The 57,671-nt window shown below is 53.4% G+C and carries 51 protein-coding genes, 1 pseudogene and 1 other annotated feature (2 of these 53 running past the window's edge); of the genes and pseudogenes, 37 read left to right on the forward strand and 15 right to left on the reverse strand.

Annotation, left to right across the window (positions count from 1 at the left end; translation table 11 throughout):
- The 3 genes in view from deoA to deoD are tightly spaced (at most 57 nt apart) and all read left to right on the forward strand, a layout consistent with a single transcriptional unit that may run on beyond the window.
- Positions 1 to 1,278, forward strand: partial view of a thymidine phosphorylase gene (gene deoA / locus DW56_RS04405; RefSeq protein ID WP_024553360.1) — the 3' portion only. The gene continues 45 nt to the left of window position 1, outside the view; 1,278 of the gene's 1,323 nt are visible here — the last part of the coding sequence; its start codon lies beyond the left edge, outside the window; its stop codon occupies positions 1,276 to 1,278.
- 52 nt (positions 1,279 to 1,330) lie between these two features.
- Positions 1,331 to 2,554, forward strand: a complete 1,224-nt coding sequence (deoB, locus tag DW56_RS04410; RefSeq protein ID WP_024553361.1) for a phosphopentomutase — start codon at positions 1,331 to 1,333, stop codon at positions 2,552 to 2,554.
- Positions 2,555 to 2,611: 57 nt separating this feature from the next.
- Entirely contained in the window at positions 2,612 to 3,331 is a 720-nt protein-coding gene (gene deoD / locus DW56_RS04415; protein ID WP_024553362.1) for a purine-nucleoside phosphorylase, read from the forward strand.
- Between the two features lie 90 nt (positions 3,332 to 3,421).
- On the opposite strand, the gene lplA is transcribed toward deoD, so the two are convergent.
- The gene (gene lplA / locus DW56_RS04420) at positions 3,422 to 4,438 is read right to left on the reverse strand and encodes a lipoate--protein ligase LplA (RefSeq protein WP_024553363.1); all 1,017 of its coding nucleotides are present in this window, start codon (positions 4,436 to 4,438) and stop codon (positions 3,422 to 3,424) included.
- A gap of 74 nt (positions 4,439 to 4,512) precedes the next feature.
- Entirely contained in the window at positions 4,513 to 5,175 is a 663-nt protein-coding gene (locus tag DW56_RS04425) for a YtjB family periplasmic protein (RefSeq protein WP_024553364.1), read from the reverse strand.
- A 106-nt stretch (positions 5,176 to 5,281) separates the two neighbouring features.
- On the opposite strand from DW56_RS04425, the gene serB reads away from it, so the two are divergent.
- The 3 genes from serB (at position 5,282) to nadR (ending at position 8,972) form a co-directional block, all read left to right on the forward strand.
- Complete coding sequence (gene serB, locus DW56_RS04430) at positions 5,282 to 6,253, forward strand: phosphoserine phosphatase (protein ID WP_024553365.1); 972 nt, start codon at positions 5,282 to 5,284, stop codon at positions 6,251 to 6,253.
- Positions 6,254 to 6,264: 11 nt separating this feature from the next.
- On the forward strand, positions 6,265 to 7,647 hold the full coding sequence (gene radA, locus DW56_RS04435; RefSeq protein WP_024553366.1) for a DNA repair protein RadA: 1,383 nt from the start codon (positions 6,265 to 6,267) through the stop codon (positions 7,645 to 7,647).
- Positions 7,648 to 7,739: 92 nt separating this feature from the next.
- On the forward strand, positions 7,740 to 8,972 hold the full coding sequence (nadR, locus tag DW56_RS04440) for a multifunctional transcriptional regulator/nicotinamide-nucleotide adenylyltransferase/ribosylnicotinamide kinase NadR (protein WP_029697505.1): 1,233 nt from the start codon (positions 7,740 to 7,742) through the stop codon (positions 8,970 to 8,972).
- A 44-nt stretch (positions 8,973 to 9,016) separates the two neighbouring features.
- On the opposite strand, the gene DW56_RS04445 is transcribed toward nadR, so the two are convergent.
- The gene (locus DW56_RS04445; protein ID WP_024553368.1) at positions 9,017 to 10,018 is read right to left on the reverse strand and encodes a zinc-binding alcohol dehydrogenase family protein; all 1,002 of its coding nucleotides are present in this window, start codon (positions 10,016 to 10,018) and stop codon (positions 9,017 to 9,019) included.
- 119 nt (positions 10,019 to 10,137) lie between these two features.
- On the opposite strand from DW56_RS04445, the gene DW56_RS04450 reads away from it, so the two are divergent.
- From DW56_RS04450 to DW56_RS04475, 6 genes are all read left to right on the forward strand, one after another.
- Positions 10,138 to 11,070: a LysR family transcriptional regulator gene (locus DW56_RS04450; RefSeq protein ID WP_029589736.1), complete on the forward strand. Its 933-nt coding sequence runs from the start codon at positions 10,138 to 10,140 to the stop codon at positions 11,068 to 11,070.
- A gap of 335 nt (positions 11,071 to 11,405) precedes the next feature.
- Entirely contained in the window at positions 11,406 to 12,182 is a 777-nt protein-coding gene (locus DW56_RS04455) for an ABC transporter permease (protein ID WP_024553370.1), read from the forward strand.
- The gene (locus DW56_RS04460; RefSeq protein WP_024553371.1) at positions 12,179 to 12,853 is read left to right on the forward strand and encodes an ABC transporter ATP-binding protein; all 675 of its coding nucleotides are present in this window, start codon (positions 12,179 to 12,181) and stop codon (positions 12,851 to 12,853) included. Before DW56_RS04455 ends, DW56_RS04460 begins: the two co-directional genes overlap by 4 nt.
- A 50-nt stretch (positions 12,854 to 12,903) precedes the next feature.
- The gene (locus tag DW56_RS04465) at positions 12,904 to 13,989 is read left to right on the forward strand and encodes a stealth family protein (protein WP_024553372.1); all 1,086 of its coding nucleotides are present in this window, start codon (positions 12,904 to 12,906) and stop codon (positions 13,987 to 13,989) included.
- Positions 13,990 to 13,995: 6 nt separating this feature from the next.
- Positions 13,996 to 16,290, forward strand: a complete 2,295-nt coding sequence (locus tag DW56_RS04470; RefSeq protein WP_024553373.1) for a bifunctional glycosyltransferase/CDP-glycerol:glycerophosphate glycerophosphotransferase — start codon at positions 13,996 to 13,998, stop codon at positions 16,288 to 16,290.
- A complete protein-coding gene (locus tag DW56_RS04475; RefSeq protein WP_024553374.1) occupies positions 16,287 to 17,465 on the forward strand; it encodes a DUF6270 domain-containing protein in 1,179 nt (392 codons plus the stop codon). Before DW56_RS04470 ends, DW56_RS04475 begins: the two co-directional genes overlap by 4 nt.
- On the opposite strand, the gene DW56_RS04480 is transcribed toward DW56_RS04475, so the two are convergent.
- From DW56_RS04480 to ettA, 5 genes are all read right to left on the reverse strand, one after another.
- Positions 17,462 to 18,664: a capsule biosynthesis protein gene (locus DW56_RS04480; protein WP_024553375.1), complete on the reverse strand. Its 1,203-nt coding sequence runs from the start codon at positions 18,662 to 18,664 to the stop codon at positions 17,462 to 17,464. The two genes, DW56_RS04475 and DW56_RS04480, sit on opposite strands and share 4 nt — an antisense overlap.
- Positions 18,665 to 18,679: 15 nt before the next feature.
- The gene (locus tag DW56_RS04485) at positions 18,680 to 20,701 is read right to left on the reverse strand and encodes a capsular polysaccharide biosynthesis protein (protein ID WP_081711379.1); all 2,022 of its coding nucleotides are present in this window, start codon (positions 20,699 to 20,701) and stop codon (positions 18,680 to 18,682) included.
- Positions 20,702 to 20,713: 12 nt separating this feature from the next.
- On the reverse strand, positions 20,714 to 22,384 hold the full coding sequence (locus DW56_RS04490) for a polysaccharide biosynthesis/export family protein (RefSeq protein ID WP_024551234.1): 1,671 nt from the start codon (positions 22,382 to 22,384) through the stop codon (positions 20,714 to 20,716).
- Positions 22,385 to 22,402: 18 nt separating this feature from the next.
- Positions 22,403 to 23,443 (reverse strand): capsule biosynthesis protein, encoded by a 1,041-nt coding sequence (locus DW56_RS04495; RefSeq protein WP_234409168.1) that lies wholly within the window; start codon positions 23,441 to 23,443, stop codon positions 22,403 to 22,405.
- A gap of 581 nt (positions 23,444 to 24,024) precedes the next feature.
- The gene (gene ettA / locus DW56_RS04500) at positions 24,025 to 25,692 is read right to left on the reverse strand and encodes an energy-dependent translational throttle protein EttA (protein WP_024551232.1); all 1,668 of its coding nucleotides are present in this window, start codon (positions 25,690 to 25,692) and stop codon (positions 24,025 to 24,027) included.
- Between the two features lie 225 nt (positions 25,693 to 25,917).
- On the opposite strand from ettA, the gene sltY reads away from it, so the two are divergent.
- Both sltY and trpR read left to right on the forward strand, forming a co-directional pair.
- Positions 25,918 to 27,852 (forward strand): murein transglycosylase, encoded by a 1,935-nt coding sequence (sltY, locus tag DW56_RS04505; RefSeq protein ID WP_024551231.1) that lies wholly within the window; start codon positions 25,918 to 25,920, stop codon positions 27,850 to 27,852.
- Positions 27,853 to 27,906: 54 nt separating this feature from the next.
- The gene (gene trpR / locus DW56_RS04510; protein WP_024551230.1) at positions 27,907 to 28,236 is read left to right on the forward strand and encodes a trp operon repressor; all 330 of its coding nucleotides are present in this window, start codon (positions 27,907 to 27,909) and stop codon (positions 28,234 to 28,236) included.
- Here trpR and yjjX read toward each other — a convergent pair.
- Positions 28,227 to 28,742 (reverse strand): inosine/xanthosine triphosphatase, encoded by a 516-nt coding sequence (yjjX, locus tag DW56_RS04515; protein ID WP_029697225.1) that lies wholly within the window; start codon positions 28,740 to 28,742, stop codon positions 28,227 to 28,229. The genes trpR and yjjX overlap by 10 nt on opposite strands.
- A gap of 54 nt (positions 28,743 to 28,796) precedes the next feature.
- On the opposite strand from yjjX, the gene gpmB reads away from it, so the two are divergent.
- Positions 28,797 to 29,444 carry a 2,3-diphosphoglycerate-dependent phosphoglycerate mutase GpmB gene (gene gpmB / locus DW56_RS04520; RefSeq protein ID WP_024551228.1) on the forward strand — a complete coding sequence of 216 codons (648 nt, stop codon included), beginning with the start codon at positions 28,797 to 28,799 and terminating at the stop codon, positions 29,442 to 29,444.
- Here gpmB and robA read toward each other — a convergent pair.
- Positions 29,441 to 30,310 (reverse strand): MDR efflux pump AcrAB transcriptional activator RobA, encoded by an 870-nt coding sequence (robA, locus tag DW56_RS04525; protein WP_024551227.1) that lies wholly within the window; start codon positions 30,308 to 30,310, stop codon positions 29,441 to 29,443. The genes gpmB and robA overlap by 4 nt on opposite strands.
- A 208-nt stretch (positions 30,311 to 30,518) precedes the next feature.
- On the opposite strand from robA, the gene creA reads away from it, so the two are divergent.
- Entirely contained in the window at positions 30,519 to 30,998 is a 480-nt protein-coding gene (gene creA / locus DW56_RS04530) for a protein CreA (RefSeq protein ID WP_024551226.1), read from the forward strand.
- 16 nt (positions 30,999 to 31,014) lie between these two features.
- Positions 31,015 to 31,206 (forward strand): annotated as a pseudogene (locus DW56_RS04535) (response regulator); the annotation flags it as partial.
- A gap of 127 nt (positions 31,207 to 31,333) precedes the next feature.
- Here DW56_RS04535 and arcA read toward each other — a convergent pair.
- The gene (gene arcA, locus DW56_RS04540; RefSeq protein ID WP_024551224.1) at positions 31,334 to 32,050 is read right to left on the reverse strand and encodes a two-component system response regulator ArcA; all 717 of its coding nucleotides are present in this window, start codon (positions 32,048 to 32,050) and stop codon (positions 31,334 to 31,336) included.
- 96 nt (positions 32,051 to 32,146) lie between these two features.
- Between arcA and yjjY the strand changes: the two genes are divergently transcribed.
- The 7 genes from yjjY (at position 32,147) to DW56_RS04565 (ending at position 38,902) form a co-directional block, all read left to right on the forward strand.
- A complete protein-coding gene (yjjY, locus tag DW56_RS22310) occupies positions 32,147 to 32,287 on the forward strand; it encodes a YjjY family protein (RefSeq protein WP_049293858.1) in 141 nt (46 codons plus the stop codon).
- Between the two features lie 394 nt (positions 32,288 to 32,681).
- The gene (locus DW56_RS04545) at positions 32,682 to 33,371 is read left to right on the forward strand and encodes a tRNA/rRNA methyltransferase (protein ID WP_024551223.1); all 690 of its coding nucleotides are present in this window, start codon (positions 32,682 to 32,684) and stop codon (positions 33,369 to 33,371) included.
- 210 nt (positions 33,372 to 33,581) lie between these two features.
- On the forward strand, positions 33,582 to 33,650 hold the full coding sequence (thrL, locus tag DW56_RS22315) for a thr operon leader peptide (protein ID WP_071789709.1): 69 nt from the start codon (positions 33,582 to 33,584) through the stop codon (positions 33,648 to 33,650).
- Positions 33,589 to 33,706, forward strand: a sequence feature (Thr leader region). (Overlaps the previous gene by 62 nt.)
- A gap of 24 nt (positions 33,707 to 33,730) precedes the next feature.
- The gene (gene thrA, locus DW56_RS04550; RefSeq protein WP_024551222.1) at positions 33,731 to 36,193 is read left to right on the forward strand and encodes a bifunctional aspartate kinase/homoserine dehydrogenase I; all 2,463 of its coding nucleotides are present in this window, start codon (positions 33,731 to 33,733) and stop codon (positions 36,191 to 36,193) included.
- 1 nt (position 36,194) lies between these two features.
- Positions 36,195 to 37,124 carry a homoserine kinase gene (gene thrB, locus DW56_RS04555; protein WP_024551221.1) on the forward strand — a complete coding sequence of 310 codons (930 nt, stop codon included), beginning with the start codon at positions 36,195 to 36,197 and terminating at the stop codon, positions 37,122 to 37,124.
- 3 nt (positions 37,125 to 37,127) lie between these two features.
- Positions 37,128 to 38,417, forward strand: a complete 1,290-nt coding sequence (thrC, locus tag DW56_RS04560; protein ID WP_024551220.1) for a threonine synthase — start codon at positions 37,128 to 37,130, stop codon at positions 38,415 to 38,417.
- A gap of 212 nt (positions 38,418 to 38,629) precedes the next feature.
- Positions 38,630 to 38,902, forward strand: coding sequence for a DUF2502 domain-containing protein (locus tag DW56_RS04565; protein WP_024551219.1), 273 nt, complete (start codon positions 38,630 to 38,632; stop codon positions 38,900 to 38,902).
- Between the two features lie 30 nt (positions 38,903 to 38,932).
- Here DW56_RS04565 and yaaA read toward each other — a convergent pair whose 3' ends face one another.
- Positions 38,933 to 39,706, reverse strand: coding sequence for a peroxide stress protein YaaA (gene yaaA / locus DW56_RS04570; RefSeq protein ID WP_024551218.1), 774 nt, complete (start codon positions 39,704 to 39,706; stop codon positions 38,933 to 38,935).
- A 79-nt stretch (positions 39,707 to 39,785) separates the two neighbouring features.
- On the reverse strand, positions 39,786 to 41,219 hold the full coding sequence (locus tag DW56_RS04575) for an alanine/glycine:cation symporter family protein (protein ID WP_024551217.1): 1,434 nt from the start codon (positions 41,217 to 41,219) through the stop codon (positions 39,786 to 39,788).
- Positions 41,220 to 41,423: 204 nt separating this feature from the next.
- Between DW56_RS04575 and tal the strand changes: the two genes are divergently transcribed.
- The 3 genes from tal to DW56_RS04590 all read left to right on the forward strand — a co-directional run bounded on the left by tal (position 41,424) and on the right by DW56_RS04590 (position 44,495).
- The gene (gene tal, locus DW56_RS04580) at positions 41,424 to 42,377 is read left to right on the forward strand and encodes a transaldolase (protein ID WP_024551216.1); all 954 of its coding nucleotides are present in this window, start codon (positions 41,424 to 41,426) and stop codon (positions 42,375 to 42,377) included.
- A gap of 95 nt (positions 42,378 to 42,472) precedes the next feature.
- A complete protein-coding gene (gene mog / locus DW56_RS04585) occupies positions 42,473 to 43,060 on the forward strand; it encodes a molybdopterin adenylyltransferase (RefSeq protein WP_024551215.1) in 588 nt (195 codons plus the stop codon).
- A gap of 127 nt (positions 43,061 to 43,187) precedes the next feature.
- Positions 43,188 to 44,495, forward strand: coding sequence for an MFS transporter (locus DW56_RS04590; protein WP_024551214.1), 1,308 nt, complete (start codon positions 43,188 to 43,190; stop codon positions 44,493 to 44,495).
- A gap of 50 nt (positions 44,496 to 44,545) precedes the next feature.
- Here the strand turns inward: DW56_RS04590 and satP are convergent, their stop codons facing one another.
- Positions 44,546 to 45,145: an acetate uptake transporter gene (satP, locus tag DW56_RS04595; RefSeq protein WP_024551213.1), complete on the reverse strand. Its 600-nt coding sequence runs from the start codon at positions 45,143 to 45,145 to the stop codon at positions 44,546 to 44,548.
- Between the two features lie 295 nt (positions 45,146 to 45,440).
- Here satP and dnaK point away from each other — a divergent pair, with 295 nt between their 5' ends.
- From dnaK to nhaR, 4 genes are all read left to right on the forward strand, one after another.
- Positions 45,441 to 47,357 carry a molecular chaperone DnaK gene (dnaK, locus tag DW56_RS04600; RefSeq protein ID WP_024551212.1) on the forward strand — a complete coding sequence of 639 codons (1,917 nt, stop codon included), beginning with the start codon at positions 45,441 to 45,443 and terminating at the stop codon, positions 47,355 to 47,357.
- 86 nt (positions 47,358 to 47,443) lie between these two features.
- Entirely contained in the window at positions 47,444 to 48,580 is a 1,137-nt protein-coding gene (dnaJ, locus tag DW56_RS04605; RefSeq protein ID WP_024551211.1) for a molecular chaperone DnaJ, read from the forward strand.
- 302 nt (positions 48,581 to 48,882) lie between these two features.
- Entirely contained in the window at positions 48,883 to 50,058 is a 1,176-nt protein-coding gene (nhaA, locus tag DW56_RS04610) for a Na+/H+ antiporter NhaA (RefSeq protein ID WP_024551210.1), read from the forward strand.
- 68 nt (positions 50,059 to 50,126) lie between these two features.
- On the forward strand, positions 50,127 to 51,026 hold the full coding sequence (gene nhaR, locus DW56_RS04615; RefSeq protein WP_024551209.1) for a transcriptional activator NhaR: 900 nt from the start codon (positions 50,127 to 50,129) through the stop codon (positions 51,024 to 51,026).
- A gap of 63 nt (positions 51,027 to 51,089) precedes the next feature.
- Here the strand turns inward: nhaR and rpsT are convergent, their stop codons facing one another.
- Positions 51,090 to 51,353 (reverse strand): 30S ribosomal protein S20, encoded by a 264-nt coding sequence (rpsT, locus tag DW56_RS04620; protein ID WP_024551208.1) that lies wholly within the window; start codon positions 51,351 to 51,353, stop codon positions 51,090 to 51,092.
- Between the two features lie 330 nt (positions 51,354 to 51,683).
- Here rpsT and ribF point away from each other — a divergent pair, with 330 nt between their 5' ends.
- The 6 genes from ribF to rihC form a co-directional block, all read left to right on the forward strand.
- Positions 51,684 to 52,622, forward strand: coding sequence for a bifunctional riboflavin kinase/FAD synthetase (gene ribF, locus DW56_RS04625; RefSeq protein ID WP_024551207.1), 939 nt, complete (start codon positions 51,684 to 51,686; stop codon positions 52,620 to 52,622).
- Positions 52,623 to 52,669: 47 nt separating this feature from the next.
- A complete protein-coding gene (gene ileS, locus DW56_RS04630) occupies positions 52,670 to 55,486 on the forward strand; it encodes an isoleucine--tRNA ligase (RefSeq protein ID WP_024551206.1) in 2,817 nt (938 codons plus the stop codon).
- Positions 55,486 to 55,992, forward strand: coding sequence for a signal peptidase II (gene lspA / locus DW56_RS04635; RefSeq protein WP_024551205.1), 507 nt, complete (start codon positions 55,486 to 55,488; stop codon positions 55,990 to 55,992). The genes ileS and lspA overlap by 1 nt, the downstream gene beginning before the upstream one ends.
- A 111-nt stretch (positions 55,993 to 56,103) precedes the next feature.
- Entirely contained in the window at positions 56,104 to 56,574 is a 471-nt protein-coding gene (gene fkpB / locus DW56_RS04640) for an FKBP-type peptidyl-prolyl cis-trans isomerase (RefSeq protein ID WP_024551204.1), read from the forward strand.
- On the forward strand, positions 56,555 to 57,505 hold the full coding sequence (ispH, locus tag DW56_RS04645; RefSeq protein WP_024551203.1) for a 4-hydroxy-3-methylbut-2-enyl diphosphate reductase: 951 nt from the start codon (positions 56,555 to 56,557) through the stop codon (positions 57,503 to 57,505). The genes fkpB and ispH overlap by 20 nt, the downstream gene beginning before the upstream one ends.
- Positions 57,506 to 57,576: 71 nt before the next feature.
- Positions 57,577 to 57,671 carry the 5' portion of a ribonucleoside hydrolase RihC gene (gene rihC, locus DW56_RS04650; protein ID WP_024551202.1) on the forward strand. Its footprint extends 823 nt past the window's final position, so 95 of the gene's 918 nt are visible here — the first part of the coding sequence; the start codon lies at positions 57,577 to 57,579; its stop codon lies off the right edge, out of view.

The following is a 57,671-nucleotide window of genomic DNA, read 5'->3' on the forward strand; positions in this document are numbered from 1 at the left end:
CCGCTGAGCGACGAAGAGATCCGCTTCTTCATTAACGGCATTCGCGACAACACCATTTCCGAAGGGCAAATCGCCGCGCTGGCGATGACCATTTTCTTCCACGATATGACCATGCCGGAGCGCGTGTCGCTGACCATGGCGATGCGAGATTCAGGTACGGTGCTGGAGTGGAAAAGCCTGAACCTGAATGGCCCGGTGGTGGATAAACACTCCACTGGCGGCGTGGGCGATGTCACTTCGCTGATGCTCGGCCCGATGGTGGCGGCCTGCGGCGGCTACATTCCAATGATTTCCGGGCGCGGCCTTGGCCATACCGGCGGCACGCTCGACAAGCTGGAGGCGATCCCGGGCTTTGATATTTTCCCGGACGACAACCGCTTTCGTCAGATCATTAAAGAGGTCGGCGTGGCGATAATCGGCCAGACCAACTCGCTGGCCCCTGCCGACAAGCGTTTTTACGCTACCCGCGACATCACCGCCACGGTCGATTCCATTCCGCTTATCACCGGCTCTATTCTTGCGAAAAAGCTTGCTGAAGGGCTGGATGCGCTGGTCATGGACGTGAAAGTCGGCAGCGGGGCGTTTATGCCGACCTACGCGCTTTCCCAGGAGCTGGCGGAAGCGATAGTTGGCGTTGCCAACGGCGCGGGCGTACGCACCACGGCGCTGCTCACCGACATGAACCAGGTGCTGGCTTCCAGCGCCGGCAACGCAGTAGAAGTGCGCGAAGCGGTGCAATTCCTGACCGGCGAGTACCGCAATCCGCGTCTTTTTGAGGTGACGATGGCGCTGTGCGTGGAAATGCTTATCTCCGGCAAGCTGGCGAAAGACGATACCGACGCGCGCCGACAGCTTCAGGCGGTGCTGGATAACGGCAAGGCGGCGGAAATCTTTGGTCGCATGGTGGCGGCTCAGAAAGGGCCGGACGACTTTATCGAAAATTACGATCGCTACCTGCCGACCGCGATGCTCAGCAAAGCGGTGTATGCCGACCGCGCGGGTTATGTCAGCGAAATGGATACCCGGGCGCTCGGAATGGCGGTCGTTGCCATGGGCGGCGGCCGTCGCCAGGCTGCTGACAGCATTGACTACAGCGTTGGCTTCACCGAGATGGCGCGCCTTGGCGAGCAGGTTGACGGCGAGCGCCCGCTGGCGATCATTCACGCCAGCAGCGAAGAGAACTGGAAACAGGCGGCGCAGGCGGTGAAAGCGGCAATCAAAGTTAACGATACCGCGCCGGAAAGCTCACCGGTTGTCTATCGCAGAATCAGCCAATAAGTGGCATACTGATCTGATCACTTTTTTACAGCGCAATAGGTACGGAGAACATATGAAACGTGCATTTATTATGGTGCTGGACTCTTTCGGAATTGGCGCAACGGAAGATGCGGAACGCTTCGGCGACGCGGGTTCCGATACCCTTGGCCACATCGCTGAAGCCTGTGCGAAAGGCGAGGCGGACAAAGGCCGCCAGGGCCCGCTCTATCTGCCGAATCTGACCAGACTGGGTCTGGCGAAAGCGCATGAAGGCGCAACCGGTTTTATTCCTGCCGGTATGGATGGCGAAGCGGAAATCACCGGCGCCTATGCCTGGGCGCACGAGCTTTCTTCCGGTAAAGACACCCCGTCAGGCCACTGGGAAATCGCCGGCGTGCCGGTGCTTTTCGACTGGGGTTACTTCACCGATGAGAAAAACAGCTTCCCGCAGGAGTTGCTCGACAAGCTGGTTGAGCGCGCAAACCTGCCGGGTTATCTCGGTAACTGCCACTCTTCCGGCACCGTGATTCTGGACGAGCTGGGCGAAGAGCATATGAAAACCGGCAAGCCGATTTTCTATACCTCTGCCGACTCGGTATTCCAGATCGCCTGTCACGAAGAGACTTTCGGCCTCGATCGCCTCTATGAGCTGTGCGAGATCGCCCGTGAAGAGCTGACCGAAGGCGGCTACAACATTGGTCGCGTTATCGCGCGTCCGTTTGTCGGCGACAAGGCGGGCAACTTCCAGCGCACAGGCAACCGTCATGACCTGGCGGTCGAACCGCCTGCGCCGATCGTGCTGAAAAAGCTGGTGGACGAGAAGGGCGGCCAGGTGGTTTCCGTGGGTAAAATCGCGGATATCTACGCCAACATGGGCATTACCAAAAAGGTAAAAGCCACCGGTCTCGACGCGCTGTTTGACGCCACCATCAAAGAGATGAAAGAAGCGGGCGACCAGACGATTGTCTTCACCAACTTCGTGGATTTCGACTCCTCCTGGGGACACCGTCGCGACGTGGCGGGCTATGCGGGCGGCCTTGAGCTGTTCGACCGCCGTCTGCCGGAGCTGCTGGAACTGGTGGGCGAAGATGACATTATCATCTTTACCGCCGACCACGGCTGCGACCCGACCTGGAAAGGCACCGATCACACGCGAGAACACATTCCGGTGCTGATTTACGGCCCGAAAGTGAAACCCGGCTCGCTGGGCCATCGTGAAACGTTTGCGGATATCGGTCAGACCGTCGCCAAATATTTTGGTTTGTCTGACATGGAATATGGCAAGGCGATGTTCTGAATTGACGGGGCGGGTTATCCGCCCTGCATTTTGCTTTAAACGTTAAGGAAAATAAAAATGGCTACCCCACACATTAACGCCGAGATGGGCGATTTCGCTGACGTTGTTCTGATGCCGGGCGATCCGCTGCGCGCTAAGCACATTGCAGAAACCTTCCTTGAAGACGTGCGTGAAGTAAACAACGTACGCGGCATGCTGGGCTTCACCGGCACGTATAAAGGCCGCAAAATCTCCGTAATGGGCCACGGCATGGGCATTCCGTCCTGCTCCATCTACACCAAAGAGCTGATCACCGATTTCGGCGTGAAGAAAATTATTCGCGTTGGCTCCTGCGGCGCGGTGCGCGCCGATGTCAAACTGCGTGATGTCGTCATCGGCATGGGCGCCTGCACCGACTCCAAAGTTAACCGCCTGCGTTTTAAAGACCACGATTTTGCGGCTATCGCCGATTTCGGCATGGTGCGCAACGCGGTAGACGCGGCGAAAGCGCTGGGCGTGGAAGCGCGCGTCGGCAACATCTTCTCAGCTGACCTGTTCTATACGCCGGATCCGTCCATGTTCGACGTCATGGAAAAATACGGCATTCTCGGCGTGGAGATGGAAGCAGCGGGCATTTATGGCGTGGCGGCGGAGTTCGGCGCAAAAGCGCTGACTATCTGCACCGTTTCCGACCATATCCGCACCCATGAGCAAACCACGGCGGCAGAGCGTCAGACCACGTTCAACGACATGATCCACATTGCGCTGGAATCTGTGTTGCTGGGCGACAAAGAGTAAGCGTTTGATGCAGTAAAAAGGGCGCTGCGGCGCCCTTTTTTTATGGATGGCGAAAGAACAGCCGCCGCCCTGCGAGCGCGCTTTTCCTCTCTAGCGCACGACCTGCGCAATCCACTCGGCAACCTGACGCAGCTCCGCTTCCTGCTCCGGGAAATCGCCGATCAGCGTTTCGCACTCTTGCTTCAGGTCCTGCGCCCGGTAAGCGCAGCCTTGCAGGCGGTTCGCCAGCGCCTCCAGCGGCGCGGGATTAAGGCTGTCGGTAAACACCTGCGTGCGGGTGATATGCCCTTTCTCCACGTCGAAATGCAGTTCCACGCCGCCCCAGGTAAAGCGCTCATCAAGCAGATGGGTAAAGGCGGGGGCCTGGCCGAAATTCCACTCCCAGCTGCTCTGGCGGGCGAAGGTTTCCGCGAAGCCCGGTAAATCCGGCGCGGCGTCCGGGGAGATAACTTCTGCTTCCACCTGCTCGCCGTAAAAGGTAAAAAACGCCTGCTTTACCGCTTCGCAAATCTGCTCGTGCGTGATGCCGGGGGAGAGATCGTTGAGATTAGCGACGCGCCCGCGCACCGAAGTAATGCCTTTAGCCTGTAGCTTTTTCTTATCGGGATTAAGGTAGTTGGCAAGGCGGCTTAAATCGGCGTTCAGCAGCAGCGTGCCATGGTGAAAGCCGCGATCCAGGGTTTCACGGTAAGCGGAGCCGGAAATTTTGCGGTCGCCTTCCTGGGTCGCGACAACCAGATCGTTACGCCCGGAAGCGCTCGCCGTAATGCCAAGCGCCGCCAGCGCGTTAATCACAATGGCCGTCGAGACGCTTTTGTCATACTCCGGTTTGCCCGCCATAAAGGTAAAACAGGTATTGCCGAGATCGTGGAAGACCGCGCCGCCGCCGCTGCTGCGTCGCGCCAGGCGTACGTTATCTTCTTCCATCCGTCGGGTGTTGCACTCTTTCCACGGATTTTGCGCGCGTCCGATGACAACGGTGTCGGCGTTGCGCCACAGAAACAGCACCCGCTGGGTAGCGGGCATCTGGCGAAAAATGCACTCTTCCACCGCCAGGTTAAACCAGGGATCGTGAGAGTCAGAAATCAGCAGACGTAAAGAAGACATAGCGATATCCATTCGTTAACAGGAAAGAAAAGAGTATCACGCCCGCGCAGAGCGGGCGGTGCGAAACGCGCCCTTCAGGCGCCGGGTTGCGAAGAGGAACCGTTTTCGCCGTTATCTTCCTCTGGCACCGATTTACTGGCGGTAAGCAGGAAGGGCGATTGCTGCCAGCGGGTGCGTCTGCCTTGCAGCAGGGTGCGCGTCAGCACAATACCGATGGCCAACGCCAGCAGCATCATCAGGCGCAGGATATTGGTCGTGTTATCAACCTGCTTGGCTTCGGTTGGCAACGTATGGGTATCGAGCGTAATGCGCAAATAGCCAATCGCGCCGCTTTTATCCTGTACCGGCTGCACGATTTGCTCGTTAAAATAGCTGCCCGCCTTTTTGCCATCCAGCGCCAGGCGGTCGCGCACTTCTACGCCTTCACCGGCGCGGGCAATCAGTTCGCCCTCTTCGTCATAGACGCCAGCGTCAAGAATGCGGCTCTCTTCGGTAAGCTGGTTCAGCAGAGCGGTAATGCGTTTCTCGTCGGGGTTTTCGCCTTTCATCAGCGGCGCGAGGCTAAAGCTCACCTGGCGCGCCAGCGTGCGGGCCAGTTCTTCAAGCTGGACGTTACGCAGCCGCTGGTGGCTCTGGCTAAACCAGGAGGCGCCCTGCATTAAGGCAACCAGCAGGGCGAGACAGATAAGGACGATGACTGCGCGGTGCAGTCGAAATTTCAGTTTTGCGCGGGTCATAGTTTACCTGCTTAAAATGTGAATCTTAATGTTGCCAGAAGCGCTGCGGACAGGGTAGCCTCATGCGTTGTTTTGTCCCGGCCTGATTATATTTACAGGAGCTTGAATGCCGAACAGTCTGACCTGGTGCGACCTGCCAAACGACGTATCCCACTGGCCCGGCTTGCCGCTTTCCTTAAGCGGCGACGAAGTGATGCCGCTTGATTACCATGCCGGCCGTAGCGGCTGGCTCCTGTACGGACGGGGTTTAAATAAGCAGTCGCTGACCCAATATCAGCGTAAGCTAGGCGCGGCGATGGTTATCGTTACCGCCTGGTGCGTGGAAGATTATCAGGTGATCCGCCTTGCCGGTTCGCTGACCTCTCGCGCTACCCGCCTTGCGCACGATGAAGGGTTTGACGTCGCGCCGCTCGGTAAAATCCCCCATCTGAAAACGCCAGGCCTGCTGGTGATGGACATGGACTCCACCGCCATCCAGATTGAATGTATCGACGAGATTGCAAAGCTTGCCGGCACGGGCGAGCAGGTCGCGGAAGTGACCGAGCGCGCCATGCGCGGCGAACTGGACTTCACCGCCAGCCTGCGCAGCCGCGTCGGCACGCTGAAAGGGGCGGATGCGGATATCCTGCGCCAGGTGCGCGACGCGTTGCCGCTGATGCCGGGGCTGTCCTCGCTGGTGCTGAAGCTTGAGTCGCTCGGCTGGAAAGTGGCTATCGCCTCCGGCGGCTTTACCTTCTTCGCGGACTATTTGCGCGAAAAGCTGCATCTTACCGCCGTGGTGGCGAACGAGCTGGAGATCCGCGATGGCAAGCTGACCGGCGAAGTGATTGGTCAGATTGTCGATGCGCAATTTAAAGCGCAGACGCTGAAATCGCTGGCGGAGCAATATGCGATCCCGATGGCGCAGACGGTAGCGATTGGCGACGGCGCCAACGATCTGCCGATGATCCAGACGGCGGGGTTGGGCATAGCCTACCACGCCAAACCGAAAGTGAACGAAAAGACGGAAGTGACTATCCGTCACGCTGACCTGATGGGGGTGTTCTGCATTCTTTCAGGCAGCCTGAACCAGAAATAAAGAGGTAAAAGGTGGCGAAAGCTCCAAAACGCGCGTTTGTGTGTAATGAGTGTGGTGCGGATTATCCGCGCTGGCAGGGACAGTGCAGCGCCTGTCATGCCTGGAATACCATCACGGAAGTGCGTATCGCCGCCTCGCCGCAAGCGGCGCGCAATGAAAGGCTGGCGGGCTACGCGGGTAGCGCGGGCACCGCCAAAGTGCAGAAGCTCTCTGAGATAAGCCTTGAGGCGCTGCCGCGCTTCTCTACCGGCTTTAAAGAGTTTGACCGCGTGCTCGGCGGCGGCGTCGTGCCGGGCAGCGCTATTCTGATTGGCGGCAACCCCGGCGCCGGTAAATCCACGCTGCTGTTGCAAACGCTGTGCAAGCTTGCCGAACAGATGAAAACGCTCTACGTCACCGGCGAAGAGTCGCTCCAGCAGGTGGCGATGCGCGCCCATCGTCTGGGCCTGCCGACCACCAACCTGAATATGCTCTCTGAAACGAGCATCGAAACCATCTGCCAGATTGCCGAAGAAGAGCAGCCGAAGCTGATGGTTATCGACTCTATTCAGGTTATGCATATGGCGGATATCCAGTCGTCGCCGGGAAGCGTTGCCCAGGTGCGCGAAACGGCGGCTTACCTGACGCGCTTTGCAAAAACCCGCGGCGTGGCCATTGTCATGGTCGGCCATGTGACGAAAGACGGCTCGCTGGCGGGCCCGAAAGTGCTGGAGCACTGTATCGACTGCTCGGTGCTGCTGGATGGCGACGCCGACTCGCGCTTTCGCACGTTGCGCAGCCATAAAAACCGCTTCGGCGCCGTGAATGAGCTTGGCGTGTTCGCCATGACCGAGCAAGGGCTTCGCGAAGTGAGCAACCCTTCCGCCATCTTCTTAAGCCGCGGCGATGAAGTGACGTCGGGCAGTTCCGTGATGGTGGTCTGGGAAGGCACGCGTCCGCTGCTGGTGGAAATCCAGGCGCTGGTGGATCACTCCATGATGGGCAACCCGCGCCGCGTGGCGGTGGGGCTTGAGCAAAACCGCCTCGCTATTCTGCTGGCCGTGCTGCACCGTCACGGCGGTTTGCAGATGGCGGATCAGGATGTTTTCGTTAACGTCGTGGGCGGCGTAAAAGTCACGGAAACCAGCGCGGACCTGGCGTTGCTGCTGGCGATGGTTTCAAGCCTGCGCGACCGTCCGCTGCCGCAGGATCTGGTGGTCTTTGGCGAAGTGGGGCTGGCGGGCGAGATACGCCCGGTGCCAAGCGGCCAGGAGCGCATCTCTGAAGCGGCGAAGCATGGTTTCCGTCGCGCCATTGTGCCTGCCGCCAATGTGCCGAAAAAAGTGCCGGAAGGGATGAAAATCTTTGGCGTGAAAAAACTGTCGGATGCATTAGCCGTCTTTGACGACCTATAATCCATAAGCTTATGTTTTTTGGCGGGTGAGGCGTTGCCCACCCGCCCTGCACATTCTGTAGATCCGGCACGCCAATTCAGCAGGAGGCTCTTGTGTCATCATTCGACTATCTCAAAACCGCGATCCGTCAAAAGGGCTGCACCCTACAGGAAGTTGCGGAAGCTTGCGGCATGACCAAGGGTTATTTAAGCCAGCTCCTGAACGCGAAAATCAAAAGCCCCAGCGCCCAGAAGCTTGAGGCGTTGCACCGCTTCCTGGGGCTGGAGTTCCCCCGTCAGCAAAAGAGCGTGGGGGTGGTTTTCGGGAAGTTCTATCCGCTGCATACCGGGCATATTTACCTGATTCAGCGCGCATGCAGCCAGGTGGATGAACTGCATATCATCATGGGGTTTGATGAAAAGCGCGACCGCCTGCTGTTTGAAGAGAGCGCCATGTCGCAGCAGCCTACCGTGCCGGACCGCCTGCGCTGGCTGCTGCAAACCTTCAAATACCAGAAAAATATCCGCATCCATGCCTTTAACGAAGAGGACATGGAGCCGTACCCGCACGGCTGGGATGTCTGGAGCAACGGCATCAAGGCGTTTCTTGAAGAGAAAGGCATTCATCCCGACCGGGTCTATACCTCTGAAGAAGCCGACGCGCCGCAGTATCGCGAGCATCTGGGCATCGAGACGGTGCTTATCGACCCGAAGCGCACCTTCATGAACATCAGCGGCGGGCAGATCCGCGAAAACCCGTTCCGCTACTGGGAATATATTCCTACCGAAGTTAAACCGTTCTTCGTGCGTACCGTGGCTATTCTGGGCGGGGAATCAAGCGGGAAATCAACGCTGGTAAATAAACTCGCCAATATCTTTAACACCACCAGCGCCTGGGAATATGGCCGCGATTATGTTTTCTCGCATCTGGGCGGCGACGAAATGGCGCTGCAATATTCCGATTACGACAAAATCGCGCTTGGCCATGCTCAGTACATCGATTTCGCCGTGAAGTACGCCAATAAAGTCGCGTTTGTGGATACGGATTTCGTCACCACGCAGGCTTTCTGCAAAAAGTACGAGGGCAGGGAGCACCCCTTTGTGCAGGCGTTAATAGATGAATACCGCTTCGATCTGGTGATTTTGCTGGAAAACAACACGCCCTGGGTGGCGGATGGGTTGCGAAGCCTTGGCAGCTCGGTGGATCGCCGGGAGTTCCAGACCATGCTGGTGTCGATGCTTGAAGAGAACAACGTGGAGTTCGTGCATGTTGAAGAAGCGGACTACGATGCCCGCTTCCTGCGCTGCGTCGAGCTGGTTAAGCAACTGATGGGCGAACAGGCGTAACCGCCTTTACCCTGCTCCTCTCCCCTGTGGGGAGAGGAGAGAATTTAAAACGCCACCACCACTTTGCCGCGCATATGGCCTTCCAGCACTTTCTGGTGCGCTTCGGTAATGCTCTCCACGCTCAGGCCGTGCAGCGTTTCGCTCAAGGCATTTTCCACAACGCCTTCATCCACAAGCTTCGCCACGTTCTCTAAAATCTCGCCCTGACGCGCCATGTCGGCGGTCTGGTACATGCTGCGGGTATACATAAATTCCCAGTGCAGCGCGGCAGACTTCGATTTCAACGCATCCTGGTTTAACGGCTGTTTGTTTTCAACGATAGTGCAGATATGCCCCTGCGGCGCGATAAGCTGGCTTACCGCTTCCCAGTGACCATCGGTGTCGTTGAGGATGAAAATGTAATCCACAAATTTAATCTCGTGTTTCGCCAGCTCGCCTGGCAGGTCGTGATAATTCACCACGAGATCGGCGCCGCGTTCGCGACACCACTGCGCAGAGTCTTCACGCGAGGCGGTGGCGATGATTTTCACCTTGCTGTGATGACGCGCGAAGGGAATCGCGAGCGAACCAACGCCCCCTGCGCCGCCGATGATCAACAGCGTTTTATCCTCACCGGCGTCCTGAATGTTCAGGCGCTCGAACAGACCTTCCCAGGCGGTAAGCGCGGTTAAAGGAATGGAAGCGGCTGCCGCCCAGTCCAGCGAGCGCGGTTTGTGGCCGACAATACGGGCGTCAATCAGCTGGTGCGTGGTGTTGCTGCCGGGGCGGGTAATGTCGCCTGCGTAGTAAACTTCATCGCCTGCTTTAAAACCCTCTACCTTGCTGCCGACGGCCTTAACGATGCCGCTCGCATCCCAGCCCAGCACGCGCGGTTCCTGCAAACCATTTTTTTGCAGACCGGCGTGAACCTTGGTATCGACCGGGTTAATCGAGACCGCTTTCACTTCCACCAGCAGGTCGTTATCGCCCGGCTGCGGCATTTCGGTGGTAATTTCGATAAAAGTTTTCGGATCCTGCGGGTTAACGGCAATGGATTTTACAGTCATAGCCAATTCCTCATGTAAGCGTGAAGTCGAGTCATAGTGATGACTGTAGACTACGCGCCAGCGAAAGGGGTGATAAGATGGACAATCCCGAACGCAGTGTTCGCCCAGGATGAACAATTATGTTTAAGCAGCTTCAGGATATGGCTCTGTTCGCCCTGGTGGCGGAAACAGGCAGTTTTACGGCCGCCGCCGCAAAGGCAGGGTTGCCGAAATCAAGCGTCAGTCAGCGCATCAGCCAGCTTGAAAACCAGGTGGGTCTGCGTTTGCTTAACCGCACCACACGTAAGCTAAACCTGACCTTCGCTGGCGAACACTATTTGCTGCACTGTCGCGAAATGCTGGCGGCAAGCGAACGGGCTGAACTGGCGGTGCAACGCCTGCGCGATAACCCAAGCGGACGTTTGCGCATTACCTGCCCGGCGGGTATTGGCGCCACGCTGCTTGCGCCTATAAACGCGCAGTTCCAGTCGCGTTACCCTGATGTCTCCCTGGAAGTTTGCGTGTCGGACGACGTGCTGGATCTGGTGGAAGAGGGGTTTGATGTGGCGTTACGTACCGGCAAGCCGCAGGACTCATCGCTGGTGGGCCGCATGATTGGCCATTATCCGCGCTATCTGCTCGCTTCGCCTGACTATCTTGCGCGCTATGCCCCGATTACGCATCCAAGCCAGCTGGTCGAGCATCGCTGCATCGTCCATAAAGCCTGGTCGCAGTGGCTCTTTCAGCGTGAGAGCGAAGACTATCTGTGCCTGTTAAACCCGTCTCACCAGACCGATAACCTGCTTTATGCGCGCGGCAGCGCTATTGCTGGCGCAGGCATAACGCTGCTTCCCGCCTTCCTGCTGGAAGATAATATTGAAAAGGGGCTACTGACGCCTGTACTTTCAGAATGGCAAGTCGCAGGCAATGATCTCTGGCTTATTTATCCAGGCCGTAAGCTCAATTCCCCCGCTTTAATGAGTTATATCGATTTTGTGATGCAGTCGGATAAAGTGACGCAGTTCTATGCTGGCGTGCATTATTCTGAATTAAAGGGAAGCTCATACAAATAAAGACGCAGAAAGCTAAGGGCGGATTTTTTTGCCAAATTTCCGGGCGGGTTTGTTCATTAATAATCAGCCATGCAAATAAGACTCTTCTCACTTATTGCCTCAACTCAAGAATAACGTTATCTTTTCGCCCGCACAGTGGAAATAAATATTGCCTGAATAAATATAATTTAGAGATTCATATTTATTAATTATGAATGCTGCGCAACGCAGCCAGAGATCACCAGCGGCAGTCTTACTCCTCTTAACGAAAAATTAATTCAATACCTTCAGGCAGTTGCGGATAGCATTGCCTGTGCGGTAGCCTGCCCGATTTTTTTCAAATACGGATTATGCTTATGATCAGGAATGGATTTCATATTCAGAAAGCAACGGTAACGGCGTTGTTTCTGCGAGAGCTAAAAACGCGCTTCGGGAAATACCGGCTTGGCTATTGCTGGGCATTACTGGAACCAGTATTGCATCTGTTTGTATTGTGGATTGTTTTTGACTACGTAATGCAGCGTGCTATGGCGGATATTTCTTTTCCAGTTTTCCTGCTTAACGGCCTTATTCCTTATTTTCTTTTCAGCAATATAGCCACGCGGTCCATTAATGCCGTTGAGGCGAACCAGGGATTGTTTAATTACCGGCCGGTAAAGCCAGTCGATACTATTATTGCCCGAACTATCCTTGAGCTGTTTATTTATATAATGGTTTATTTTTTGTTAATGACGTTGTTATTAATAAGTGGTGAAACCATCGATCATGTTAACCTCATCTCACTTTTTACCGTGGGTTTTTTGCTGGTCGTTTTCTCTTTTGGCTGCGGGCTGATTGTTATGGTCGCGGGCGATGCCTTTCCGGAAATGGAGAAGTTTTTACCCGTCATCATCAAGCCGCTCTATTTTATCTCCTGCATTATGTTTCCGCTCAGTTCTGTGCCGAAGGAATACTGGCGCTGGCTTACCTGGAACCCGCTGCTCCATGCGGTGGAGCTTGCTCGCGGTGCGGTCGCCAGGAGCTACCAAAGCGACGGGGCCAGTCTCGCTTATCTTGCAATTAGCACGCTCGCAGTCCTGTTTGTTGGGCTGTTGCTTTATCGTAACCGGGAAGAGGCCATGTTGACGTCATGATTAAAATTGAAAACCTGACCAAGTCTTACCGGGTGCCTGGCGGCAGACATTATGTTTTTAAAGATCTCAGCCTTGAACTGCCAGCCGGAAAAAGCGTGGCGCTGATTGGCCGCAACGGAGCCGGCAAATCCACGTTGCTGCGCATGATAGGCGGCATAGATAAACCTGACAGCGGGCGCATTATCTCGCAGCGCTCTATCTCCTGGCCGGTTGGTCTTTCTGGCGGCTTTCAGGGCAGCCTGACCGGACGCGAGAACGTTAAGTTTGTGGCTCGCCTGTATGCCACGAAAGCGGATCTAAAAGAGAAGGTCGCTTTCGTTGAAGAGTTTGCCGAATTAGGTAAGTACTTCGATATGCCGATAAAAACCTACTCTTCCGGGATGCGTTCCAGGCTGAGCTTCGGGCTGAGTATGGCATTTAAATTTGACTATTACCTGGTTGACGAAGTCACTGCGGTAGGGGATGCGCGTTTCCGGGATAAATGTCATAAAATTTTTGCGGAAAAAAATAAAGAATCTGCATTCTTAATGGTTTCTCATAGCCTCGATACGCTTAAAAATTATTGTGATATAGCTTTACTTATTTCCAGCAGTTCAAATGTTAATGTATATAATAGCGTCCCGGAAGCAATAGAGGAATATCTTAAGAATGAAAGCCGAAATAAGTTTTAGCGGCTTCTATTATGCAATGCATTAAGATTGAACGATAAGAAGAGCGCAACATGAAAAGAATTTATAAACTACTCAGGAATCCTCCATTATTTTTCAGAGATTATTTTAATAAAAGGTACCCTGTCATCAGGAATGAACTAAAATGCCCCGAAGAAGAAGAATATATTTTAATCAAAAATGATTTAATTCTTGAATCTTTGATGGATAATCATTTTAAGATAGATGTGGTTTTTACATGGGTAGACAATCAAGATCCTGACTGGCAGTTAAAGTTTGAATCGTTTAAAAGCACAACTACTTTTTCTGAGGGGGAATATGCAAAGGATAGCGCTCGTTTTACAAATCATAATGAGCTGTATTATTCTCTGAAAAGCATTCAAAAGAATTTATCCTGGGTGAATAAAATATATCTCATAACGGATTCTCAAAAACCCTCCTGGATAAAACAATTTAATAATGTCACCATAGTTGATCACCGGGAGATTATACCGGACTGCTATCTTCCGACATTCAACTCACATGTAATTGAAGCTTTCTTACATAAAATCCATGGCTTAAATGAAAATTTCATTTATTTTAATGATGATGTTATTGTTGCCAGACCTTTACCTGCGGGACACTTTTTCAAAAGTAATGGTATCGCCTCGCTATTTGTTGCTTTAAAAGATCTTAATAAGATGGCTGAAAAAGGTGTTGATACGCCTACATTACATGCATCCTTACGAAGCATTGAATTGTTAAGACGGTATTTTAGAAGTGATATAAATAATCCTTTAGTACATACATATATACCGCTTAAAGTTAGTATGTATAAAGAAGTCTGGAGGTTGTACGAGAAAGAAATTGAAGGGTTTTTAATTCATAAATTTAGAAATAATTATGACTTAAATCTCGCAACCTTTCTTGTTCCATGGTTTACTTATTTAAAAGGTCACGCGGTTCAATCTCGAGATATTTGTTATTATTTTAACGTAAGATCCCCGGCAGCCAAAAGTGTTTACAATTCTTTATCGCAAGAAAAAAAAGAAGGCTTATACCCCCACTCCATATGCCCTAATGATTTTAATACAAAAACCACAAACTTAAAACATTATGATATTTTGTTAAAGAAGAATCTAAACGAATTAATAGAGTGATTTAAAATGAATGTAGATAAGATAGTAAAAGGAACGAACTATCTAATTTCTGTGATTATACCTGTTTATAATACAGAGAAATACCTTTCGGAATGCATTGATTCTGTTCTCGCACAAAATATCAATGGAGTTAATGCTATTGATATTATTGAGATTATCATAGTAAATGATGGCTCTCCTGATTCCAGTAATATCATTATTAATGAATACGCGAGACGATACTCTAATATTGTTGCAGTTCATCAGGAAAACGCAGGCCAATCGGTTGCAAGAAATAATGCTATAGATATTGCGCGAGGTGAGTATATTTATTTCCTCGATTCAGATGATTTATTACCCCCAAGAGCACTGGCTTCGCTTTATAAGCTTTCAATTAATACGGGCTCAGATGTGGTTATAACTCATTGCAAAGCATTCAATAGTCGTCGAAGCTGGTTTATAGACGATCATGCCGAGGTTGCAAGCTCTTCTTTCCGACAGGTTAAATTTTCTCATCGTTCAATTCTAATGAACACGCCAGGGCCCGTGGCAAAATTATATAGAAAGTCTTTACTAATAAAACATCATATTAGATTCCCCTTAGGAATCAAAATAGGTGAGGACTGGATTTTTGTTCTGAGCGCGATGTATCATGCCAACCATATTTCTTCCTCACCGGATATAACCTATCTGTACCGAGCTCGTGAAGATGAGCATAATCCCTCCTGTACGCAAGTAGTAAACGAAAAGGTTTTTCTGGACTTTATCGAAGTATATAAGCTCACCTATCAATTCAATTTGCCTGAAAGACAAACCAGGCTAGCGAAACTTTTTGTTATTAAAGGTATACTTTATCGTCTCGAAAAATATTCATCAGAGAAAAGCCTTAGCGATTGCAAAAAAATATATAAGTTGTTAGGGGCGTTTTTTAGAGAGCACATTGGTGCTGATATTATAAATATTTTCACCCCCCAGCGTCGTTTGGTTATGAATTTAATTTATCATTCATTTTACACCGAAGCTTTTAGGGTGCTGAATAAGAAGATAAAAAGTTCCTGCCTAAGGAAAGCGATAACACTCAATAATGAGAATATGATTAGTGATTATTATAGTATCAAAAAGGCTAATAGAAGAAGAAAGCTAATTTTTTACAAAAAGAAATTTTTTAAGCTTTTTGCTAAATATAAATGGTCAATAAAATATGATCTCGCTCGCGTTCTTTCTGGTTTCATTAAGTCCGACAATATTGCACTAATTGGGGAAAGGCTAGGGCAGACCGCAAATGATACTAGCTTTTTTCTTTTTAAGAAAATTAGCGAACAAAGGACAAAAAACAAATTTTATTATGTCATTAATAAGAACTCACCGACCAAAAATAATTTGGACGGCTTTGCCAATGTGCTGTACTATGGTTCTTTAAAGCATTTCATATACTTCCATAAAGCTTGTACTTATGTTTACAGCGATAGTTTAAGAGATATTTTTCATCATTGGCCTGAAGTCTACAAAGATCATTTACATAAAAAGAAAATTTTTCTTCAGCATGGCATATTTGCGACCAGTAGAGCTAAAGGTTATTATGATAGAAACTCGATGTTGCGAAGAAATGAGCTTCCGGATAAGTTTGTAGTGAGTTCCGCATATGAAGGAAAATTATTACAAAGGCAATTTGGTTTTCAAAAAAATGAAATCGCGATTACCGGATTAACAAGGTTTGATTATCTTCCGAAAAAACAAAATAAAAAAAGACGCAAAATCTTATTGATGCCAACCTGGCGTGAATGGCTAACGAACGTTAGTGATGAAAATTTTTTAAAATCTGAATATTACAAAAAGATCACGGAATTATTTTCGCCGCCTGTCATTGATTTGCTCAAGAAATATAATTATACCCTGGATATTTGTATTCACCATCAATTAAAAAAACACCTTGATAACTTTAAGTTGAATTATTCAAATGTAAATTTTTTCTGTATCCAGGAGGTTAATGTTCAGGAACTAATAATTTTATGCGATATGATGGTTACAGATTATTCCTCTGCGTCTTTTGATGTCTTATACCAAAATAAACCTGTTATATATTATCATTTTGATGCAGCGCGTTTTTTTGCCACCAGAGGCGGCCCCCTTATCTGCCCCTTGACTGAATTCCCTGGGCCGGTACCTAGAACTTTTGATGATTTAATAAAAGAAATGGAGCAGCTGCTAATAGGTAATTGTTGCCCTTCTACGAAATATATAAAATCTGCAAACAAATTTTTTGATTACAAAGATAATAATAACAGTAAAAGAGTTCTTCAATTGATTGAGAGTGAACAATGAATAAAACTTTATTAATTGGTAATGAAAGCCAACTTGTGAGATTATTTTTAGAGAATAGATCCTTGCAGGTTAATTACTCATTTTCCGCTCAGCTATTATGTCTTTTATTTGAGCAGCCAAGGGTTAGTAACATCTTTCTTGAGAATACTAATGAAATACGAAATTTTTGCGAAGCGGCTTGGGATATTACGAATATAAGATCTATAATTATTGATTATTCACTTATCAATTCCCTGCCACATAATGTAAAAAACAATTTATCAATATATTTGTCTTTATTTCCTGAATATACCTCCATATATATTGTAATGTCAGACTTACCACATGACGATACTTTTCGGGAGTTTATTACTCGTAAATTTTTTATAGTTCAAGAGCATAATTTAGGAGCTATGAATCTTTTTGGAAAGGATAACATTTATAATAAACAGGATATAGTGATTCTTGGCAGCTGTGTTGCCCGAGATTCTATGGAAATTAATAATGAGATTTCGCCTTTAAAACTAAATGTGCTTGAGTATATTGGCAGGAATAGCATTGCATCATTAGATTCAAAGCCCGTGGAATACCCAGCAGGTCTGGAATCTCTGCCTAGCGCATTTTTGACGAAATGTATTACTTATGATCTACAAAAAAAGACTACTGAGCATTTAGTCAGTGCCTTAACTAAAGATCGCATTCTTCTGTTGGATTTCATGGATGAACGTTTTGATCTCATTGAAACAAAAAACTCATTTATTACTAACTCATGGGATTACAGAGAGACCGTTTTATGTAAGACATATATAGTTCCTGACCTTACCCATAAATTTTATTCACAGTTTAAACTGGATTTGTGGAAAGCTAATTTCACGCGGCTTTTAGAAAAGATTGGGAAAGTGGCTTCGCTACAAAATATAATTATTTTTGCGCCCCCAATGACACGGATTTTTTATCGTGAAAAAGATGTGGTCGCTTTTGATGAGTTGAAATACAAAACCAACGAGTATAATGAAATGTTGGATTGCATGAAGTTCTATATAGAGTGTAATCATCCTGATATAAAACTTATTGAGCCTTTACCCTGGATGATGTTTTGTGACTACCGGCATAAATGGGGCGGTCATCCCTACCATTATAATAACTATCTTTATATGTATTTCAGCGGGATAGTGAAAAGACATAAAGCAGTTTAACTATTGAAAAAATTGAATTTCCTTTTATTGCAATAAAACACCATATTTATCTGTGTATTCATCTTTAAATAAGCACGAAACTTGTTAAACAGCGCCGTATCGGGTTTGAAATCCGACGTCCAGAATGCGCCCAGTTCCCCCTGAAAGGTCAGGCCGTCTATGTTATATAAGGCGCGGCCCATGACTTTCAGGGGTTTATTATGGATAAGCGCAGAAATGCCAGCTGTACTGTTTATGGTTATCACGCCTCTGGCATGATTTAACAGCTGCGGCATAGGTAAGTCATGAACATACATAACTTTGTCGCTAACGCCGTAAATGCTACTGAGTCGCTTGATTAGCAGGCCGTACAGGCGGTGTCCACGATCCATCGGATGATGTTTAATGACCAGATGCTCACGTAGCGGCGCTTTTTTAGCAAACGAAGCGATCACCTCTTCAATATATTCCCTTACGTCGCCGTAATCACTGTGATGACTTATCTGGCTGTCGTTGTAAACCTGTAATATCGCAAGGTAATAATGCTGGCTTAGCTCATTACGCAACTTGTCCAGCACCTTTCTTTCCAGCAATCGGTACCATTGCTTACGCCAGCCTGCTCGCCACCAGCAACGCGCTTCGTACCAGGGAGAAAAGCACTTGTGGTGCTGATAGTGAGGAAATGCATCGTGGTAATAACAGCCCATCAGGTAATAAACGGTAGCATGCCAGCAACGCAGAAAAGAGGAGGCGCTGATTTCCCGGGCCTGCAAAGGCGCCATGTCAGGCAGGTTGCGATAAAAAGCTGCGTCTCGCGGTAATGAAGACCAGTCGTTAACACCACTTTCTTCAAGCGTAATGTAATGGGGCCTGAGATAGCCTTCCTCAAAAACCAAAAAACGCACGCTTTTCGCCTGCGCCCATTCCCTGGCGGCACGATGCAGGGTTCGGCAATCGCCAAAGCAAATTACCGTATCAAATGGGTATCCCTGCCATGTTTCATCCAGCCATTGCGGAAATTCCGCAGCGGTTTTTTTCCAGGCAACGGTTTTCACCCTTCGGCAATAAAATTTATCACCGCCGTTGAAAACCACATTCACCGCTTCGCGTCCTTGTTTCTCCAGCCATAGCGCGAGATCGCTAAAAAAAGGCCCCATTGGTCCCTGCAATAGTAAATATCGTTCGCCCGCGAGCAGAGTTTTCATTGCGTTGCTGTTCATGCCGGCGTTCCGTTTTTACTGAGGCTTAGAGGGAAGCAAAGCCAGCAATTCCACCAGCAGGCGATAATAACGGGCGAAAGGCGTGCGGGCAGGGCGCATTGCAGCACTGCGGTAAATAAGATATTCAACCGCCTCTTCTGCTGAGATGATCTTTTTGCTGACAGGGTGAATGTAAGTGGGATAAGCAATCAGCGTCTGGTAAACCAGCTCATCAAGCGTGAGGTTGCGGGTTCGCCTGTCGCAGCGCAGCGTATCGGTTGTCAGCCCCCATCCTGCATAAAAGGGTAATCCGTAGCAGAAGACCTTTTTTTCATGCATCAGCCCCTCAAAACCACACAGCGAGGTCATGGTGTGGATCTCATCGGCATGACAAATACAGTCGATGATATGGGCGCTTTGGGTAACCGTATCCGCCCAGCGTAGCGCGTCCTGTTTTGAAATAAACCCGGGGCGGCGGCCATAAGCCACATCAGGGTGCGGCTTATAAACAATAAACGCATCCGGGCGCGCCTGACGAACCGCACGCAGTAAAGCCTGGTTAGTCGCGAGTCCCGGCGCGCCGGTTTGCAGCGAGGCATCGTCTTCTACCTGGCCTGGTACCAGAACCAGGAGCCGCCCCTTTGCGCTGGCGGGGCGTTGCCACGGCTCGCCGAGGTTATATTTGCACAAGCGAGACTGGGCCAGGCGCAGGCGCAGGCGCTTCGCCCGTTCCGTTTCCTCCAGAGACAGGTCGCTCTGTTGCAGCAACCGTTCCAGATCGCTTGGCCTGGTCGCATCGTAGTAAATACCTTGCTTATCCAACACCAACGAGAGTGGCGCATGGAGTTCGCTGCCAAGACCTACCGAGCGCAGAAAACCATCCTCCATACGCCAGACGGAAAGTTGCCGTGTACTGGCCGCGCTTTTCCACTGTTGCTCGCCTTTTGTGCCCCAGACCACACAGGCAGTTGCATGTGGCGGAGCGTTGCCAAAGCTCAGGCGATTGAAAGGCGTTTTTAAAAACGGCGTGAGGATAGCCCGCTTCCAGAGTGTTAAGCCTGGCGCCCAGAGGATACCCGTACGCGTGTTATGAAATGTCCGCAGACGTTGCAGGTAGTCAATAACGTCAAACAACGAACCGGGCTCGCCCGTAAGGGGATGAACGTAACGGCTGTAACGCAGATAGGCCGCAGCGAAAAGATGCGCCAGCGGAGCGGGCCGTCTACGCGCGGCGAGCGCAGCCGCGTCTGAATGACGATCGTCGGTTATTCCCCAGCCTGCGTACCAGGGCTGGCCAAAGCAGACCACAGGCTTGCCTGCAAGCAGCGCTTCAAAGCCATAATGCGAGGTGACAACGTAAACGCGCTTTACGTGGCGCAGCAGTGAAAAAGGGGCGACATCTTCAGCGATAATATGCACCCGGGGATGTGGCTGAATGTCTGTCAGATACCCCGTTTTCTTACCGCACAGCACGTCCGGATGCATCTTTACCCATATGGTTGCCTGCGGGTTTTCCGCCAGAGCGGCTTCCAGCATGCGTTGAAACGAAACGGCGTCGGCATTGCCATAGCGCACCGACATATCGTTGCAGGTTTGATCAACCACCAGCACCGCTTCTGCAAGGCTTTCAGCACGAAAATCAGGTGCGTGGTTATATTTAGACAACTGATGCTCAAGCATCAGGCTGATAGCCTGTTTCGTTTCGGCGATACGTAGCTGATTGCCTGCGCTATCCTGGATGAGGCGCTCAAGAGTAGAAGGGCGGCGAGCATCGTAATAAATGCCTTCATAATCCACCACCAGAGAGAGCGGCGGCGCCCCGGTTACGCCGGGATGCAAAGAACGGATAAACCCATCTTCCAGACGAAGAAGAGGAACACTGGCCTGACGCGCTTTTCTGACTGCCCGCAGTGTACCCGGGCGGTAGCCCCATACCGCAACGGCACGAATATCATCCGGCACAGGCTGGCATAAACAGAGTTTTCGGCAGGCGTCAGAAAGGAAGCTGCTGAGGTGGGGGATACGCCATATCCCCCTGGAATAAATGCCGGTTGCCATAAATCGCTCGGATCACAACGTCAAAATAACTTTAGCGGCAACGGCTAGCTGATAAAGAATGGTAGAAAGGCCGCGGGAGACTTCGAGGTTTTTCGTTTCATACTTCGGTAGCACCATAAGTTCGTCACCAGGCTGCATTTCATCAACGTCACTGGCGTCCAGCGCCGCGCCATTCTGGCGGATCACAATAATTTTTGCGTTACCCGATTTTTGCGTCATACCGCCGCACTTCTCGATATAATCCTGCGGATCCAGCCCCTTTTCCCAGCTAACGGCGTTTGGAAAGAGCACTTCGCCATGGACCATCACCAGCGAGGTTTTCTCCGGAATGGTGATGACATCCCCATCTTCCAGCAGCACCTGATCAAGGTTGGTTTCATTAAGCACCACTTCCCCTTTCGGCAGTACGGTACGCGCTTTGGCGACAAAGCGGCTGACAAGCTGCGCTTCCTGCATGCGCAGACGCGCCTCTTCCTGAGTGGATGACTGGGCGGAAAGCGAAGCCTGTTCCAGCTTCTGCAAAGCAATATCCAGCATCTCTTTCTGCCGCACGGCGACAGATCTGCGATAAAGCTGGATGGCGCCGAGTTGCGACATCGCATTGGGGCGGATCTTCGCCAGCACCTGACGCATAGAGGCGCCGTAAGGCAGAACCATAGCGTGTTCGCCGGAATGCGCCCCTTCGATCCTGACCTGTATCGTGCCGGCATAACGATCGGAGCTGATCACTATCCTGTCGCCGTCATGCAGCACGCGTCCTGCCGCGCTGCTGACAGGAAAATATTCGCTCTGTTTCATGGCGCCTTGCTGGCGGATCAAGGTAACGTGCGTCGCGCCGGGTTTCGGGCGCGCCCACTTCAGCGCTTCGGTAACAGAGAGGGTGCTGTCTTCGAATTCAAAATCGTAACCGTTAAACACATCCCCTTCGACGCTGAAGGTGTGCTGCCGTGGCCCCACCACGATGGTATCGCCCTCTGCAAATTGCGATAAGCCGAGGCTGCCGTTAAGCAGAAAATCATAAAGGTTAACGTGTGAACGCACCTTCTGGCCGCGTTTAATGGTGATATCGACGTAGCTGCCGCGCTCGCTGTCTACGCCGCCCGCTTTATTTAAGTAGGAAAGCAAGGAATCGGAAGCGACGCCCCCATAGAGGCCTGGCGTGCGCACATAACCGGTTACGAACACTTTCACTGGCTGAGCCTGTAGCAGCGAAGCGTAGACATTCACGTTCGCCTGGTACACCTCTTTTACCCGCTTCGTGACCAGCGTATTAAGCTGGCCGTTGGTGATGCCGGCAACCTTAAGCGGCCCGACGTTAGGCAGGAAAATATTGCCCTTAGGGTCAACTGTCAGGGTGCCGTCATAGACAAACGCGCCCCATAAACGCACCTGAACGGTGTCGCCAAGACCGATAATATAGTTTGGGTTAAAACCGATTCCGGCTCCGCTGTCTGCGCCTGGCGCGCTAAACAACTGAGCGCCGAACATGCGGCTCAAGGGCGCCGGCGCCATGGGCGCAGGCGTGTTATCAAAACCTTCCGCGCCGTTTTGCGAACCAGGCGAAGCCATCATGGCTGGAAGCGGCGCGGCGCCGGTTAGCGCGGGGTCTGCGGTCAGTTCAACCGCATTGGCGCAGGTCGCCGTCAGCAGCAGAAAAAACATCCCTGTTTTACGTAATGTCATAACCATCTCTGCGAAAATTCAGTTTCTGTGGTCGTCCACGATGGACAATAAAAGCCGGAGGGTGCCGTAAAGCAGGCCGCAGACTAAAAACCAGCTTGCCAGCAGGAAGGGCGCATTGGGGAAACGCGATTCCTGCGGCAGCTGCGGCGAGCTGATCACCGAGAGGCTTTTTAACTTGCGCGCCGCTTCGACACGGGTCTTTTCAGTCGCCGTCAACGCCAGGCGATAGAGATCGGTGTCAAAGGCGACTTTTGATTTCAGCTCGTCAAAATCTGCCGCCATACGGTTGAGCTTGTCGCCTTCCGGGGCGGTAATGTTGCGCTGTTCTTTTTCAATTTGCGCTTCTACAGAGGTGAGCGCGTTCTTCGCGGTGACCACCTGTGGAGCATCTTCACGCAGGTAAGTCAGCAAATTGCGCAGTTCGGTTTCGAGCTTGATTTTCTGCTCGTTCAGATTGTTTACCAGCGTATTGGCCGCCAGCGCCGTCGCCTGCGGGTCCAGCACGTTGTTGCTGTTCTGGTAGGCGAGCAAAGCCCCTTTGCTGCGGTTTAGCCGCGCGCTCGCTCTGGCCAGCTCTTCCTCAGAAAAGCGTTGCTGGTCACGCGCGATGCGATGAGAGAGCTCGTTAATAAAACGTTCTGCTTCTTTAAGCGCCGCCTGGTTGAAACGCAGGGCGAACTCAGGGCTAAAACCCTGGGTTTGAATCGTTAACAGCCCATTTTTGTTATCAAAATCGATGGTGATGCGGTGGCGATAATACTCAAGGAAGGTTTCTGCTGTGGCATCACGTGAAAGGTGATAGAAAAAATCCAGGCCGCTTTCGCCAAACGCCTTTTTGAAATCAAGTTGTTTATCAAGAATGGCCAGCATATCCGGCGAATGAAGGTATTCTTTTAAATAAAGCGCATCTTCCGCGGAGCTGGGGTTAGCGGCGCCCATCAACAAGCCGATATTCAGACTGCTGTTATCCAGATCGCTTGCCCGCTTTATCGCTACTTTGGATTCGCTTAAATAGCGCGGCTGACTAAAAATAACCAGATAAAGCATTAATAACGCCATGGGAATTAAAATGACGACCCGGCCGGTATAACGTTGCAAAACGGTAAAGGCCGCGGGTAAACCTTTTTTTACCAGGCCTGCTAATAAGACGGTCAGTTTTTTAATGCGCATACGGCTAATATGACTCGATTGCGGTAATTTCAGAAAATGCTTTGCTGATAGCTGATAAGCAGTGTCGTACGTTACGTGTTATTACCTGTCAGATTCAGAAACCTCATCAACCTTGATGAACGCCGCGGTCGGTGTAGTAAACCTCGCCATGACGCGGCTATCCCTGTTCTGTTCCTGTTATGGCTGCGCTGCAATATGAAGGGCGGGCAAGCACGCTTCTGAGCCCAGCGAGGAATGCACGCAAACTATAATTGCCCGGCTATTATTAGTCGAGAGAGTAGGCGGAATGGAAAAGACAGGCCAGGATTATAAGTGTCCTATTTTGCTAGCCTGAGCATTAAATATATTTACTTTATAAGAAACTGGTTTTTAGCTGCGTTTTTTGAAACAGAAGTTACCGAGGGTATAAAAAAGAATTATCGATTCGACATAACCAATAAAATGGCCTTCGCAAGGAAGGCCATGGGGTTTTATTTCGCGATGCGTTTGTACTTGATACGCTTCGGCTCCAGCGCTTCCGCTCCCAGCGTGCGTTTCTTATATTCTTCGTACTCAGTGAAGTTGCCTTCAAAGAACTCGACTTTACCTTCATCCTGATAATCCAAGATATGCGTGGCGATACGGTCGAGGAACCAGCGGTCGTGCGAAATAACCATCGCGCAGCCCGGGAACTCCAGCAGGGCGTTTTCCAGCGCGCGCAGGGTTTCGATATCCAGGTCGTTGGTCGGTTCGTCGAGCAGCAACATGTTGCCGCCCACCTGCAACAGCTTCGCCAGATGCAGACGACCGCGTTCGCCGCCGGAAAGCTCGCCGACGCGTTTGCCCTGGTCTACGCCTTTAAAGTTAAAGCGGCCTACGTAAGCGCGGCTTGGCATTTCAGTGTTGCCGATCTTCATGATGTCCAGCCCGCCGGAAACTTCTTCCCAGACGGTTTTGCTGTTGTCCATGGCGTCGCGGAACTGGTCAACGGAAGCAAGCTTAACGGTTTCGCCAAGGGTGATGGTGCCGCTGTCCGGCTGCTCCTGCCCGGACATCATACGGAACAGCGTGGATTTACCCGCGCCGTTCGGGCCGATGATCCCGACAATCGCCCCTTTGGGCACTGAGAAGCTCAGATCGTCAATCAGCACGCGGTCGCCGTAAGACTTACGCAGATGGCTGACTTCAACGACTTTATCGCCCAGGCGTGGTCCCGGCGGAATAAAGAGTTCGTTGGTTTCGTTACGTTTCTGGTATTCGGTGTTATTAAGCTCTTCAAAGCGCGCCAGACGGGCTTTGCCCTTAGACTGACGGCCTTTCGCGCCCTGGCGCACCCACTCCAGCTCTTTCTCGATCGATTTACGACGAGCGGCTTCCTGAGACGCTTCCTGCGCCAGACGCTGATCTTTCTGCTCAAGCCAGGAAGAGTAGTTGCCTTCCCACGGAATGCCTTCGCCGCGGTCCAGTTCGAGGATCCAGCCCGCTACGTTGTCGAGGAAGTAACGGTCGTGGGTGATTGCCACGACAGTGCCTTCAAAGTCGTGCAGGAAGCGTTCCAGCCACGCCACGGATTCCGCATCCAGGTGGTTGGTCGGTTCGTCGAGCAGCAGCATGTCCGGTTTTTCCAGCAGCAGACGGCAGAGCGCCACGCGACGACGCTCACCACCGGAAAGGGTGGCGACTTTGGCGTCCCAGTCCGGCAGACGCAGGGCATCCGCCGCACGCTCCAGCTGGACGTTCAGGTTGTGGCCGTCGTGAGCCTGGATAATCTCCTCAAGCTTGCCTTGTTCAGCCGCCAGCTTGTCGAAATCGGCATCCGGATCGGCATACAGCGCATAGACTTCATCCAGACGCTTCAGCGCGTCAACCACTTCCGCCACCGCTTCTTCGATGGATTCGCGAACGGTGTGTTCAGGGTTAAGCTGCGGTTCCTGCGGCAGGTAGCCGATTTTAATGCCCGGCTGCGGGCGCGCTTCCCCTTCGATATCTTTATCGATGCCGGCCATGATGCGCAGCAGGGTAGATTTACCGGCGCCGTTTAGGCCCAGCACGCCGATTTTGGCGCCCGGGAAAAAGCTCAGAGAGATGTTCTTCAGAATATGTCGCTTCGGCGGTACGACTTTGCCGACGCGATGCATGGTATAAACGAATTGAGCCACGTTGCGACTTCGCCTCTTTTATCGTGATAAAGGTGTTTCCCAACTGCGCAGTGTAGCCTTTTTCCTTTGCTAATCCCAGCCAACAAGGGTGGGGAGAGGCCGGAGCGTGAGGTGGGTAAAAAACTGTCTGTAACGTGGCGCAACCGCACCGCCCTGGTTAGCATGAAGGAATAGCTAATTAAAGCGGCACGATGCTGCGATGTCATTTCACTGTGAGGAGTTGTTGTGGGGAAAGCCAAACAGGTTGCCTGGCGGCTGTTAACGGCAGGGGTGTGCCTGCTCTCGCTAAGCCAGGCCGCACGCGCTGATTCGCTGGATGAGCAGCGCAGCCGTTACGCGCAAATCAAACAAGCGTGGGATAACCGCCAGATGGATGTGGTGCAGCAGCTAATGCCCACGCTGCAAACTTATCCGCTTTATCCTTATTTGCAATATCGTCAGCTCAGCGACGATCTCATGAATCAGCCTTCGCTGACCGTAAGCCAGTTTATTCAGGCTAACCCAACGCTGCCGCCTTCCCGCACGCTAAAATCGCGCTTTGTAAATGAGCTGGCGCGACGCGAAGACTGGCGCGGCCTGCTGGCGTTTAGTCCCGAGCCGCCGGGCAGCACCGAGGCAAAATGCAATTACTACTATGCGAAATGGAACGCTGGCGATGCGCAGGCGGCATGGGAAGGCGCCAAAAACCTCTGGCTGACCGGTAAAAATTTACCGGGCGCCTGTGACCGTCTCTTCTCCGCGTGGCGCAGTTCCGGCACGCAGGATCCGCTGGCTTATCTGGAGCGCATCCGGCTGGCGATGAAAGCGGGCAATACACGGCTTGTCAACACGCTGGCGACGCAGCTGCCTGCGGATTATCAGACGATTTCCAGCGCGCTGGTTAGCCTTGCTAATGACCCTGACAGCGTAATGACCTTTGCCCGAAGCGTAGGCGCCACCGATTTTACCCGCCAGATGGCGGCGGTGGCGTTTGCAAGCGTAGCCCGTCAGGATGCGGAAAACGCACGGTTAATGATCCCTTCGCTGGTACAGGCGCAGCAGCTCAATGAAGAGCAAACGCAGGAGCTGAAAGAGATTGTGGCGTGGCGCCTGATGGGCAACGACATCACCAGCGAGCAGGCGCGCTGGCGCGATGATGTGATTATGCGTTCGCAATCCACCTCGCTTATTGAACGTCGTATTCGCATCGCGCTTGGCGCGGGTGACCGCAATGGCCTGAATACCTGGCTTGCGCGCCTGCCGATGGAAGCGAAAGAGAAAGACGAATGGCGCTACTGGCAGGCGGATTTGCTGATGGAGCGCGGGCGCGATGAAGAAGCGAAAACTATTTTGCATTCGCTAATGCAGCAGCGCGGCTTCTACCCGATGGCGGCGGCGCAGCGGCTGAATGAAGATTACCCGCTGCGCGTTGATAAAGCGCCAGCGGTCAACGCAGCGCTTTTTCAGGGGCCGGAGATGGCCCGCGTGCGCGAGCTGATGTACTGGAACATGGACAATACCGCGCGCAGCGAATGGGCGAACCTGATCACCAGCCGTCCGAAACAGGAACAAGCGGCGCTGGCGCGTTACGCCTTTGACCAACGCTGGTGGGATCTCAGCGTGCAGGCCACTATCGCGGGCAAACTATGGGACCAGCTGGAAGAGCGTTTCCCGCTGGCGTACAAAGATCTTTTTGAACGCTACGTCAGCGGTAAATCGGTTACCACAAGCTATGCGATGGCGATAGCGCGTCAGGAGAGCGCCTGGAACCCGAAAGTCCGCTCGCCGGTAGGGGCTTCGGGATTAATGCAAATTATGCCCGGCACGGCGACCCACACGGTGAAGATGTTTAACATTCCGGGGTACAGCAGCGTAAGCCAGTTGCTTGACCCGGAAACCAACATCAACATCGGCACCAGCTATTTGCAGTACGTCTACGAACAATTCGGCAACAACCGTATTCTGACGTCCGCAGGGTATAACGCCGGTCCCGGGCGCGTACGCACCTGGCTTGGCAACAGCGCGGCGCGTATCGACGCGGTAGCGTTTGTTGAAAGCATACCGTTCTCGGAAACGCGAGGTTACGTGAAAAACGTGCTGGCATACGATGCTTATTACCGCTATTTCATGGGGGATAAACCGGTGCTGATGACCGACGCGGAGTGGCAGCGTCGTTACTGATTCGCCCGCTTTGTGCTATGCTGCCGTACTAGTTAAATAGTATGGCAGCCTATCATGACTCAGCATTCTACCTATTCCGCGGCGCATGCCGAACAGAGCAACCAGGAGTGGCTTCGCTTCGTCGAGTTGCTGAAGCAGTCTTTTGACGAACAGCTGCATCTTCCCCTTTTAACGCTTTTACTCACGCCGGATGAGCGCGCGGCGCTTGGCACGCGGGTGCGAATTATCGAAGAGCTGTTGCGCGGAGAGATGAGCCAGCGCGAGCTTAAAAGCGAGCTGGGCGCCGGTATTGCGACAATCACGCGCGGCTCCAACAGCCTGAAAGCGGCGCCGCCGGAGCTGCGCGCCTGGCTTGAACAAGAGCTGTTGAGCAGTCAGCGGTAAATCGCGTTGTGAAAGGGGCTGAGCGCGAGGACCACCGCCTGGTGGTAAACGCTGCTACGGGTCAGTTTACCGGCGGTGAAAATGCCGATTGCGCCTTCCTTACGACCCACTTCATCAATGCCGGTCCAGGCGGACATAACTGGCCCCAGCGCTTCGCCAGCGCGCACTTTTTCCAGGATCACGGCAGGCAGGGGAAGGGTGGCGGAGCGTGCTTCGCCGCGCTGTTCAGCGTTTTCGATAACCACCCAACTGAAGGTGCTGTCATCATCGATCCCCGCTTCAATAGCCACCCAAAAATCGGCCTGCGGTTGCGCCTGGCGCGCATTAACGACGCGCTGACGCGCGCCGGCGCGGGTTTCTGCGCTGCCGAAGGGCTGTTCCGGAACGCCGCTCTCGACGTCGACAGAGACTATATGGCAGGATGCCTCGCCAAAAATCTCGCTAAATGCCCGCAGAATAGCCTGAATTTTGGCTGGGTTGGTTGTTGCGCAGACAACTTCGTACATAATCAACTAACACTCTGACGAATAAATTTCGAAGCAGTATAACGGATAAAAAGCATGTTACAGGTATACCTTGTTCGCCACGGTGAAACGCAGTGGAACGCCGAACGCCGTATTCAGGGGCAGTCTGACAGTCAACTTACCGATAAAGGCGAGCGCCAGGCATGGCAGGTGGGGGAGCGGGCAAAAACGCTCGGCATTACCCACATTATCGCAAGCGATTTGGGCCGTACGCGGCGCACCGCGGAAATTATCGCTGAGGCCTGCGGCTGCGATGTGCAACTTGACCCGCGTCTTCGCGAACTGGATATGGGCGTACTGGAAAGACGGCATATCGAGTCGCTCACCGAAGAAGAAGAAGGCTGGCGCCGACAGCTTGTTAACGGCACGCCGGATGGTCGTATTCCCGACGGCGAGTCGATGCAGGAGATGAGCGAAAGAATGCACGCGGCGCTGAACGCTTGCCTGGATCTGCCGCCGGGGAGCCGCCCGCTGCTGGTGAGTCACGGTATGGCGCTGGGCTGTCTGGTCAGTACGATACTGGGGCTGCCGGCTTATGCCGAGCGGCGATTACGCCTGCGCAACTGCTCTATTTCCCGTGTGGATTATCAGCAAAGCCCGTGGCTTGCTTCTGGCTGGGTGGTTGAGACGGCGGGCGACGTCTCGCATCTGGACGCGCCCGCGCTGGATGAGTTGCAGCGTTAACGGCGCAGCGGAATCAAATATTCGCAGCGCAGATAAACGGGACGCTGGTCAGAGCGCTTTTCGCTTGCCGGGAAGTAGCGCTCAATATCCAGACCTTTACGGCGCGTCAGGCCCAGGGCGGGCATGCAGGTGCCGTAAACGGTCAGGATGAATTCCTGTAGGCCGCTACCCGGGCCTTCATAGGTAAACTGCACATAATCGCCGCCCTCAAGCATGACCGGACGCGCATTCTGGATACAGCCATCTGCCAGTTCCGGCGAAAGCGCGGTGGTGTAAAAGACCTCCTGCTCGTCATCCTTTTCATAACTGGGGCGGGTTTCGTTCAGGCCGTACAGCTCTGGCGGCAGTGTCGGGCAATTGGCAAGAAACTGCGTCCAGAACTGCACGCGCATCTCGTGGCGGAAATCAGAGATCTCTTCCAGCGAACAGGTGTAGTTTTGCGTTAATCCCACCAGCGGCGTTGGCGCAAGCGTGACAAATTTATGCTGCGGCGGCGTAAAATCCCCCAGCCTGATAGGCGGACAAATGCCAGAGGCGTTCCAGTCTGCCGCGCGACGGTAAAGCGCGGGCGTCAGGGAAAACTGCTTTTTAAAGGCGCGCGTGAAAGTTTGTTGTGAATCGAAACGATATTGCAGCGCGATATCCAGGATAGGACGAGCGGTCAGACGCAAAGCGACAGCCGATTTTGAAAGTCGACGCGCGCGAATATAGGCGCCAATCGCCTGACCCGTTACTTCTTTAAACATCCGTTGTAAATGCCACTTGGAATAGCCTGCTTTGGCCGCCACATTATCCAAAGAAAGGGGCTGATCCAAATGGCCTTCCAGCCAGGTTAGCAGATCGCGAATGATCACAGCCTGATCCATAGTTAATCCTCATCCTGAATGCGAGTGCCTTCAATTAAGGTAGCGAATAGTAGCATTTTTTGTTCTTTTAGCATTGCGTGTTTTTCTTAGCGAGACGTGCGTATCAGGATACATTTTGCTTTTGAAGCTTATAAACCGCTGATAGTTTTGGTTTTCCTGAGAAACTAGCAAATAGTCACCTCGATCAATTTTTAAATATGGTAACAATATGAAATGTAAGGTCTTAGTAGCGTCAGCTCTGCTTTTTGCTTTTGCCGGCGGCGTGCATGCCGAGGAGATTGGATCAGTTGACACCGTCTTCAAGATTTTTGGGCCAGACCATAAAATTGTGGTGGAAGCTTTTGACGATCCGGATGTAAAAAATGTCACCTGCTACCTGAGCCGGGCCAAAACAGGCGGAATTAAAGGCGGCCTTGGGCTTGCGGAAGACACCTCAGATGCTGCGATTTCCTGTCAGCAAGTAGGGCCGATTGAGCTGAGCGAGAAGATCAAGGCCGCTAAAGGCAAAGGCATTGTGGTGTTTCAGAAACGTACCTCGCTTATCTTCAAAAAATTGCAGGTGGTGCGTTTTTATGATGAAAAGCGCAACACGCTTGCCTATCTGGCTTACTCCGACAAAGTGGTGGAAGGCTCGCCAAAAAATGCGCTAAGCGCAGTGCCAATTATGCCGTGGGCGCAGACCCGATAATTCACAGGGCTTAAGGATGAATCAGACAACCGTCTGGCTGGTGGAGGATGAAACCAGCATTAGCGAAGCGCTGGCTTATGTCATGCAGCTCGAAGGGTTTACAGTACGCGCGTTTGAGCGTGGATTGCCCGTGTTGACTGCCGCCCGGCAAGCGCTTCCTGATGTGATCGTGCTGGACGTCGGCCTGCCGGATATCAGCGGTTTTGAGCAACAACGGCTTAGCCTGACGCGCAGGAAGATCGCTTTCGGCTCTGGAAATAATAAATCGTGAACGTGAGGCAATAAAAATGGGCGGATTATCCGCCCATTTTTACGTTATTGCGTTAGCCTGCCGGTTATTCCTGGAGATCACCGCAGAAACGGTAACCTTCGCCATGAATGGTGGCGATGATTTCCGGCGTATCCGGCGTGGATTCGAAATGCTTGCGAATACGGCGGATAGTGACATCAACAGTACGGTCGTGCGGCTTAAGCTCCCGGCCCGTCATTTTTTTCAGCAGTTCTGCACGGGACTGGATCTTGCCCGGGTTTTCGCAGAAGTGCAGCATGGCGCGAAACTCGCTGCGCGGCAGCTTGTACTGCTCGCCATTAGGGCTAATCAGCGAACGGCTGTTGATATCCAGTTCCCAGCCATTGAACTTATAGCTTTCCACGCTGCGGCGTTCTTCGCTCACCGTGCCCAGGTTCATGGTGCGGGAGAGCAGGTTGCGCGCGCGGATAGTTAATTCGCGAGGGTTGAAGGGTTTGGTGATGTAATCATCCGCGCCGATTTCAAGGCCCAGAATCTTGTCCACTTCATTGTCGCGCCCGGTCAGGAACATCAACGCCACGTTAGCTTGCTCGCGCAGTTCGCGCGCCAGCAGCAGGCCATTTTTGCCCGGCAGGTTGATATCCATGATGACCAGGTTGATATCATTATCAGAGAGGATTTGGTGCATCTCAGCGCCATCAGTCGCCTCGGATACATCGTAGCCTTCTGCTTCGAAAATACTTTTCAACGTGTTGCGTGTTACCAACTCGTCTTCAACGATAAGAATGTGCGGGGTCTGCATGTTTGCTACCTAAAATTGCCAACTAAATCGAAACAGGAAGTACAAAAGTCCCTGACCTGCCTGGTACATGTCCCGAATTAACATGTCCGGCCTAATGTGACTAAAGTACGTAATTGCGTTCTTGATGCACTTTCCATCAACGTCAACAACATCATTAGCTTGGTCGTGGGTACTTTCCCTCTGGACCCGACGGTGTCAAAAACGGCTGACATCCTAACCACTTTAACAGCAACATAACAGGTTGAGAGGCTGCCGACACCAAATAAAACTACGCTTCGTTGACATATATCAAATTCAATTGTAGCACGTTAACAGTTCAATGAAATCATCGTAGCGTATTCCTGACTTTAATTACATTTTCTTAATAACTCAGGCCGTTACGTCAATTAAATGATAAACAATTCGCGATCTAATGAAATCGACGTAAAATTGCGTTTTTGTTGATAATAAACAACCAGATAGCAAAGAAAGTCTATACGCTGCCGCTGCGATTTTTTGAATGAACTATCAAAACTATTTATGATTAATAAGGCGTTAATCCGCGTCGGTATGTTGGAATAATGTAAATTTGCGCTGCGTATTATGTGAGCTGTGCTGCCTTTCTAACCTTTAATCTGCTATTGAGAAGCTTATGCGTTTGCCTGTAATCCTGGTTGCTCCCGCCAGGGCTGAAAATATTGGCGCGGCCGCCCGCGCGATGAAAACAATGGGATTCACCGAGTTGCGCATCGTCGCAAGCGAAGCGCATCGGGAGCCCGCAGCCCGCAGAGTGGCGCACGGCGCGGGAGATATCATCGACAACATCCAGGAATTCGACACGCTTGAGCAGGCGCTGGCGGATGTGGATTTTACCGTGGCCACAACGGCCCGCAGCCGGGCAAAGTTTCATTACTACGCCACGCCGCAAGAGCTACTGCCGGTCATGAAAGAAAAAGCGCAGTGGATGAGCACGCTGGCGCTGGTATTCGGCCGGGAAGATTCAGGGCTCACCAATGAAGAGCTGGCGCTGGCGGATGTTCTCACCGGCGTGCCGATGGTGGCGGACTATCCTTCTCTTAACCTCGGGCAAGCGGTCATGGTTTACTGCTACCAGCTGACGGAGTTAGTACGGGAAGCGCCGATGGAAACGCAGCAGATGGTCGATACGCATCAGCTACAGGCTTTGCGACAGCGAATGAGCAACCTGCTCACCCTGCTCGACGTCGCGGATGATCTGAAAATGGCGGACTGGGTTCAGCAACGAATCGGCCTGCTTGAGCAAAGAGACACCGCCATGTTGCACAGATTGCTGCACGATATTGAAAAAAAACTCGCCGGATAAAAATCCTGATAAGTTTATCTTATTAGTTTTATGTGCTGGATAAGCGCGGGCAATGGCAACGGAACCGGATGAAGGGAGAGGCGAAAGCAGCGCAACGGCAGTTGCTTTCGCCCCGTGCGTAAATGAAATATTCATTGACTTGCCGCAGCCAATCCTTTAACCAATAGAGCACTAACACAAGAAAGTCCTGATTAAGAGCACACAACATCCATGATCCGCACCAGCCTGATTACCACAATTATTACCACCACCATTACCACAGGTAACGGGGCGGGCTGACGCGTACAGGAAATACTGAAAAAAGCCCGCACCTGAACAGTGCGGGCTTTTTTTTCGACCAAAAATCAAGAGGATCCACCATGCGAGTGTTGAAATTCGGCGGTACATCAGTGGCAAACGCGCAGCGGTTTATGCGCGTTGCCGATATCCTGGAAAGTAACGCCAGACAGGGGCAGGTAGCGACCGTGCTCTCTGCCCCGGCGAAAATTACTAACCACCTGGTGGCGATGATTGAAAAAACCATTAGCGGCCAGGATGCGCTGCCGAACATCAACGACGCTGAACACATTTTTGCCGACTTGCTTAACGGTCTTGCCGAAGCGCAACCCGGCTTCCCGCTGGCCCGCCTCAAGGCGGCCGTCGAGCAAGAGTTCGCCCAGATAAAACACGTGCTGCACGGCATCAGCCTGCTGGGCCAGTGTCCTGACAGCATTAACGCCGCGCTTATCTGCCGGGGCGAAAAGCTGTCTATCGCTATCATGGCGGCCCTGCTGGAAGCGCGAGGCCACAAGGTGTCCGTCATCGATCCTGTCGAAAAACTGCTCGCGGTGGGCCACTATCTTGAATCCACTGTCGATATTGCCGAATCCACCCGCCGCATTGCCGCCAGTAAAATTCCCGCAGACCATATGATCCTGATGGCGGGCTTCACCGCCGGAAATGAAAAAGGCGAGCTGGTCGTTCTGGGCCGCAACGGCTCTGACTATTCCGCCGCCGTCCTGGCCGCTTGTCTGCGCGCCGACTGTTGTGAAATCTGGACCGACGTGGATGGCGTTTATACCTGCGACCCGCGCCAGGTGCCGGACGCCAGGCTGCTGAAGTCGATGTCCTACCAGGAGGCAATGGAGCTTTCTTATTTCGGCGCCAAAGTGCTTCATCCTCGCACCATCTCCCCAATCGCTCAGTTCCAGATCCCCTGCCTGATTAAAAATACCGGCAACCCGCAAGCGCCTGGCACGTTGATTGGCGCGACCAGTGACGAAGACGGCCTGCCGGTGAAAGGCATCAGCAATCTGAACAACATGGCGATGTTTAACGTCTCCGGCCCAGGCATGAAAGGGATGCCGGGCATGGCGGCGCGCGTATTCGCCGCGATGTCGAGCGCCGGTATTTCTGTTGTGCTCATCACCCAGTCTTCTTCCGAATACAGCATCAGCTTTTGTGTGCCGCAGAGCGACAGCGTGCGGGCGCGTAAGGCGCTGGAAGAAGAGTTCTATCTGGAGCTGAAAGAGGGGCTGCTGGAGCCGCTTTCTATCATGGAGCGGCTGGCTATTATCTCCGCTGTGGGCGACGGCATGCGCACGCTGCGCGGCATCTCCGCGAAATTCTTCGCCGCGCTCGCCCGGGCAAATATCAATATCGTCGCCATCGCGCAGGGCTCTTCCGAGCGCTCTATTTCAGTGGTGGTTAGCAACGACGATGCCACGACCGGCGTGCGCGTAACGCACCAGATGCTGTTCAATACCGACCAGGTTATCGAAGTGTTTGTTATTGGCGTGGGCGGCGTAGGCGGCGCGCTGCTGGAACAGCTAAAACGCCAGCAGGCCTGGCTTAAGCAAAAACATATTGATTTGCGCGTTTGCGGCGTAGCCAACTCCAGAGCGCTGCTGACCAACGTACACGGTCTTGATCTGGAAAACTGGCGTGCGGAACTGACGGAGGCGAAAGAGCCGTTTAATCTGGGCCGCCTGATTCGACTGGTGAAAGAGTATCATCTGCTGAACCCGGTTATTGTCGACTGCACCTCTAACCAGACGGTTGCCGATCAATACGCTGATTTTCTGCGCGAAGGGTTCCATGTGGTCACGCCGAACAAAAAGGCGAACACCTCTTCCATGGCCTATTACCACCAGTTGCGCCACGCGGCTGCGAAATCGCGCCGCAAGTTTCTCTACGACACTAACGTTGGCGCAGGCCTGCCCGTGATTGAAAACCTGCAAAACCTGCTCAATGCAGGCGATGAGTTGCAGCGTTTTTCCGGCATTCTTTCCGGCTCGCTCTCTTTTATTTTCGGCAAGCTGGACGAAGGGATGAGCCTGTCGCAAGCCACCGGCATCGCGCGTGAAATGGGGTATACCGAGCCCGATCCGCGCGACGATCTCTCCGGTATGGATGTGGCGCGCAAGTTGTTGATCCTCGCCCGTGAAACGGGACGCAGCCTTGAGCTTGCCGATATTGTTATCGAGCCGGTACTGCCGCAAAGTTTTGATGCCTCTGGCGACGTGGCAAGCTTTATGGCGCGGCTAGCGCAACTGGATGACGAGTTTTCAGCCCGCGTGGCGCAAGCCCGCGACGAGGGCAAGGTGTTGCGCTATGTCGGCAATATTGAAGAGGACGGCGTTTGCCGCGTGAAAATTGCTGCTGTGGATGGCAACGATCCGCTTTATAAAGTGAAAAACGGCGAAAATGCGCTGGCGTTCTATAGCCATTACTATCAACCGCTGCCGCTGGTGCTGCGCGGTTACGGCGCAGGAAATGACGTAACGGCGGCGGGCGTATTTGCGGACCTGCTGCGTACGCTCTCATGGAAGTTAGGAGTTTAATATGGTGAAAGTTTATGCCCCGGCTTCCAGCGCGAATATGAGCGTCGGTTTTGACGTGCTGGGCGCGGCGGTAACGCCGGTGGATGGCGCGCTGTTAGGCGATTACGTTTCGGTTGAGTCGGCAGAAAGTTTTAGCGTGCGCAACCTGGGCCGCTTCGCCGATAAGTTACCGACCGAGCCCCGGGAAAATATTGTCTGGCAGTGCTGGGAGCGTTTTTGTCAGGAAATCGGTAAAACCGTGCCGGTGGCGATGACGCTTGAGAAAAACATGCCCATTGGCTCCGGGCTTGGCTCTAGCGCCTGTTCCGTGGTGGCGGCGCTGGTGGCGATGAATGAATATTGCGGCAAACCGCTCAGCGATTCGAAGCTGCTGCTGCTGATGGGCGAGCTGGAAGGGCGCATTTCCGGCAGCGTGCACTATGACAATGTCGCGCCCTGCTTCCTCGGCGGCATGCAGCTGATGATTGAAGAAAACGGCATTATCAGCCAGTCCGTGCCAGGCTTTGAGGAGTGGCTCTGGGTATTGGCTTATCCGGGAATCAAGGTCTCCACCGCCGAAGCGCGGGCTATTCTTCCGGCGCAGTATCGCCGCCAGGATTGCATCGCCCATGGCCGTCACCTGGCGGGCTTTATTCACGCCTGCCATACGCGTCAGCCTGCGCTTGCCGCGAAGCTGATGCAGGACGTTATTGCCGAGCCGTACCGCACAAAGCTGTTGCCAGGCTTTGGCGAAGCGCGGCAGGCGGCGATGGAAACCGGCGCGCTGGCGTGTGGCATTTCCGGCTCCGGGCCGACGCTTTTCGCGGTCTGCGATAAACCTGAAACCGCGCAGCGCGTAGCTGACTGGCTGGGCCAGCATTACCTGCAAAATCAGGAAGGCTTTGTACATATTTGCCGTCTCGACACGGCGGGCGCACGAGTACTGGGATAACACATGAAACTCTATAACCTTAAAGATCATAACGAGCAGGTCTCCTTCGCGCAGGCCGTCACGCAGGGCCTTGGCAAACAGCAGGGACTCTTTTTTCCTCATGACCTGCCGGAATTCAGCCTGACGGATATCGACGCCATGCTGGAGCTCGATTTCATTGAGCGCAGCAGCAAAATTCTTTCCGCTTTTATCGGCGACGAAATTCCGCCGGAAATACTGGAAGAGCGCGTGCGCAAGGCGTTTACCTTCCCGGCGCCGGTGAAGCAGGTTGAAGAGGATGTCGGTTGCCTCGAGTTGTTCCATGGCCCGACACTGGCCTTTAAAGATTTCGGCGGGCGCTTTATGGCGCAAATGCTCACCCATATCAGCGGCGACAAGCCGGTGACGATTCTGACAGCAACGTCGGGCGATACCGGCGCGGCGGTGGCTCACGCTTTCTATGGCCTGAAAAACGTCCGCGTTGTCATTCTCTACCCGCGCGGCAAAATCAGCCCGTTGCAGGAAAAGCTCTTTTGTACGCTTGGCGGCAACATTGTAACCGTGGCTATCGACGGTGATTTCGACGCCTGCCAGGCGCTGGTCAAACAGGCTTTTGACGATGAAGAACTGAAGCAGAAGCTTGGACTGAACTCAGCGAACTCCATCAACATCAGCCGCCTGCTGGCGCAAATTTGCTATTACTTCGAGGCGGTGGCGCAGCTGCCGCAGGAAGCGCGTAATCAGCTGGTTGTTTCTGTGCCGAGCGGCAACTTTGGCGACTTAACGGCGGGCCTGCTCGCTAAAGCGCTGGGGCTGCCGGTAAAACGCTTTATCGCCGCCACCAACGCCAACGATACGGTGCCGCGCTTTTTGCAAAACGGCGACTGGTCGCCGAACCTCACCGTCGCCACCCTTTCCAACGCCATGGACGTCAGCCAGCCGAATAACTGGCCGCGCGTGGAAGAGCTGTTCCGCCGTAAAAACTGGCGCCTGAAAGATCTGGGCGTGGCGGCAATCGACGACGACACCACGAAAGCGACCATGCGCGAGCTGAAATCAAAAGGGTACATATCAGAGCCGCACGCGGCAGTGGCTTACCGCGCGCTGCGCGATCAGCTGCATCCGGGCGAATATGGGTTGTTCCTGGGCACCGCGCATCCGGCGAAATTCCGCGAGAGCGTGGAGGAAGTCCTTGGCGAGCCGCTGACCCTGCCGCAGGCGCTGGCGGAGCGCGCGGACAAGGAATTGCTTTCGCATAACCTGCCGGCGGATTTCGCCGCGCTGCGCGAGCTGATGATGAGCAAAGCGCAGTAGCTTTCAGGGAGAGGCCAGTCCTCTCCTTTTTTTGTCTTTTTGACCGGCAATTGTGAAGGAAATCAGCAGAAATATGGCAGGAAAAAAGCAGAAATTCCCAATAGATGCGGTAACTTAGCAATTAGGATTGCAGAGACTAACGCGACAGGCGAGTTCAGCATAAGCTCTCCTCATCGACCCATTCAGGGCAATGATGATGTGAGGAGTAACCTATGTTGAAACCAATAATTCTGGCGTTATCCATGCTGATGGTGGCTCCGTTAACGTTGCAGGCTGCCGAAATTACCCTGCTGCCTGCCGTAAAACTGCAAATAGGCGACCAGGACCATCATGGTAACTACTGGGACGGCGGTCACTGGCGCGACCGCGCATGGTGGAATAAACACTATGAATGGCGCGACAAACACTGGCAGCCGCACGGCCGTGACCATCGACCAGGCCCGCATTTTGAGGGTCACGACGACCATGGCCGCCATCATCGTTAATAAAAAACGCCAGCGTAAGCTGGCGTTTTGTTATTGCTCGTGTCGCTTAAAGACAAATTCCGTTGGCCCGGACGCCGCTTCGTCGAAGAAATACCCTTCGCTGTTAAAGTCGACCAGTTGCTCTGGTTTCGTCAGGCGTTTTTCAATAATGAAGCGGCTCATTAGCCCGCGCGCTTTTTTGGCGTAAAAGCTAATCACTTTGAATTTACCGTTTTTCTCATCCAGGAAAACGGGCTTGATGATTTCCGCGTTCAGTTTGCCAGGCTTGACCGCTTTAAAATATTCATCGGAAGCCAGATTAATAACGATGTTGTCGCCTTGCGCGGCAATCGCTTCGTTAAGCTTATGAGTAATGGTTTCCCCCCAGAAGCTATACAGGTCTTTGCCTTTGGCGTTTTCCAGGCGGGTGCCCATTTCCAGGCGGTACGGTTGCATCAGGTCGAGCGGTCGCAGCACGCCGTAAAGGCCGGAAAGCATGCGCAGGTGCTGCTGCGCGAAATCAAAATCTTCTTCGCTGAAGGTTTGCGCCTCAAGCCCGGTATAAACATCGCCCTTGAAGGCGAGGATCGCCTGGCGGGCGTTTTGCGGCGAGAAGTCGGGGTGCCAGTCATGGAAGCGGGTGGCGTTAAGCGCGGCGAGTTTGCTGCTGATGCTCATCAGATCCGCAATTTCTTCATCCGAGAGGCGGCGTGCCACATCAATCAGTTGCTGTGAGTGATCAAGCAGTTCCGGCTGCGTAAAGCGCTGCGTAGCGAGCGGGCTTTGATAATCCAGCGTTTTGGCGGGTGAAATAAGAATCAGCATCTCTTTTCCTTCTCAATATTTCCCGGAACTTTACCAAAAATCAGCGGCGGAGTGACCAATCGGTGCGATTAAAACCCCTTCACTCCCGGGGAAGATCCTTCCAGCTGTCCGCCGTCAGCTGTCTTTCAATTTCGGGATAGCGAGTAACGTCGAACACGGGCTTTACGCCAAGCTTGCGCTGGCGAAGATAATCATCGGCAATTAGCTTCACCACAGGCGAGAGCAATAGAAGGGCAATAAGATTGGTCATGGCCAGCAAAGCCATAGCGATATCCGCCAGTTGCCAGAGGGTAGGCAGCGCGGCGAAAACGCCGAAGATCACCATCGCCAGCGTGCCTGCGCGAAGCAGCGGCTGATGGCGCAACGTGCTGCGTGTCAGGAACCGCAGATTATTTTCGGCATAAGCGTAATTCGCCACTATCGAGGTAAAGGCGAAAAACGCCAGGATGATAGCGATATAACCGGACGCCCAGTTCCCTGCAAGCGTCGAGAGCGCCTGCTGCGTCAGCGTGACGCCATTAACGGATGCGTCATTGTAGTCCTGCACGCCGGAGAGCAATAAAATAGCTGCGGTGGCGGAACAAATAATCACAGTATCAATAAATACGCCAATCATCTGAACAATGCCCTGGGCGGCAGGGTGGGGCGGCCATGACGCTGCCGCGGCGGCGGCATTCGGCGTGGAGCCCATGCCCGCCTGGTTAGAAAACATGCTGCGTTGAAAGCCGCTGGTTATCGCCTGGCTCATGGTCCAGGCGAGCGTGCCGGACGCCGCTTCATGCCAGCCGAATGCGCTTTTAAAAATGAGCGTCATGACCTCAGGCAGGCGCGGCAGATTCAACAGCACGACGATGGCCGCCGTCAGCACCCAGGCGCCTGCCGCCGCCGGCACGATCCATTGCGAAAAACGGGCGACGCCCTTCATGCCGCGTCGGATCACCAGCAGCGTGGCGATCGCCATCAGCGCAGCGATAAGCCATTTGGGAAGATGAAACGCCTGGTGCAGAGCAAGGGAAAGCGAGTTAGCCTGTAGGGCATTAAAGACCAGACCAAACGCCATCAGCAGGAAAACGGAAAACAAAACGCCCATCCAGCGCATGCCGAGGCCGCGCTCCATGTACCAGGCGGGACCGCCGTGAAAGCGTCCGTTTTCATCACGCGATTTATAGAGTTGCGCCAGCGAACATTCCGCAAAAGAGGTCGCCATGCCCACAAGCGCGGCGACCCACATCCAGAACACCGCGCCCGGCCCGCCTGCCGTAATGGCTATCGCCACGCCGGCAATATTGCCGCCGCTGACGCGGGCGGCGAGGCTTGTGCACAGCGCCTGAAAAGAGGTCAGCCCGTCATTGGCGGGAGTTACGCTTTTGCGCAGGCTTTTAGCGAAATGGCGAAGGTAACGGAACTGAATGCCGCCAGTGCGCCAGGTAAACCAGATACCCGCGCCGAGCAGCAGGTAAATCATCACCGATCCCCACAATATCTCGCTGATAAAATAAAGAAAGTCTGACATGTGTTTCCCTCTTGCCGCCGTCTGGCATCGTCCTGCGCTGGCGTGCCGTTCTTCTGTTTTGCCGGATGTTGCATGTAACAGGCCGACGCAGTTTACCACAGGGGCTGTGAGCGCTTGCTCCGGTTGCGCTGAAAGTGTCTCGTGTTATCATCAGCGCAGGCCGGTTACATCTCCCTAACACGAAGTTTTAAGAGAAACATTATCATGACGGATAAATTGACCTCCCTTCGTCAGTTCACCACCGTAGTGGCTGACACTGGAGACATCGCGGCAATGAAGCTGTATCAGCCGCAGGATGCCACCACCAACCCTTCTCTGATCCTTAACGCCGCGCAAATTCCTGAGTACCGCAAGCTGATTGATGACGCCGTGACCTGGGCAAAAAGCCAGAGCAACGATCGCGCTCAGCAGGTTGTTGACGCAACCGACAAGCTGGCGGTGAATATCGGTCTGGAAATTCTCAAGCTGATCCCGGGCCGTATCTCCACCGAAGTGGATGCGCGTCTTTCTTACGACACCGAAGGCAGCATCGCCAAAGCTAAGCGTCTGATTAAGCTCTATAACGATGCGGGCATCAGCAATGACCGCATCCTGATCAAGCTGGCGTCAACCTGGCAGGGCATCCGCGCGGCGGAGCAGCTGGAAAAAGAAGGCATCAACTGCAACCTGACGCTGCTCTTTTCCTTCGCCCAGGCGCGCGCTTGCGCTGAAGCTGGCGTATTCCTGATCTCTCCATTCGTTGGCCGTATCCTCGACTGGTACAAAGCCAACACGGATAAAAAAGAGTATGCGCCGCATGAAGATCCAGGCGTGGTTTCCGTAAGCGAGATCTACCAGTACTACAAGCAGCACGGTTATGAAACTGTAGTGATGGGCGCAAGCTTCCGTAACGCTGGCGAAATCCTTGAGCTGGCGGGCTGCGACCGTCTGACCATCGCCCCGGCGCTGCTTAAAGAGCTGGCGGAAAGCGAAGGCGCGGTAGAGCGTAAGCTTTCGTATTCTGGCGACGTAAAAGCGCGTCCGGAGCGCATCACCGAGTCTGAGTTCCTGTGGCAGCATAACCAGGATCCGATGGCGGTAGATAAGCTGGCGGACGGTATCCGCAAGTTCGCCGTTGACCAGGAAAAACTGGAAAAAATGGTCGAAGCACTGCTGTAATGCCCGCCGTGGCCGGTCATTCCGGCCACGTTTCTTCCCGCTTTACCCCGCTCGCGTGTATCATTTCGTAAACTGAATCTCTTTTCGGAATTGATATGAACACGTTACGCATCGGCTTAGTTTCCATCTCTGACCGCGCTTCCAGCGGCGTTTACCAGGATAAAGGCATTCCCGCCTTACAGGCGTGGCTGGCGCAGGCGCTTACCACCCCGTTTGTTATCGAAACGCGGCTTATCCCCGACGAGCAACCGCTTATTGAGCAAACCTTGTGTGAGCTGGTGGATGAAATGGGCTGCCATCTGGTGCTGACGACCGGGGGCACCGGCCCCGCGCGGCGTGACGTAACGCCCGACGCCACGCTTGCTGTCGCTGACCGCGAAATGCCGGGTTTTGGCGAGCAGATGCGCCAGATAAGCCTGCGTTTTGTGCCGACCGCGATCCTTTCCCGCCAGGTTGGCGTAATTCGTAAACAGGCATTGATTCTTAATCTTCCCGGCCAGCCGAAATCGATAAAAGAGACTCTTGAAGGGTTGAAGCAGGAAAGCGGCGAAACGATCGTGCCGGGGATATTCGCCAGCGTGCCCTATTGCATCCAGTTGCTGGACGGGCCTTACGTTGAAACCGATCCGCAGGTCGTAGCGGCTTTTCGTCCCAAAAGCGCTATTCGTGACATTAAATCCTGATTATTTTTAGATTATAAAATAAACGCCAGTTAACTCTGGCGTGAAGTTATTCTGCCGTTATAGTAAGGATAGGTTTACGGTCTCGCCGTGAATTAATTCTAACTCATCTCTTTACAAGCGGCTTTTTATGTCTGAACACACGCGACCTCTCGCCCGACAGGATTATAAAACCCTGACGCTCGCCGCCCTTGGCGGCGCGCTGGAATTTTATGATTTCATTATTTTTGTTTTCTTCGCCGCCGTAGTAGGCGAACTCTTTTTCCCGGTGGATATTCCTGAATGGCTGCGTCAGGTGCAGACCTTCGGCATTTTCGCCGCAGGCTACCTGGCGCGGCCGCTGGGCGGCATTGTGATGGCGCATTTTGGCGACCTGGTAGGGCGCAAGAAGATGTTTACGCTCAGCATCTTACTTATGGCGGTGCCTACGCTTGCTATCGGCTTACTGCCGACTTATGCCTCGTTAGGGATTGCCGCGCCGTTATTATTGCTTTTGATGCGCGTTTTACAGGGCGCGGCGATCGGTGGCGAAGTTCCTGGCGCCTGGGTTTTTGTGGCGGAGCATGTGCCGGCAAAGCGCATCGGCATTGCCTGCGGCACGCTGACAGCCGGTTTAACCGTCGGCATTTTGCTCGGCTCGGTGGTCGCTACGCTGATTAACACCAGCATGACTCCCCAGACTATCCACAATGGCGGCTGGCGTATTCCTTTCCTGCTGGGCGGCGCGTTTGGCCTGGTTGCGATGTACCTGCGCCGCTGGTTGCAGGAAACGCCCGTCTTTATTGAGATGCAGCAGCGTAAAGCGCTGGCGGAAGAGTTGCCGCTTAAGTCGGTCGTGATGAATCACAGAAAGGCGGTGGTGGTTTCCATGCTGCTGACCTGGCTGCTGTCGGCGGGCATTGTGGTCGTGATTTTAATGTCTCCCACCTGGCTGCAAAAGCAATTGGGCATTGCGCCTGCCTTAACCTTACAAGCCAACAGCATCGCTACCGTTATGTTAACGCTGGGCTGCCTTGCGGCAGGCGCGCTGGTGGACCGGGTGGGCGCCAGCAAAACCTTTATTGGCGGCAGTCTGCTGCTGGCCGTATGCAGCTGGCTTTTCTATCATCTCACCGCCGGCAACCCGGATTATCTCTTCCCGCTTTATGGGCTGGCAGGTTTTAGCGTTGGCGTTGTCGGCGCGGTGCCTTATGTGATGGTGCGCGCTTTTCCGGCGGAAGTGCGTTTTACCGGCATTTCATTCTCTTATAACGTCGCGTATGCCATTTTTGGCGGGCTGACGCCGATTCTGGTGACACTGCTGATGAACGTATCGCCGATGGCGCCTGCCTGGTACGTGTTGGCGCTGGCATTGCTGGGGCTGGGGGTGGGTTTCTGGCTGCGCCAGGAGAAAGAGAAGCCGGACAGCCTGACTAAACGCTCGCCTGCGCATCCCTGAGGCGAGGCTGCGTAATAAAAAGGCCCACTATTGTGGGCCTTTTGTCTTACTTACGCTAAAGCGTTAACGGCGGCGGTTGTCGCCTCGCGACGCTCGCCAATCGGCAGCACGGTGCGTCCATACTGTTCGTTCAGCACTTCGCCCATCGCCAGGTAGATAGCGCTGGCGCCGCACACCAGACCAATCCAGCCCGCCACACGAACAATGCCTTCGTTATCCAGCAAATGGCCTGCCGCCAGCAGCGCGAAAAGCACGGTCAGGCTCAGGAACACAAACTGCAATACGCGAGCGCCTTGCAGCGTGCCGAAGAACATAAACAGGGTAAACACGCCCCAGACGCCAAGGTAGACGCCCAAAAAGTGGCCGTTCGCCGCGTCCGCCAGGCCGAACTTCGGCAACAGCAGAATCGCGACCAGCGTCAGCCAGAAGGAGCCATAGGAGGTAAAAGCGGTTAAACCAAAGGTGTTGCCTTTTTTATATTCCAGCAGACCGGCAAAGATTTGCGCGATGCCGCCGTAAAAAATTCCCATCGCCAGGATAATGCCATCCAGCGGGAACAGGCCGATATTATGCAGATTGAGCAGAATGGTAGTCATACCAAAGCCCATAAGGCCCAGAGGAGCCGGATTAGCCAACGAAGTGTTGCCCATAAACCCTCAGAAAATAAGTAAAAAATTTAAGATAAGCAAACCCGCCGCCAGGTCTCTGTCAGCGGGGCGCGGCATCATAATCGTGGAAATATTCGCCGTCTATGATCTGAGCAGGGTGAAAAGAAAAATTTTTTCTGCCGTCCCCCTTGATGCCCCATGATGCGACCCCATCTTCTGGTTAACCGAAAAGGGTGAACCTGAAAAAAATGATGATTTGGGCAGTTGAAACCGCAGGTTTCGCCCGCATAACAGGTTCACACCACATATTGACCGAATTTTTAGTGGAGACGTTTAGATGGGTAAAATTATTGGTATCGACCTGGGTACTACCAACTCTTGTGTAGCGATTATGGACGGGACTCAGGCACGCGTGCTGGAGAACGCCGAGGGCGATCGCACCACGCCTTCTATCATTGCATATACCCAGGATGGTGAAACTCTGGTTGGTCAGCCGGCTAAACGTCAGGCAGTGACGAACCCGCAGAATACCCTGTTTGCAATCAAGCGCCTGATCGGCCGCCGCTTCCAGGACGAAGAAGTGCAGCGCGACGTGTCTATCATGCCGTACAAAATCATCGCGGCTGATAACGGCGATGCATGGCTGGACGTTAAAGGCCAGAAAATGGCGCCGCCGCAGATTTCCGCTGAAGTGCTGAAAAAAATGAAGAAAACTGCGGAAGACTATCTGGGCGAAGCGGTAACTGAAGCGGTTATCACCGTACCGGCGTACTTCAACGACGCGCAGCGTCAGGCGACCAAAGATGCTGGCCGCATTGCGGGCCTGGAAGTTAAACGTATTATTAACGAACCGACTGCGGCAGCGCTGGCTTACGGTCTGGATAAAGAGACAGGCAACCGCACCATCGCGGTATACGACCTGGGCGGCGGTACGTTCGATATCTCTATCATCGAAATCGACGAAGTCGACGGCGAAAAAACCTTCGAAGTGCTGGCGACCAACGGTGATACTCACCTGGGCGGCGAAGACTTCGACAGCCGTCTGATCAACTATCTGGTAGAAGAGTTCAAGAAAGACCAGGGCATTGACCTGCGTAACGACCCGCTGGCGATGCAGCGTCTGAAAGAAGCGGCTGAAAAAGCGAAGATCGAGCTTTCTTCCGCTCAGCAGACCGACGTGAACCTGCCGTACATCACCGCAGACGCGACCGGTCCGAAACACATGAACATCAAAGTGACTCGCGCGAAACTGGAAAGCCTGGTCGAAGACCTGGTGAACCGTTCCATCGAGCCGCTGAAAGTGGCGCTCCAGGATGCTGGCCTGTCCGTATCCGACGTGCAGGACGTGATCCTGGTCGGCGGTCAGACCCGTATGCCGATGGTGCAGAAGAAAGTGGCTGAGTTCTTTGGTAAAGAGCCGCGTAAAGACGTTAACCCGGACGAAGCTGTAGCTATCGGCGCAGCAGTACAGGGCGGCGTATTGACCGGCGACGTGAAAGACGTTCTGCTGCTCGACGTAACCCCGCTGTCTCTTGGTATCGAAACCATGGGTGGCGTGATGACTGCGCTCATCACCAAAAACACCACCATTCCGACCAAGCACAGCCAGGTGTTCTCTACGGCGGAAGACAACCAGTCTGCGGTAACTATTCATGTGCTGCAAGGCGAGCGTAAACGCGCTGCTGATAACAAATCGCTGGGCCAGTTCAACCTGGATGGCATTAACCCGGCGCCGCGCGGCATGCCGCAGATCGAAGTGACCTTCGACATCGACGCCGACGGTATTCTGCATGTTTCCGCCAAGGACAAAAACACCAACCGCGAGCAGAAGATCACCATCAAGGCCTCTTCCGGTCTGAACGAGGAAGAGATCCAGAAAATGGTGCGCGAAGCGGAAGCTAACGCTGAAGCTGACCGTAAGTTCGAAGAGCTGGTGCAAACGCGCAACCAGGCGGATCACCTGGTGCACAGCACCCGTAAGCAGGTGGAAGAAGCAGGCGACAAGCTGCCGGCTGACGACAAAACCGCGATTGAATCTGCACTGAGCGCGCTGGAAGGCTCTCTGAAAGGCGAAGACAAAGCAGATATCGAAGCGAAAATGCAGGCGCTGGCGCAGGTTTCCCAGAAGCTGATGGAAATTGCTCAGCAGCAGCACGCCCAGCAGCAGGCAGGCGGCGCTGACGCTTCTGCAAACAACGCGAAAGATGACGATGTTGTCGACGCTGAGTTCGAAGAAGTAAAAGATAAGAAATAATCGCCCTGATGCAGGGTAGATAATCCAGCACGGGCGTAGGAGTCATCTCCACGCCCGTGCTCGCATGTTAAGGGCAGAAAACCAAAATGGCGAAGACAGACTATTACGAGATTTTAGGCGTTCCGAAAACGGCGGAAGAGCGTGAAATCAAAAAGGCCTACAAGCGCCTTGCCATGAAATATCACCCGGACCGCAATCAGGGTGACAAAGAAGCGGAAGCCAAATTTAAAGAAATTAAAGAAGCTTATGAAGTGCTGACCGACGCGCAAAAACGCGCGGCTTACGATCAGTACGGCCACGCGGCTTTTGAACAGGGCGGCATGGGCGGCGGCTTTAATGGCGGTTTCGGCGGCGGTGCAGATTTCAGCGATATCTTCGGCGATGTTTTCGGCGATATTTTTGGCGGCGGACGTGGCCGACGCGCGGCGCGCGGCGCCGACCTGCGCTACAACATGGAATTAACGCTGGAAGAAGCGGTTCGCGGCGTAACGAAAGAGATTCGCATACCTACGCTTGAAGAGTGCGATGTTTGCCACGGCAACGGTGCGAAACCAGGCACGCAGCCGCAGACCTGCCCAACCTGTCATGGTTCCGGTCAGGTGCAGATGCGCCAGGGCTTTTTTGCCGTACAGCAGACCTGTCCGCATTGTTCGGGTCGCGGTACGCTGATTAAAGATCCCTGCACCAAATGCCATGGTCACGGTCGCGTAGAGAAATCCAAAACCCTGTCCGTTAAAATCCCGGCAGGCGTCGATACCGGCGACCGTATTCGTCTGGCAGGCGAAGGCGAAGCGGGCGAACATGGCGCGCCGGCAGGCGATCTGTACGTTCAGGTACAGGTTAAACAGCACCCGATCTTCGAGCGCGAAGGTAACAACCTCTATTGCGAAGTGCCAATTAACTTCGCCATGGCGGCGCTGGGCGGTGAAATTGAAGTGCCGACGCTGGATGGCCGCGTCATGCTCAAAGTACCGAGCGAAACGCAAACCGGCAAGCTGTTCCGCATGCGCGGGAAAGGCGTTAAATCGGTTCGTGGCGGCGCGCAGGGCGATCTGCTTTGCCGTGTCGTTGTGGAAACGCCGGTGGGCCTGAACGAGCGTCAGAAACAGCTGTTGCAGGAGCTTCAGGAAAGCTTCGGCGGCCCAACGGGCGAGAAAAACAGCCCACGTTCAAAGAGCTTCTTTGATGGCGTGAAAAAGTTTTTTGACGACCTGACTCGCTAATTACGGGATGTTTTTAAAACCCGAGTCCTTTGCAGGGCTCGGGTTTTTTTATGGCTGTCAGAACGGAGCGAACTTTTCAGGAAATTCTATTTAAGGCGAAGCCGTCTGGTTGGCAGAGAAACCCTTTAATAATCAAAGCGTCAAATTTACCATGCTATAATTAGCTCGCTAATTAATTGCGTTTTGATACTTTTTATGCGAAAAAACCGATAGGATAAGCTGATATAATCTGCTTTTAACGAGCAGTCTTGCACGATAGGCTTTGTTTTATACAAATATTCTATAAAAGTGCAGGCTTAAAAATGATTGCAGCAGTTAAGCGATTTATGACCAACGATGCGAGCGGCGGGATCATTCTGATCATCGCGGCTTCGCTGGCGATGATACTGGCGAACCTTGATGCCACCAGCATGGCTTACCAGTCGTTTCTGGATACGCCTGTTGAGCTGCGGATCGGTTCACTGGAGATAAACAAAAATCTCCTGTTGTGGATAAACGACGCGCTAATGGCCGTTTTCTTCCTGCTGATTGGGCTGGAAGTGAAACGGGAATTGCGGCAGGGGTCGCTGGCCAGCCTGCGTCAGGCTTCTTTTCCGGTAATTGCCGCGCTGGGAGGCATGATTATCCCGGCGGTGCTTTATCTGGCGTTTAATTTCCAGGATCCCGTTACGCGAGAAGGTTGGGCCATTCCCGCGGCAACGGATATCGCCTTCGCACTGGGCGTACTGGCGTTGCTGGGCAATCGCGTACCGCCTTCGCTGAAGGTCTTTCTGATGGCGCTGGCGATTATCGATGATCTGGGCGCGATTATTATTATTGCCTTGTTTTACACCCATGAGCTTTCGCTGCTTTCACTGATGATCGCGGCTGGCGCCATTGCGGTGCTGGCATTAATGAACGCCTGCAATATACGCCGCACGGGCATGTATATTCTGGTCGGTCTGGTGCTGTGGACGGCGGTGTTGAAGTCAGGGGTGCATGCAACGCTTGCTGGCGTGGTTATTGGCTTTTTTATCCCGCTAAAAGAGCAGGGCGGCAAGTCTCCGGCAAAAGCGCTGGAACATGTGCTGCATCCCTGGGTCGCGTTTCTGATCCTGCCGCTTTTTGCTTTTGCGAACGCAGGCGTATCGCTGGATGGCGTAACGCTGGCAGGGCTGGCTTCGTTGCTGCCGCTTGGCGTTATTGCCGGCCTGTTTATCGGTAAGCCGCTGGGGATAGGTCTTTTCTGCTGGCTGGCGTTGAAACTGAAACTGGCGACGCTGCCGCAAGAGGCGACATTCCGGCAAATCATGGCGGTAGGCGTACTCTGCGGTATTGGTTTTACTATGTCGATTTTCATCTCCACGCTGGCGTTTGGAGAGGTGGATCCTTCCCTCATTAAGTGGGCGAAACTGGGGATCCTGATTGGTTCATTAATGGCGGCGGTAACAGGTTATGGCCTGCTGCGGATCGGTTTCAAGGCGCCACGTCGGGCCTGATTTAAGCGCGGCGCTCTCCAGGGGGGAGAGCGCTTTTTCGACCATTTAACATCAGGGAGCGAAAAGCTATGTCGCATATCAATTACAACCACTTGTACTACTTCTGGCATGTTTACAAAGAAGGCTCTGTAGTCGGCGCAGCTGAGGCGCTTTATCTCACGCCCCAGACCATAACCGGCCAGATTAAAGCGCTGGAAGAACGCCTTCAGGGAAAACTGTTCAAGCGCAAGGGGCGGGGGCTTGAGCCCAGCGAATTGGGGCAACTGGTTTTTCGCTATGCTGACCGCATGTTCACATTAAGCCAGGAGATGCTGGATATCGTGAACTACCGCAAGGAGTCGCATTTGCTGTTTGATGTCGGCGTGGCGGATGCGCTGTCCAAAAATCTGGTAGGCGGTATTCTCGAAGCTGTCGTGGTGGAAAATGAACAAATCCATCTGCGCTGTTTTGAATCCACGCATGAAATGCTGCTTGAGCAACTCAGTCAGCATAAGCTGGATATGATCATTTCAGATTGTCCTATCGATTCCACCCAGCAGGAAGGGCTCTTTTCCGTAAAACTCGGCGAGTGCGGCATTAGCTTCTGGTGCCAGAATCCGTTGCCGGAAAAGCCGTTTCCTGAATGCCTGGAGGAGCGTCGCCTGCTCATTCCTGGCCGCCGCTCTATGCTCGGACGTAAGCTGCTCAACTGGATAAACTCTCAGGGGCTGAAGGTGGAAATTTTGGGCGAGTTCGATGATGCGGCATTAATGAAAGCGTTCGGCGCGGCGCATAACGCCATTTTTGTCGCGCCGACGCTTTACGCGCAGGATTTCTATCGCAATGGCAATATTGTTGAAATCGGACGGATAGATAACGTTATGGAAGAATACCACGCGATATTTGCTGAGCGTATGATTCAGCACCCGGCGGTGCAGCGCATCTGCAATAAGAACTATTCAGCGTTATTTAGCCACCCTGAAGAGTAAACAGCAGACATAAAAAAACCCGCTTGATGCGGGTTTTTTTAACAAGCAACAACCAACGGGCGATTAAGCCAGTTTGTTGATCTGCGCAGTCAGATTAGCTTTATGACGCGCTGCTTTGTTTTTGTGGATCAGACCTTTGCTGGCCTGACGGTCCACGATCGGTTGCATTTCGTTAAATGCTTTCTGTGCAGCTTCTTTATCGCCTGCTGCAATCGCCGCGTATACTTTCTTGATGAAAGTACGCATCATAGAGCGACGGCTTGCGTTGTGCTTACGGGCCTTTTCAGACTGAACGGCACGCTTCTTAGCTGATTTGATATTAGCCAAGGTCCAACTCCCAAATATGATCTATGTGGACAATTCAAAGGCCGAGGAATATGCCCCGTTAGCCTTCTTTTGTCAATGGATTTGTGCAAATAAGCGCCGTTTGCTATGACGACGCTCGTTACGTAGTGATGGCGCAAGATTCTACCAGCTTGCCTGCTCTGAATACAGTCTTTATCGGACAAAATTCGCTCCCGCAGGCCATGTTTCTTGCAAATCGCAGTGTTATATCAGGAAAACCCCGTTGCTTTCTGCCCTGGGGCGCCAATCGCCGGTTAACCTTGGGCGCTGTACAAGGTATAATCCGACGATTTTCACTGTCCTGAGCCTGTCATGAAGCTGATACGCGGCATACATAATCTCACGCCTGAACACTACGGCTGTGTCCTCACCATCGGTAATTTCGATGGCGTTCACCGTGGCCATCAAGCATTGCTTAACGGGCTATGCGAAGAGGGGCGCAAGCGCCATCTTCCGGTCATGGTGATGATTTTCGAACCGCAGCCGCTGGAACTCTTTGCCGCTGACAAAGCGCCCGCCCGGCTGACGCGTCTGCGTGAAAAGCTTCGCTATCTGGCGCAATGCGGAGTCGACTACGTGCTCTGCGTGCGCTTTGATCGGCGTTTCGCGGCATTGACCGCGCAAAGCTTTGTCAATGAACTTCTGATTAAGCGTCTGGGCGTGCGTTTTCTCGCCATTGGCGACGATTTCCGCTTCGGCGCTGGTCGCCAGGGCGATTTCTTGTTATTACAAAAGGCTGCGCGCGAATATGGCTTTGAAGTCACCAGCACGCAGAGCTTTTGCCAGGATGGTTTACGCATCAGCAGCACGGCGGTGCGTCAGGCGCTGGCGGAAGATAACCTTGAGCAGGCGCAAACGCTGCTGGGCCGTCCGTTCGCCCTCTCTGGCCGCGTTGTGCATGGCGACGCGCTGGGGCGCACAATCGGTTTTCCTACGGCGAACATACCGCTGCGCCGTCAGGTCACCCCGGTAAAAGGGGTTTACGCGGTAGAAGTGACGGGGCTTGGCGATAAGCCCGTGCCCGGCGTCGCCAATATCGGCACCCGTCCAACGGTAGCTGGCTTGCGCCAGCAGTTAGAAGTTCATCTGCTGGACGTTGCAATGGACCTCTACGGACGCCATATAGATGTGGTGCTGCGTAAAAAAATACGCAATGAGCAGCGGTTTGCCTCGCTTGATGAGCTAAAAGCGCAAATCGCCAGAGATGTAATCACCGCCCGCGACTTTTTTGGGCTACCGACACCGGCTTAACGCCTGATCGGCTAATTATCACACCGAAATACGGAACTGAGAATCTGATGAGTGACTATAAATCTACCCTGAATTTGCCGGAAACAGGGTTCCCGATGCGTGGCGATCTCGCCAAACGTGAACCGGGCATGCTGGCGCGTTGGAATGATGACGATCTGTACGGCATCATCCGTAATGCGAAAAAGGGCAAGAAAACCTTCATCCTGCATGATGGCCCTCCTTATGCGAACGGTAGCATTCATATTGGTCACTCGGTAAACAAGATTCTGAAAGATATCATCGTGAAGTCCAAAGGCCTTTCCGGTTTTGACTCGCCGTATGTGCCGGGTTGGGACTGCCATGGCCTGCCTATCGAGCTGAAAGTTGAACAGCTTATCGGCAAGCCGGGCGAGAAAGTCTCTGCCGCTGAGTTTCGCGCCGCGTGCCGTAAATATGCCGCCGAGCAGGTAGACGGTCAGCGTCAGGACTTTATCCGTCTGGGCGTGCTGGGCGACTGGTCCCATCCGTACCTGACCATGGATTTTAAAACCGAAGCCAACATCATCCGCGCCCTCGGTAAAATCATCGGCAACGGCCATCTGCACAAAGGCGCGAAGCCGGTACACTGGTGTGTTGACTGTCGTTCTGCGCTGGCTGAAGCCGAAGTGGAGTATTACGACAAAACGTCTCCGTCTATCGATGTCGTCTTTAATGCGTCAGACGCTGGCGCCGTCGCCGCCAAATTTGGCGCGCAGAAGGTTAACGGCCCGGTTTCCCTGGTTATCTGGACCACTACCCCGTGGACGCTGCCGGCGAACCGCGCTATCTCTCTGCATGCAGAGATCGAGTATGTGCTGGTGCAAGTTGAAGGCCAGGCGCTGATCGTGGCGAAAGATTTGCTTGAAAGCGTAATGAAGCGCGCAGGCATCACCGATTATACCGTTCTTGGCGAAGCAAAAGGCGCGGAGCTGGAGCTGCTGCGCTTTAAACATCCGTTCCTGGATTTCGACGTGCCGGCCATTCTTGGCGAGCACGTTACCCTTGATGCGGGCACCGGCGCAGTGCATACCGCTGGCGGCCATGGCCCGGACGACTACACCATCAGCCAGAAATATGGTCTGGAGATCGCCAACCCGGTCGGCCCGGACGGCGCTTACCTGCCAGGCACTTACCCGGCGCTGGATGGCGTTAACGTTTTCAAAGCGAACGATATTATCGTTAACCTGCTGCGCGAGAAGGGCGCGTTGCTGCATGTAGAAAAAATGCTGCACAGCTACCCGCACTGCTGGCGTCATAAAACGCCGATCATCTTTCGCGCCACCCCGCAGTGGTTCATCAGCATGGATCAAAAAGGGCTGCGCGCGCAGTCGCTGAAAGAGATCAAAGGCGTGCAGTGGATCCCGGACTGGGGCCAGGCACGCATTGAATCCATGGTCGCTAACCGTCCGGACTGGTGTATTTCTCGCCAGCGCACCTGGGGCGTGCCCATGTCGCTGTTCGTCCATAAAGAGACACAAGAGCTGCACCCGCGCACCCAGGAACTGATGGAAGACGTGGCGAAACGCGTGGAAGAAGACGGCATTCAGGCCTGGTGGGATCTGGACCCGCGCGACATCATGGGCGACGACGCCGACAGCTACGAGAAAGTGCCGGATACCCTCGACGTCTGGTTTGACTCCGGCTCTACGCACGCTTCCGTCGTTGACGTGCGCCCGGAATTCGCAGGCCATGCGGCGGATATGTATCTGGAAGGCTCCGACCAGCATCGCGGCTGGTTTATGTCTTCGCTGATGATCTCTACCGCGATGAAAGGCAAAGCGCCGTATCGTCAGGTATTGACCCACGGCTTCACCGTGGACGGCCAGGGCCGCAAGATGTCGAAATCTATCGGCAACACCGTCAGCCCGCAGGATGTGATGAACAAGCTGGGCGCGGATATTCTGCGTCTGTGGGTCGCTTCCACCGACTACACCGGCGAAATGGCGGTTTCTGACGAGATCCTCAAGCGCGCCGCCGACAGCTATCGCCGCATCCGCAACACCGCGCGCTTCCTGCTGGCGAACCTTAACGGGTTCGATCCGGCGAAAGATATGGTGAAGCCGGAAGAGATGGTGGTGCTCGACCGCTGGGCAGTAGGCTGCGCAAAAGCCGCGCAGGAAGAGATCATCAAGGCATACGAAGCGTATGACTTCCACGAAGTGGTGCAGCGCCTGATGCGCTTCTGCTCCATCGAAATGGGGTCGTTCTACCTTGATATCATCAAAGATCGTCAGTACACCGCAAAAGCCGATAGCGTGGCGCGTCGTAGTTGCCAGACCGCGCTTTATCACGTAGCCGAAGCGCTGGTGCGCTGGATGGCGCCGATCATGTCCTTTACGGCGGACGAGATCTGGGGCTATCTGCCGGGCGATCGCGAGAAATACGTTTTCACCGGCGAATGGTACACCGGTCTGTTCGGCCTTGCGGAAACCGAAGCGATGAACGACGCGTTCTGGGATGAACTTTTAAAAGTGCGCGGCGAAGTGAACAAGGTTATCGAACAGGCGCGCGCCGACAAACGCATCGGCGGCTCGCTGGAAGCGGCGGTTACCCTGTTTGCCGAGCCGGAACTGGCGGCGAAGCTGACGGCGCTGGGCGATGAATTACGATTCGTCCTGTTGACCTCGCAGGCGAAAGTTGATGATTATGCGCAGGCGAGCGCAGATGCCCAGCAGAGCGAACTGCTTAAAGGTCTGAAAATCGCGCTCGCAAAAGCCGAAGGTGAGAAATGCCCGCGCTGCTGGCATTACACCAACGATATCGGCAAGGTGGCGGAACACGCAGATATCTGCGGTCGCTGTGTCAGCAACGTAGCCGGCGACGGCGAAAAACGTAAGTTTGCCTGATGAGTAAACCGATTTTCTCAACCGGGCTACGCTGGCTTTGGCTGGTGGTAGCCGTGCTGATTATCGATCTGGGCAGTAAAGCGTTAATCCTCCAGCACTTCGTGCTGGGGGAGACGGTTTCTCTGTTCCCTTCGCTTAATCTGCATTATGCGCGTAACTATGGCGCCGCTTTTAGTTTCCTCGCCGATAAAGGCGGCTGGCAGCGCTGGTTTTTCGCCGGGATAGCCATCGGCATCTGCGTGGTGCTTGCGGTGATGATGTACCGCGCTAAAGCGAGCCAGAAGCTGAATAACATTGCTTACGCGCTGATTATTGGCGGCGCGCTGGGCAACCTGTTTGACCGCCTCTGGCACGGCTTTGTTGTCGACATGATCGATTTTTATGTCGGCGACTGGCACTTCGCCACCTTCAACCTCGCCGATACTGCCATCTGTATTGGCGCGGCGCTGGTGGTGCTGGAGGGTTTTTTACCTTCGCCAGGTAAAAAGCAGCCCGACCGCGCCTGACCTGTTTGACGAATGGCGGAGCAATCCGCCATTTCGCTTTTTCAGGCAACTTTTAATCGCCTTGCAAAGACAAAGACGCAGAACTCCGCTACACATAAAAGGCTGTAACGCATGACTAACTCTGTACAGAGCAACAGCGCGGTGCTGGTGCATTTCACGCTGAAACTCGAAGATGGCTCCACGGCGGAATCAACGCGCAATAACGGCAAGCCGGCGCTGTTTCGCCTTGGCGATACGTCGCTCTCCGAGGGGCTTGAGCAACAGTTGCTGGGCCTGCGCGCTGGCGATAAAAAAGCGTTTTCGCTGGAGCCAGACGCGGCGTTCGGCGTGGCGAGCCCGGACCTTATTCAGTATTTCTCCCGTCGCGACTTTATCGACGCGGGCGAGCCGGAAATCGGCGCGATTATGTTATTTACCGCTATGGATGGCAGTGAAATGCCGGGCGTTATCCGCGAGGTAAACGGGGATTCCATCACCGTTGACTTTAACCACCCGCTCGCCGGGCAGACTATCCATTTTGATATTGAAGTGCTGGAAGTCGATCCGGTACTGGAGGAGCCTGATGCAGATCCTGTTGGCTAACCCACGCGGCTTTTGCGCGGGCGTGGACCGCGCAATCAGTATTGTTGAAAATGCGCTGGCGATTTACGGCGCGCCTATTTATGTCCGCCACGAAGTGGTGCACAACCGCTACGTGGTGGATAGCCTGCGCGAGCGCGGCGCTATTTTTATTGAGCAGATAAGCGAAGTGCCTGATGGCGCTATCCTGATTTTCTCTGCGCATGGCGTCTCCCAGGCGGTACGTAACGAAGCGAAAAGCCGCGACTTAACGGTTTTCGACGCCACCTGTCCGCTGGTGACCAAAGTGCATATGGAAGTGGCGCGCGCCAGCCGTCGCGGTGAAGAGTCGATCCTGATAGGCCATGCCGGTCACCCCGAAGTGGAAGGCACAATGGGGCAGTACAGCAACCCGGAAGGGGGCATGTATCTTGTTGAGTCGCCGGACGATGTCTGGAAGCTGGAAGTTAAAAACGAGACCAAGCTGTCGTTTATGACCCAGACCACGCTCTCCGTGGACGATACTTCCGACGTGATTGACGCGCTGCGCCAAAAATTTCCGAAAATCGTCGGGCCGCGTAAAGACGATATCTGCTACGCCACCACCAACCGTCAGGAAGCGGTGCGTGCGCTTGCTGAGCAAGCTGACGTCGTGCTGGTCGTGGGGTCGAAAAACTCCTCCAACTCTAACCGCCTGGCCGAACTGGCCCAGCGCATGGGCAAGGCGGCGTTCCTGATTGACGATGCCACTGACATTCAGGAAGCCTGGGTAACAGCGGCGAAATGCGTTGGTGTGACCGCCGGCGCTTCTGCGCCCGATATCCTGGTGCAGAACGTGATAGCCCGCCTTCAGGAGCTGGGCGGCGGCGAAGCGGTGCCGCTGGAAGGGCGCGAAGAGAACATTGTTTTCGAAGTGCCGAAAGAGCTGCGCATGGATGTTCGTGAAGTTAACTAATCTTCGCCAACGCGGTTTGTGAGAAGATGCCAGACGCTTAACCCGTCTGGCATTTTTTTATGGAGAAAATCATGAGCCGCTTGCCCATTATTCTGGATACCGACCCGGGTATCGACGATGCAGTCGCGCTTGCCGCCGCACTCTTTTCGCCTGCGCTTGATTTACA

Origin of the sequence: Franconibacter helveticus LMG 23732 (assembly GCF_000463115.2) — a bacterium.
In the GTDB taxonomy this organism is placed as follows: domain Bacteria; phylum Pseudomonadota; class Gammaproteobacteria; order Enterobacterales; family Enterobacteriaceae; genus Franconibacter; species Franconibacter helveticus.

Excerpts from the sequence above, each read along its gene's own strand:
- deoB (WP_024553361.1), top strand. The coding sequence starts at position 1,331 with ATGAAACGTGCATTTATTATGGTGCTGGACTCTTTCGGAATTGGCGCA.
- deoD (WP_024553362.1), top strand. The coding sequence starts at position 2,612 with ATGGCTACCCCACACATTAACGCCGAGATGGGCGATTTCGCTGACGTT.
- lplA (WP_024553363.1), bottom strand. The coding sequence starts at position 4,438 with ATGTCTTCTTTACGTCTGCTGATTTCTGACTCTCACGATCCCTGGTTT.
- DW56_RS04425 (WP_024553364.1), bottom strand. The coding sequence starts at position 5,175 with ATGACCCGCGCAAAACTGAAATTTCGACTGCACCGCGCAGTCATCGTC.
- serB (WP_024553365.1), top strand. The coding sequence starts at position 5,282 with ATGCCGAACAGTCTGACCTGGTGCGACCTGCCAAACGACGTATCCCAC.
- DW56_RS04445 (WP_024553368.1), bottom strand. The coding sequence starts at position 10,018 with ATGACTGTAAAATCCATTGCCGTTAACCCGCAGGATCCGAAAACTTTT.
- DW56_RS04450 (WP_029589736.1), top strand. The coding sequence starts at position 10,138 with ATGTTTAAGCAGCTTCAGGATATGGCTCTGTTCGCCCTGGTGGCGGAA.
- DW56_RS04455 (WP_024553370.1), top strand. The coding sequence starts at position 11,406 with ATGATCAGGAATGGATTTCATATTCAGAAAGCAACGGTAACGGCGTTG.
- DW56_RS04460 (WP_024553371.1), top strand. The coding sequence starts at position 12,179 with ATGATTAAAATTGAAAACCTGACCAAGTCTTACCGGGTGCCTGGCGGC.
- DW56_RS04465 (WP_024553372.1), top strand. The coding sequence starts at position 12,904 with ATGAAAAGAATTTATAAACTACTCAGGAATCCTCCATTATTTTTCAGA.
- DW56_RS04470 (WP_024553373.1), top strand. The coding sequence starts at position 13,996 with ATGAATGTAGATAAGATAGTAAAAGGAACGAACTATCTAATTTCTGTG.
- DW56_RS04475 (WP_024553374.1), top strand. The coding sequence starts at position 16,287 with ATGAATAAAACTTTATTAATTGGTAATGAAAGCCAACTTGTGAGATTA.
- DW56_RS04480 (WP_024553375.1), bottom strand. The coding sequence starts at position 18,664 with ATGAACAGCAACGCAATGAAAACTCTGCTCGCGGGCGAACGATATTTA.
- DW56_RS04485 (WP_081711379.1), bottom strand. The coding sequence starts at position 20,701 with ATGGCAACCGGCATTTATTCCAGGGGGATATGGCGTATCCCCCACCTC.
- DW56_RS04490 (WP_024551234.1), bottom strand. The coding sequence starts at position 22,384 with ATGACATTACGTAAAACAGGGATGTTTTTTCTGCTGCTGACGGCGACC.
- DW56_RS04495 (WP_234409168.1), bottom strand. The coding sequence starts at position 23,443 with ATGGCGTTATTAATGCTTTATCTGGTTATTTTTAGTCAGCCGCGCTAT.
- trpR (WP_024551230.1), top strand. The coding sequence starts at position 27,907 with ATGACTCAGCATTCTACCTATTCCGCGGCGCATGCCGAACAGAGCAAC.
- yjjX (WP_029697225.1), bottom strand. The coding sequence starts at position 28,742 with ATGTACGAAGTTGTCTGCGCAACAACCAACCCAGCCAAAATTCAGGCT.
- gpmB (WP_024551228.1), top strand. The coding sequence starts at position 28,797 with ATGTTACAGGTATACCTTGTTCGCCACGGTGAAACGCAGTGGAACGCC.
- robA (WP_024551227.1), bottom strand. The coding sequence starts at position 30,310 with ATGGATCAGGCTGTGATCATTCGCGATCTGCTAACCTGGCTGGAAGGC.
- creA (WP_024551226.1), top strand. The coding sequence starts at position 30,519 with ATGAAATGTAAGGTCTTAGTAGCGTCAGCTCTGCTTTTTGCTTTTGCC.
- arcA (WP_024551224.1), bottom strand. The coding sequence starts at position 32,050 with ATGCAGACCCCGCACATTCTTATCGTTGAAGACGAGTTGGTAACACGC.
- DW56_RS04545 (WP_024551223.1), top strand. The coding sequence starts at position 32,682 with ATGCGTTTGCCTGTAATCCTGGTTGCTCCCGCCAGGGCTGAAAATATT.
- thrA (WP_024551222.1), top strand. The coding sequence starts at position 33,731 with ATGCGAGTGTTGAAATTCGGCGGTACATCAGTGGCAAACGCGCAGCGG.
- thrB (WP_024551221.1), top strand. The coding sequence starts at position 36,195 with ATGGTGAAAGTTTATGCCCCGGCTTCCAGCGCGAATATGAGCGTCGGT.
- thrC (WP_024551220.1), top strand. The coding sequence starts at position 37,128 with ATGAAACTCTATAACCTTAAAGATCATAACGAGCAGGTCTCCTTCGCG.
- DW56_RS04565 (WP_024551219.1), top strand. The coding sequence starts at position 38,630 with ATGTTGAAACCAATAATTCTGGCGTTATCCATGCTGATGGTGGCTCCG.
- yaaA (WP_024551218.1), bottom strand. The coding sequence starts at position 39,706 with ATGCTGATTCTTATTTCACCCGCCAAAACGCTGGATTATCAAAGCCCG.
- DW56_RS04575 (WP_024551217.1), bottom strand. The coding sequence starts at position 41,219 with ATGTCAGACTTTCTTTATTTTATCAGCGAGATATTGTGGGGATCGGTG.
- tal (WP_024551216.1), top strand. The coding sequence starts at position 41,424 with ATGACGGATAAATTGACCTCCCTTCGTCAGTTCACCACCGTAGTGGCT.
- mog (WP_024551215.1), top strand. The coding sequence starts at position 42,473 with ATGAACACGTTACGCATCGGCTTAGTTTCCATCTCTGACCGCGCTTCC.
- DW56_RS04590 (WP_024551214.1), top strand. The coding sequence starts at position 43,188 with ATGTCTGAACACACGCGACCTCTCGCCCGACAGGATTATAAAACCCTG.
- satP (WP_024551213.1), bottom strand. The coding sequence starts at position 45,145 with ATGGGCAACACTTCGTTGGCTAATCCGGCTCCTCTGGGCCTTATGGGC.
- dnaK (WP_024551212.1), top strand. The coding sequence starts at position 45,441 with ATGGGTAAAATTATTGGTATCGACCTGGGTACTACCAACTCTTGTGTA.
- dnaJ (WP_024551211.1), top strand. The coding sequence starts at position 47,444 with ATGGCGAAGACAGACTATTACGAGATTTTAGGCGTTCCGAAAACGGCG.
- nhaA (WP_024551210.1), top strand. The coding sequence starts at position 48,883 with ATGATTGCAGCAGTTAAGCGATTTATGACCAACGATGCGAGCGGCGGG.
- nhaR (WP_024551209.1), top strand. The coding sequence starts at position 50,127 with ATGTCGCATATCAATTACAACCACTTGTACTACTTCTGGCATGTTTAC.
- ribF (WP_024551207.1), top strand. The coding sequence starts at position 51,684 with ATGAAGCTGATACGCGGCATACATAATCTCACGCCTGAACACTACGGC.
- ileS (WP_024551206.1), top strand. The coding sequence starts at position 52,670 with ATGAGTGACTATAAATCTACCCTGAATTTGCCGGAAACAGGGTTCCCG.
- lspA (WP_024551205.1), top strand. The coding sequence starts at position 55,486 with ATGAGTAAACCGATTTTCTCAACCGGGCTACGCTGGCTTTGGCTGGTG.
- fkpB (WP_024551204.1), top strand. The coding sequence starts at position 56,104 with ATGACTAACTCTGTACAGAGCAACAGCGCGGTGCTGGTGCATTTCACG.
- ispH (WP_024551203.1), top strand. The coding sequence starts at position 56,555 with ATGCAGATCCTGTTGGCTAACCCACGCGGCTTTTGCGCGGGCGTGGAC.